Here is a 51,521-nt window from a genome sequence, read left to right as displayed (position 1 = left end):
TCATTTTGTTACGTTGGCTTAGCTTCACTTTCTTACGAAAGATTCACTAATAATTTTTTGTTTGTTTACACGTCTTGTTTGTTTAGTTTTCAAAGATCAATTTTCTCTATCGCCTAAAAGCGACTTTATAATCTTACCAAGTTATCAATGTAAAGTCAATAACTTTTTTTATTTCTTTTATCTTGCCATCACTGCCTCGCAGCAACAGATATTAATATACCACCATTAAAGACCTAGTGCAATAGTATTTATTATTTTTTTATATAAAATTACAAAGTAAAACTATTCTAACTCTTCAAGGCTAGAGGAAATAAAAAAAGCGCCAGTGGCACTGGCACTTTTCAAAGATATTACTTATGACGCATTAACGGGAATAACAGTACGTCGCGGATAGATGGTGAATTAGTTAACAGCATAACTATGCGGTCTATTCCAATTCCTAATCCTCCAGTAGGCGGCATACCATACTCCAGAGCTTCAACGAAGTCATCATCCATCATATGGGCTTCGTCATTCCCTTGTTCGCGTTCCTTTAATTGCGCTTCGAAACGTTCTCTTTGATCAATTGGATCATTAAGCTCTGTAAACGCGTTTGCATGCTCACGCGCTACAATAAATAATTCAAAACGATCTGTAAATCGCGGATCCTCATCATTTTTCTTCGCAAGCGGCGAAATTTCTACTGGATGGCCGTAAATAAACGTAGGCTGGATTAACTTTTCCTCTACTTTTTGCTCAAAGAATTCATTTACAATGTGACCATAAAGCATGTTGTTATTAATTTCTACTCCGTGTTCTTTAGCAAGTTCACGAGCCTCTTCCACACTCATCTCTTTCCAGAAATCTGCACCCGTGTATTCTTTGATGGCATCAACCATGTGAAGTCTTTTCCATTCCGGTTTAAGGTCTACTTCATATTCCCCATATTGAATTGTAGTGGAACCAACTACTTCTTGAGCAATGTGGGCGATTAAATTCTCAGTAAGACTCATGATATCGCGATAATCTGCGTAGGCTTCGTAAAGTTCAATCATTGTGAATTCTGGGTTGTGACGGGTAGAGACCCCTTCATTCCGGAATACACGGCCAATTTCATAAACCTTTTCCAGACCGCCGACAATTAACCGCTTTAAGTGAAGCTCAATGGCAATCCTCATAAACAACGGCATATCGAGAGCATTATGATGCGTAATGAACGGACGTGCGGACGCACCTCCAGCGATAGAATGCATCATAGGTGTTTCAACTTCTAAATAACCATGGTCATCTAAATAACGACGCATCGATTGAATAATACGGCTTCTCGCAATAAATGTCGCCTTACTATCTTGGCTCATAATTAAATCCAAATAACGCTGACGGTAGCGCTGTTCTACATCTTTAAGTCCATGGAACTTATCAGGCAGCGGACGCAATGCCTTTGTTAAGAACACAAAGTTTTCTACCTTTACGGATAGCTCGCCTACTTTTGTTTTAAATAATGTTCCAGTTACCCCAATAATATCCCCTAGGTCAGCGGTATCAAATAGTTTGTAATTCTCTTCACCAATAGCATCCTGACGAACATATACTTGAATTTGACCCGTTAAATCTTGAACATGCGCAAAACCTGCTTTACCTTTTCCACGCTTCGTCATAATTCGGCCTGCTAAAGAAACGGAAATGTTTTTTGCTTCGATGTCTTCTTTTTCTAATTCTCCATATTGCTCAATCAATTCATTTGTATTGTGTGAACGGTCAAAACGCTTACCAAATGGATCAAGACCATTTTCGCGCATGGTGTTCATTTTTTCACGTCTGACCCTTAATTGGTCATTTAAATCTTCCTGACTCATAAAATCCACTCCAATAATCATTTATTATGTAAAATGCTTTTATTAATCCATCCATTTTTCTACATACTTTATTATTTTACACAAACTTATACTTTCAGACATCAAAAAAGATCTTAATAAAATAAAAACTGCCAGTTATTTCACTGGCAGCATCCAATTAGTATAGAAAAAGACACTTTAAGTGACAAATTTACCCTACAATCAACTGACTTTGTTCTTTTTCCTCAACTTCTAACACTAGTTCGTTTAATAATGTCACTAAGTGATCTCTTGTTTCACACTCATTAATGGCATTACGAACTTTAGCGTTGCCGCGTACCCCTTTTAAATACCAAGCAGCATGCTTGCGCATTTCGCGAACCGCAATATTTTCATTTTTCAGAGCGATTAAGCGGTCAAGATGAAGAATACATACATCAATCTTTTCTCTAACAGTTGGTTGAGGCATTAATATCCCAGATTCTAAATATTGTACAGTACGATAAATCATCCATGGATCTCCTAATGCAGCTCTTCCAATCATGACTCCGTCCACACCAGTTTCCTCGAGCATTCGTTTGGCATCCTGTGGTGTCTGGACGTCCCCATTTCCAATTAACGGAATGTTTAGGTTTTGCTTTACTTCACGGATGATATCCCAGTTAGCTTTTCCTTCATACATTTGAACACGCGTGCGACCATGAAGCGACACAGCCTTTCCTCCTGCGCGTTCGACTGCTTGGGCATTTTTAACAGCAAAAATATGCTGTTCATCCCAGCCCATCCGCATTTTCACTGTAACAGGCTTTTCCACTTCCGCAACTACTGCAGAAACCATCTCGTAGATTTTATTTGGATCAAGAAGCCATTTCGCTCCCGCATCACATTTAGTGATTTTTGGAACAGGGCAGCCCATATTAATATCGATAATATCAGCATTGGTATTCTTATCAACAAATTTGGCTGCTTCGACAAGCGTTTCCCTTTTGCCGCCAAAAATTTGCAAACTAAGCGGTTTTTCACGCTCATCGATGTAGAGCATATTCATTGTTTTTTCGTTTTTATAAACGATACCTTTATCGCTTACCATCTCTGCACAAACTAAACCAGCACCGAACTCTTTCACCGTTAGACGGAATGCAGAGTTACATACCCCAGCCATTGGAGCTAAAACCACTGGATTCTTCATTTCAATATCGCCAATTTTCAACATGGAACTACCTCCTATTCTTTGATGAACTTATTCCTTAGGAGTTAAATCATCTATACTTATTTTTAATGAATGCGCAATTCTCTCAAGCAGGTCAACTGCAGGCAGGCGATTTCCTCTTTCAATCTCTCCTAAGATCGATACAGATACACCTAGTTCCTTCGAAAAGCCTTCTTGTGTAAAGCCCTTTAGCTTCCGATAGGCACGAATCCGTCTTCCCCATTTTTCCGCTTCCATATTCGGACTCCTTCTTTATCAGGTAATTCTTCTAACGATGATTCAAGCAATTTATTTATCTTTAAAAATGGACTGTCGTGAATGATCTCTAAAAGTGGAATAATTACAAAAGCCCGTTCTAACATCCTCGGATGTGGAACTATGAGCCTCTCGCTTTCAATATTTTCTTGGTTAAAGGTAAGAATGTCAAGGTCTATTGTTCGCGGACCCCACTTTATTTCCCTTTTTCTCCCAAGTTCCAATTCGATTTTTAAGCATAAATCCAGCAATTCCATTGGACTTAATGCCGTCTGAATCTCAATTATCATATTCAAAAATAAGTCTTGGTCTTCATAGCCAACCGGATCTGTTTCGTAAATAGAGGAGTAATTTACCAAATGAAGATCAGAATAGCTTGTTAATTTTTTGATTGCACTCGTTAAATTATCATATCGGTTTCCTAGATTCGAGCCAAGGGCAATAAATGCTGTGTTTTCCACTTTTATCTTCTCCTTGTAATTTCTACTGCAACAGACCTGTAATGGCCTGAAATCGGCGGATTTGGCTTAATCACGGTTACTGTAACCTCGGATACAAGTGGAAACCCCATCAGGATGTTTGAAGCAATCCTTTCTGCAACAGCTTCGACTAACTTATACGGCTGCCCCTCGATTATTTCCTTACATACTTGGTATAACTCAGCATAATTTACTGAGTGCTCCAGTTCATCCGTTTCGCCTGCTTTTTTTAAATCAAGGGAAACGGATAAATCAACCTCAAATCGCTGTCCTAGCCGAGTCTCTTCCGGGAAAACACCATGGTAGCCGTAAAATTCCATTCGATTGACATAAATTTTATCCAATCAGTTCACCCTTTCCCATTAGGGCATCCATCATTTTTGCCATCCTGCTCATTTCCTTGACATCGTGAACTCGTATTATGTGGCAGCCCTTTTGGATTCCATAACAAATCGTTGCTCCTGTGCCTTCCATTCTTTCGTGAACAGGAAGATCTAATGCCTGTCCAATCATTGTTTTTCTGGATGTCCCTAATAATACTGGATAACCTAGTTTAACAAATGTATCTAAATTCTGCATAGTTAGCAGATTTTCTTGGTAATCTCTCGCAAAACCGATACCAGGGTCGAGAATAATATTTTCATCCATTACACCTGCATTTTTGACAATCGTTATACTTTCATAAAGATCATTAATGACATCTCTCATGAAAACCTTATAGTTTCGGTCATGACGATTATGCATAAGCACGATTGGAACACCGTAGTCTGCAGCAACTTGACCCATTTTTTCATCGGCTTTTGCCCCCCATACATCATTGATTATATGGGCTCCTGCTTCAATCGCCTGCTTTGCCACTTCTGCCTTATACGTATCAATCGAGATTGGAATATCGACATGCTTAGCGATTGCCTCAATTACCGGGATTACCCGTTTGAGTTCTTCCTCGAGGGGAACAGCTGCAAAGCCAGGCCGTGTCGATTCACCGCCGATATCAATGATATCAGCCCCATTTGCGACCATTTCTTTTGCTCGTTCCACAGCCATTTCAACATGATTAAATTTACCGCCATCTGAAAAGGAATCTGGAGTTGCATTTAAAATGCCCATAATAATGGTTTTTTTACTACTATCCAAGGTATATGGTCCACATTTGATTTGTTCTTGAGTTGCTCTCATACCTAATCCTCCTATACAGGCTTTTTTCACTCTTTTTATCATACATGAAGTCTTAATTAGTTTACAAAAAAAAGAAGCATCGGTAAGCCGACGCCTCTCTTTAATTGTCTAATTTCAACGCCCAGCGGCGTTTCCACTTTACTATTTATTCAGCATCATACTGGTAAAGCGCTGTACTTAAATAACGTTCACCGTTATCAGGAATAATTGCTAGAACCTTTTTACCTTTTCCAAGTTTCTTCGCAACTTCTAATGCAGCGTGGATTGCTGCTCCTGAAGAAATACCACCAAGAATTCCTTCTTCTCTAGCTGCACGTCTTGATGCAGCAAAAGCTTCTTCCGTTCCAACTTGAATCACTTCATCATAAATATTAGTATTTAAGGTTTCTGGAATAAATCCTGCACCAAGCCCTTGAAGCTTATGCGGGCCAGGTGATCCGCCAGAAAGAACAGGTGAATCTGTTGGTTCAATAGCAACGATTTTAATTTCAGGGAATTTTTCACGAAGAACACTTCCTGCTCCTGAGATTGTTCCTCCAGTTCCGATTCCTGAAACAAAAGCATCTAATTGATCCATTTGTTCAACGATTTCTTTACCTGTTGTTCTTCTATGAACTTCAGGATTCGCTTGGTTCTTAAATTGCTGCGGTAAGAAATAACCATGTTCCTGTACTAATTCTTCTGCCTTAGCAATAGCACCCTTCATACCAGCTGGACCAGGTGTTAACACAAGTTCCGCACCGTAAGCACGAAGTAGATTCCGTCTTTCCAAACTCATCGTTTCAGGCATAACAAAAACGGCCTTGTAACCTTTTGCTGCAGCAATCATAGCTAGTCCAATTCCAGTATTTCCACTTGTAGGCTCAATAATGGTATCGACACCAGGTTTAATTAAACCTTGTTCTTCTGCTGCTTCAATCATAGCTAAAGCGATACGATCCTTTACACTGCTGCCAGGATTAAAATATTCAAGTTTCAAATAAACCTCTGCACTATTTTCATCTACTAATCTGTTTAATTTAACGATAGGCGTTTGACCGACTAAATCGGCAACTGAATTTGCAACACGAACCATTTAGAGCACCCCTATTCCGAGTAATTTGATTGGATTTATATAATTAAATTTACCAGTTTTATACTTAGTTTGTCAATCGTTTTGTTCGGATATTTTTACAATATTTCAAATTTTAGAATGAAAAAACACAGAAATAACATCTGTGTTTTTAGTTTCCTTCTTTACCGTAAAACCAATCCACCTGAACATCATCCCAAAAAGTAGAAGCAGCAGCTGGGGATTTCATTTGTTCAAGAGCAATTTGGCGCCGAATTTGCTCTTTTACATCCTTAAAGGAATATTTCTTTCCATTTATTTTTCCTTCTAGCTTAATGATTGCATACCCTTGGCCTACCTTGATTGGCATACTGTAGGCGCCTTTCTTTAATTCCTTAGCTGTTTGGATATATTGGACCGGATAGCGTTCATCTTCCTCACTAAGGTATCCTATATCTCCGCCTTCATTAGCAGAAAATTCCTCAATCGAACGTTCCATCGCTAATGTTGAAAAGTCCGAACCTTGTGCTAATTCCTGTAAAGCCTGGTCTGCTTCTTCCTCTGTACTCACAACAATATGTGATAAATGGAAGGCAGGCGGCACATGAAATAGCTCTTTATTTTTTTTATAATAGTTACTTAATTCATCGTTTGAAACCACGACATCTTTTGTTAAAAGTTCCTCTAAAAGGAGGTTGCTTCGGATTTGTTCCTTCCACTTCTCTTCATTCTTTACGCTCTGTTTACTCAAAGAATTATAGGTGGCTTGCAGCATTCTATATTCACGTTCAACATCTTGATTGGTTATTTTAATTTTATACTTCGCTGCCATTTCCTCTATGACCTTTTGATCGACCATTTCTTTTAAAACATCTTTTCCATATCTGGCTTCTAGTTCATTCAGCCATTCTTGTCTTAGGATTGTTTTTTTTCCGACTGTTGCAACTGCCTCTTCATTCATTACTGCTCCGCCTGCCAGATTTGCCTTTGATAAAAAAAAGGCGATTGTTAGGCAATTAACCATGATCAGGGCCGCGATAACCATCCAAAGTTGCTTCCTCCCCAACGTCTCTCCCCCAATCAGAAAAGCGTAAGCACCTTACTTTGCATCCTTTTTCAGTTCTTCTAATTCATCGCTCGAAAAGAGGTACTTTTCATTGCAAAAGTGACAATGAGCCTCAGCCTGTCCATCTTCTTCAATCATGGCATGGATCTCTGCTGCCCCTAAGCCAACAATCGCATTAGCAAATCGTTCTTTAGAGCAATTACATTCAAAGCCCACTGGCATCGTTTCTAAGACCTTTACTTGCTCTTTTCCAAAAAGCTCTTCGAGGATTTGTTCTGGAGTTAAACCTCGTTCAATTAATTTGGAAATGGGCTCAATGTTTTTTAATCTTTCTTCCAGATTTGAAATGATGGGTTCCGGTGTCCCAGGCATTAATTGAAAAATAAACCCGCCTGCTGCCAAAATGCTATCATCGGGATTTACTAAAACACCGACACCAACCGAAGAAGGAGTTTGCTCCGATGTCGCAAAATAATACGTAAAGTCTTCTCCTAGTTCACCTGATACCAACGGAACCTGTCCAGAGAAAAAGTCACGAAGCCCTACATCCTTGACAACCGCAAGCGTCCCCTCGGTACCCACCGCGCGGCGGACATCAAGCTTCCCATTTTCAGTTGATTCAAAATCAACTTCCGGGTTGGTTACATACCCCCGCACTTCCCCTTTGGCATTGCTATCCACAACAATCGGGCCTATCGGGCCGCCGCCGTTGATTTTAATTGTTAATTTATCCTCACCCTTAAGCATAGCCCCCATCATTACCCCTGCGGTCATCGTACGGCCGAGTGCAGCTGATGCTGTCCGCCAGGTTTGATGACGCCTTTGTGCCTCACTTACCGTTTCTGTTGTACGAACGGCATAGGCTCGAATATTGCCATCATAGGCAAGTGCTTTTACAAGATAATCCTTCATTTGGTAACCCCCTTCTAGCTGTTATTCCTTAGGATATCCACGTTTCTCTTATAGATAAGCTGTAACCCTTTTAAAGTTAAAAATGGATCAACAATATCAATAATGGTTGATTCTTGGGCAATTAAATTAGCTAGTCCGCCTGTCGCAATGACCGTTGGCTTCTTCTCGCTTTGCTCCATCATCCTCTTTACGATGCCCTCTACCTGTCCCACATACCCGTAGACAATACCAGCCTGCATCGCCGCCACGGTATTTTTGCCGATTACCGCTTCAGGGCGGGCTATTTCAATTCTCGGCAATTTTGAAGCTCTCGAATAAAGGGCCTCTGTTGAAATACCCACTCCCGGGGCAATCGCACCACCCATATATTGGCGTTCCTCATTCACATAACAATAAGTTGTTGCGGTTCCAAAATCGACAATAATCAAAGGACTGCCATATTCGTGGATAGCAGCAACAGCATTTACGATTCGGTCCGCCCCAACTTCTCTTGGATTTTCATATTTAATATTTAAACCCGTTTTAATCCCTGGTCCAACAACAAACGGCTTCACATGAAAATACTTTTGACACATTCTTTCCAGCGCAAACATAATTGGTGGAACGACAGAGGAAATAATAATGCCATCAATATCTGAAAAAGAGAGGCCAGCATGATCAAACAATGCTTTAATGTTCATTCCAAACTCATCTTCCGTACGATTTCTATTTGTTTCTACACGCCAATGATATTTAAGTTCCTCATGATCATAAACACCCAGTACTATATTGGTATTCCCTACATCAAATACGAAAATCACATCTATCACTCACTTTTCAGATTATTCACTTCTATACTGAAAACATAATAACATAAATATGTTTTTTGATAAAAAAAAAGAGCGCTTCAATGAAGCACTCTTTCGACTATTTATTTATTATCTGTTTCATTAGGAGGGTTAAGCGGCTCAACCTCATCCTTTTTCGTATTGATATTAACCTTCACGTCTTCTACTTTTTTCGGACCGATTTTAACGGCTTCTAAAGCGACATTAGGCGCTGGCATATGACCATGGTCAACTAAATATTTAATTTGTTCAGCAACAAGGGTTTCAACTTCAAGAAGTGTCTTTGCAATGAGATCAAGCTTGTCACGATTTTCAGTGAGAATGACTTTAGCTCGAGCGTAACATTCCTTGATAATTCTTTGAACTTCCAAGTCAATTTCATAAGCAATCGCATCGGAATAATTTTGCTCATTATGAATGTCACGGCCTAAGAAAACCTGTCCGCCTGAACCTTGACCAAACTGAAGCGGTCCAAGCTTTTCACTCATACCGTATTCGGTTACCATCTTACGAGCAATTCCTGTAGCGCGTTGGAAATCGTTGTGGGCTCCAGTACTTACTTCACCAAAGACAATCTCTTCCGCTACACGCCCACCGAGTAAACCAACAATTTTATCAAGCAACTCAGGCTTCGTCATAAAGTAACGATCTTCTCTAGGCAGCATGACAGCATATCCGCCTGCTTGCCCACGAGGAACGATGGTAACTTTGTGGACCATGTCGGCTTCATCTAGCACCAAACCAATCACCGTATGGCCGCCCTCATGGAATGCAACGATATTACGTTCCTTTTGGGAAATAACCCTGCTCTTTTTAGCTGGCCCAGCAATTACCCGGTCGGTCGCTTCATCAATATCTTCCATATCGATTTTCTTCTTACTGCTTCGGGCTGCAACTAATGCCGCCTCATTTAATAAGTTCTCTAAGTCAGCACCTGAAAAGCCTGGTGTACGCATGGCAATATTCTTTAAGTTTACAGATTCATCTAACGGTTTATTACGTGCATGTACTTTAAGTACTGCTTCACGTCCTATCACATCCGGACGGTCCACGGTAATTTGTCGGTCGAAACGACCAGGACGTAAAAGGGCTGGATCCAAAATATCGGCACGGTTTGTAGCAGCAATAATGATAATTCCTTCATTTGCCCCAAAACCATCCATTTCAACAAGCAATTGGTTCAAGGTTTGCTCACGTTCATCATGTCCGCCGCCTAGTCCAGCGCCACGTTGACGTCCAACTGCATCAATTTCATCAATAAAAATAATACAAGGTGCATTTTTCTTGGCATTTTCAAATAGATCACGAACACGGGAAGCTCCGACCCCGACAAACATTTCAACGAAATCTGAACCGCTTATCGAGAAAAACGGAACGCCTGCTTCTCCTGCAGTTGCTCTAGCAAGCAATGTTTTACCAGTACCTGGAGGGCCTACTAGAAGCACTCCTTTTGGAATACGGGCACCCAGTTCGGCATATTTCCGCGGATCCTTTAAGAATTCCACCACTTCAACTAATTCTGCTTTTTCTTCATCCGCACCAGCTACATCTCTAAAACGAACCTTTTTCTTATCATCATTATAAAGCTTCGCCTTAGATTTACCAAAGTTCATCACACGGCTGCCGCCGCCTTGGGCTTGGTTTAGTAAGAAGAAAAATAAAATAAAGATAATCACAAACGGAATAATCGATGTAAAGAAAGTCACCCATCCGCTTGTTTCCTTGGCAGGCATTACTTCCACTTTAGAATCAGCTTTATCAATTCGGTCAAGAATCTTTTCGCTGTTTGGAATATAGGTTATGAATTTTTTACTTTTCGCTTCTAACTCACCACGAACCTCATAAACGCCTCGTTCAGGCTGCATTGAAAATGATTTCACTTCGCCATTTTCTAATTGCGTTACAAACTTATCATATGAAATATGATCTGTTTGTTCATTGCTTCCATTAAAGAAACTCACCACGCCAATAATGACTAAAAATATCAATAAATAAAAGATGGTATTACGGAAAATCCGATTCATCTCTTACCTCCTCCCACGATAGGCAAACTATACTAAATGGTATCATAGAAAATCTTACTAATTCAAGGAATTACTCTCATGCTTAAAGCTTTATATGTTGCTTTAATAATGAGCTAATAAGTATCTTAAAGATTATTGCTGTATACTTCAGGTTTTAAGACACCGATATATGGAAGGTTTCGATATTTTTCAATATAATCCAAGCCATATCCAACAACAAATTCATCTGGCACAATAAAACAAACATAATCAGCTTTAATTGCACTTTTTCTACCTGTTGGTTTATCGAGCAATGTTACAATCTTGATCGATTTTGCTTTCCGATATTTAAATAGGTCAACCAAATAACTAAGTGTTAGACCGCTATCGATAATATCCTCGATAATTAGAATGTCTCTGCCTTCTACAGATGTATCTAGGTCCTTAAGGATTTTTACTTCTCCGGAAGAAACAAGCCCAGTTCCGTAGCTGGAAACATCCATAAAGTCCATTTCAAGGTAGCAATCCATCCGTTTTAATAAATCAGCCATAAACGGCATTGCGCCTTTTAGAACACCTATGGCAAGCGGAAATCGATCCTGATACTCTTCCGTTAACTGTCCAGCTAACTCCCGGATTTTAATTTGAATCTCTTCTTCTGTTACTAAGACCTTTTCAATATCCTGTTTCATTCTAAATGTGCCCCCTAGAAGATCGTTACTTTTGATATTTGAATAGTATATATTGTTTAGCTGGGTAATCTATGCCTTCAAGAGAAGATTTTTTTAAACCTGGAAGCCAGATAATAGAACCTTCTTTGTCGGTGAGTACAGGCCACATATTTCGATCATGAACTGGTACTTTCTGATCAATAAATATGGCTTTTAACTTTTTCGATCCTTGCATTCCCTTAATTGTCATCCGATCACCCATTTTCCTTGAACGAATGATAATCGGCCACTGAATACTGCTTGCATGAAACACGGCAGTGTATGGATTTGCCGTTGGAATGTCCCCCTCCATATATTTGCTGCTAATTTCCCCGCCATTTGGCAATAAAATCGTTCCAGGCTCTGTCATTTCAAAATGATATGACTCAACCTCGGTCGGTTGAAATTGGAAGGAAAGGGAATGATAGGAACGGGAAACTTTTAAACCATTGGGCAAATCAAGTTGACCTGATGGGTGAGGATGATTAATTATGAAAAATACTTGATCGATATGTACGGCAGATAATGAAGCTGGTATTTCTTTGTAAAGATAGTTTAATATTAGTTGAATCCCTCGCCTTTGTAAAGGTATAGGCACTTCAAGAAAGCGTTTAATGTCAATGGTAATTTCACTTTCTTCCTTTTTTGTCATAACTGTATTCATTCGTTGGACAGTTAACTCCAGAAGAAAGGTTTCATCACTTTTTAATTCCTCGCTAAACCGTTGAAAATGTTCATGCACATGTGGATTTTCCTTTTTTAAAAAAGGGACAACTTCTTTTCGAAAGCGATTTCTACTATAGATCCCTTTCTCGTTACTCGGATCTATTCGCGGGCTTAGGTTATGATTTAGGCAATATTCCTGAATATCAGCCCTTTCCAATCCTAAAAATGGACGAAAAATGGTTCCCTGTTCAAATGGCCTCGAAAAAGGAATACCCGCTCGAGCCAGTCCCGCACTGCCTCTTGTTAATCTCATTAGCATGGTTTCGATTTGATCATCACCATGATGTGCAAGGGCTAAAAATCGATACTGATACTTTTCCATAATCTTCGAAAAAAACTCATACCTTACATCTCTTGCGGCGATTTGCGAACTTTTTCCTGTGCTTTCCATAATTTCTGGCACATTGACGCGAGTCATCTCAAACGGAAGATTATTCTGTTCACAAAATGCTTTGACGAACAGCGCATCCTCATAGGACTCCTGACCACGAAACATATGGTCTACATGGGCTACAACTAGGGAAAGGTTTTGTTTCTCTTTTTCCGCGAGCAAAAAGTAAAGCAGCGCTAGCGAATCCGGGCCTCCCGAAACACCAATGACAATCTTTTTGGATTCTAATCTGAATCCCTGGTGATTAAGAAAGGCCTTGACCTTAGATTCCAACATATGATTGCACTCTTTCTTAAAACAAAGTTTAAAGCATTAAAACGTTTAGAATAACATTAGTCTACCACTTTTTCGAATAAACTATCAAAGCATTGGCATTACAAAATCCTTAGAAATTTTTCCTATTTATCCTCTTAAAGAACTACGTATTAAATAACCTTTCTTCTTATACGAATGACCTTGAGAATAGTTTCAACAATTACAGCAATTTATTAAATGTGTACCAGCCATATAAAAGACCTAACACGATCGCTATTAACCAAAATTCCATCCAGCCACTCTTTTTTTTCTTTTTCCGATAGTGCTGCCTTGTTACAGGCTGGTTCCCTTTTGAATCTGGCCGGGGCGGCTGTTTTTGGGAAGGTTTGGTCGGACCAATGGGCTTTAATAGCGGATCGGGCATTTTTTTATCGACCATAAGATCTAATAAGTCTGCTCTCATTTGTTTAGCGCTGCTATAATGGCCTTGAAGTGCTTTTAGGATGACCTTTTCCCACGCTAGCAGTTCCGGCTTCTGTCGGATCGCATCTCTTAATTGCGATATTCCACCACTGGTTTTCGTTAATCTTTTGGGATAGGCGGTATTAATCATAATCATTGCCACTGCAAACAGGTCATAGGAAGGCTCAGCTTTCCTAGACCCCAGTCCCCAATAACCGCGGTCATAGAACTCCGTGAATTCCTTAATCGCTCTTCCTTGAATGGTCGTGCCGCCAACATCAATGCATCTTATTTTTGGAGGAGGACCTGTGACGATTAAGTTTTCTGGCTTTAGGTCCCCGAATACCCAGCCATTTTCATGAAGCTTGTCTAAATCATTTAAAAGCTGCAAAAATAAAACACTTGTCCAGGATTTCCCCTTTTGTTGTAAAAAAGTTAAAAAGTCTGGTCCTTGGATATATTCCATCACATAAAAGGAAATGCGTCCGTTATTACTCTGCCAATCATCGACATCAAGCAAAGAAGGTCCAAGGGTTGGGGGTCCCTGGACCTTTGCTAAGGATTTTAAAACATTTACCTCAGAAGTGATTGACATACCATTATCACTCATTTTTAAAGCGACTTGAGTGCTATTATGCTCAGCAAGGTAGACCACCCCGTTTGCTCCAAATCCAAGTTCCTTAATAATTTTATACTTTTTTAAATGCCATTTCCCTGAAATGATTGTCCCTTGGCTTACTTTACATTGACTCTTCAAAGTATGATTCATCATCACGTGAAAGCAGGCTCCTTAGGGATTGTTTTTCTTCGAAAGAGGATAACGCTGTCCGTAACGCGGGTCCTGTTGGTGTTATTCCTCCAGTGGACAACTGGGAGAATACACTTGTCAGAGTTTGCAATTTAGGTGTCCAATCCAGCAATTTTTCGACATCTTTCTTTTTCCCGGGAAATACATATACCGAAAATTGATTATCTCCTGTTCGAGCGTTCAAGCTTAGAGAAAGGTCAAGCAGGGCTTCTTTAACTGTCGGGAGTTTGTGTTTCATACTTGCGCTTGTATCGACAAGAATCAACACTTCTAATTCGACAGTTTCCCCTAATTCATCGACAACCTCCATCACTTCCCCCCGTTTTTCAGGCGGGAGGTCTTCCATTGTTTGCGAACGTCCCAAAATTTGTTGCAATTCACGGTTAACCACACCCTGAATGGTTTGGTTCATCGCCTTACGGGTTACCATTTGCACCGTTTGTGAGAGCTGCTGGGCATAGACAATCTGACTGACTCCCCCGCCTGACATCGCGATCCCATCAATTTCGGTCATTCCTTTTTCATCAATGGTATCCTGCTCCATCACACCGATGACATTAACAGTGATTCCTTGTTCTTTCGCTAGTGCAGCCATGGCAATTGGATCGTCCCCTTGATTGGAACATCCATCGGTAATTAGTAAAATTTGGCGAATTTTCCCTGTATACATAACCTTCTCCCTTCACAACATGTATTGGTACCATTTTCGACGGGATCTAAATGATTTATACATATTTTAATGAGAGACGGTGTAAAATACTCTATTAGGCCTGCCGTTTCAATTTGGGAACAGGAATGGAGGCCCATTTCGGTGTATTATGTTTTATTTTCGCTACGGTCACAGTCATATCATCATGGATGATTTCAGATCTCGATCGAATGACTTCCTCGAGAATTAAATCAGCTATCTCCTGCGGATTATCTGTCTCTAATCCTTGTAATTTTCTTTTCATCCATAAATCATAATTTTCTACATGCAAGGGACCTTCAAACACCCCATCGCTCATCATAATTAGTAAATCTCCAGCTTTTAGTTGTTCACTGACCACATCCACTTCAAATTCTTGAATCATTCCTATTGGCAGATTGCTTGCCTGAATTTTAATAATCTTACTCCCTCTTTTAATAAAGCTTGGTGTAGATCCAATCTTAAGGAACTTGGCTGAAGCATTTTGCAGATCAATCATCGCTAAATCTAATGTAGAAAAAATTTCATCCTGCGTCCGGAGCGATAGGATCGAGTTAACAGATTTAATCGCTACCTTCTCCTCGATTCCTGATTGGAGGATTTTTTGTAATAGGAGCAGTGTTTCTTTACTCTCGTAATGGGCTCTCTCGCCATTTCCCATTCCATCACTAATGGCTATCGCATATTTTCCTAATCCGAGTTCAATGGTCGAATAGCTGTCTCCCGATACAAGGCCCCCATCCTTGGCAGCATGGGCGACTCCTGTTTCCACCGTAAACGCCTTTGATGATCTAAATGTCACACGGCAAAGGTCATTCGGTACGGTTGCACATTCTTCCTTATTAACGACAATATTTTCCCCGAGAATATCTGATAACATCGGTGCTATTAATTTGTCACATTCACCATGGCCATCGCAAAATGGCAAAGACATCTCAATATCGACATTTCCTTGCTCGAGGCTATAGATTTCCACTTGTTCTATATGGATTCCGAACGATTGCATGGCCTCCATAATTTGTTCTTCCTGCTTGTGGTGGTTTTCTCTTTCCCGTTGGATCTCTTTCGCGAAATTATCCATCACTTCAGACACACCTAACAATTGATCCGCAACAAGTCTGCGGCTTTCCTGAACCTGCTTTTTCAACTTTTGATTGGCTTGAAAAAACGTTAATTCTTGCCCAATCGATTCATACACTCTTTTTGATCGTGTACAAATCTTTTCCCATTCTCGCGATAGTTTAGTAGAAATATTCCCGTCGTTTTGATCCATTTCATGAATAATTTCTTCCATATAGGCATAGGTTGTATTAAAATTGTTCGCCCAGCATTGATCCTTCTTAAAGCATGTTTGGCAAGTTTTTTCGGTTACGTTACTCATAAAGTAATCCATTTCACGTTCATTTTGCTCTTCTTTTGGTTGGATCTCCATTTGTGAAAAGCTTTTGGACAAGGCATGGAAGACATTAGAGAATTGTGAAACCCGCTGTGCCGTAACATCGCGCATCTTACGCATATACTTTTGCTGCTCTGCTGTGTACTCCGGTGTACCAGGGATATACTTTGCTAATCGAGAAGTTAATACCTGAGGTGTTAAGAGGAATAAGAAGATGGCCGCTGCTGACTCCAATACAGTAAGCAGGATGGACCCTCCGCCTTCCCCATACATGCCAATTAGGAGCGTAGCGATAAATAATCCAATTGAAACACCTATTTTTTTACCTTCCTTCATCAAGCCTCCCAAGACACCTGAAAAAGCAAGTAAACTCATATGGTAAAAACTAGATACGCTAGCAAGACTAAAAATTAACCCAGTGACGACCCCCACTGTCGAACCGACTGTTGCACCAGCTATAAAAGAAAACACTAATACTAGGTATCTCGACATAATATGCTCAACCGATAGGTCATAAACCTTCCAGCCAATTGTCCCCGTCATAATCGAAGCGAGCATAATGATTAGACAAACGATTTCTTCCGTTTTTAACAATTGTCTCCTTTTATTAAAGGTTAGCAATGGGATACTTTGTAAAAAAATTAACGTCAAAATAAAAGCAAGACTTGTTTGAACTCCGACCATCATTAAATCATATAGTGTCAATTGCTGTGAAAGTATAAACGCTTCAGCCAATTTCCCCAGCCCAAGCACAATACCGACAATAAAAGGTGTCGATTTCATTTCATTCCTTAACCATTTCTTACATATTCGGAAAACTACCATGTAGCTGAGCGTAACTACGAAGGTAAAAGCCGCATTTGTTAGCGAAATGGTCACTGCACCGATAATCAATCCGATCAAGGCAAGCGGTGCCCGATCTCGTTTAATTAAATAAACAGAGGCAAAAAAGGGAAGGCAAAACGGAGTCAACTTTGCCAAAATCAAGGCTCGTCCCAGCAAAAAACCCACCAATAATAACAGGTACCCCTTTTTTATGAAAAAGGACTCTAGCATTAGTTGAACTTTTTTCATTCCACTCTGCAAAGCCCATTTCGATGAATGAAGATTAACTTCTCTGACTGGTTCTATGAAACTAGCATTTGTCTTTTCCATAAATCACACTCCCTATTCTTTCATCGTACAGATAATTATAAAATTAATAGTCAGAAAAGTTTGTCAAATCAGTGAACAAGCAAAAAGAATCGTTCGACGGTTTTCACTATTATCATTCAAATAATAGTAATTAGTGTCGTTGGGTGTCATCATTGGGTGTCAGGCACCATGTGAAGAATTCACATGGTGCCTGACACTTTTTTTTTTATTGAAAAGCAAAAAAAGACAGGCCTTTTAGACCTGTCTTAGATTTATAGATATTGAGTAAGGCCACTCTTATTCTGATAAAAGTTAACAGCAAGTTTACCCCCGCTTAGCTCCTCTTCCTCCACGCTTGGACTCCGTGTGCCGTTTTAAGGAAGATAAACGATCCTCACTATCTTTTAAAAATTTTGCCATTTTGGTTTCAAAATTTTCCGGCTTAGCATTATTGCGATCGTTGTTTCTACCCTGACGGGGACGTTGTGATTGTGAGTTTGAATGGGACCTTTGCTGCGTCTCTGGTCGATCCTTCGCTTTTTTAATCGACAGTCCAATTTTCCCATCCTTCTCAACATTGAGGACTTTTACTTCAACTTGGTCGCCAACCTTTAAATGATCATTAATATCTTTCACATAGTTGTCCGCAACCTCGCTGATGTGTACGAGTCCCGTTGAGCCACCCGGCAGCTCCACAAACGCTCCAAAATTAGTAATTCCTGTTACCTTCCCCTGTAACTTGCTGCCTACTTCAATTGACATAAAAAGAATGTTCCTCCTTAAAAGTATAAAAAATCAATCTTACTCTATATTATACAAAAAGAAAAAAATCAGTGTCAATATGGCTACAAATTGGTTCATTTTCCCTTTTTTTCATCAGGGATTGTAAAAATAATTTCATTTTTCTCAGAGAAGAAATATTCTTTTCTAGCTAACTTTGCAATATAATCATCATCATTTAATTTAATAATATTTTCATTGAGAATATCCTGCTGATTCTTTAAGTCTGTTAATTGGTGATTAAGTTCCTTTTTTTGAGCAATCTTTGCCTTGAGTTTAGCAGTTTGGGAAATGGAGCTGGAAATCATTAAATAAGAGAGAATACTGGCCAAAACCAAAAACATCGACAGCCGCCTTGCTAATAATTTCTTTTTCCTAGCTGAGGCAATTTCTGCATACTCCTGCTGTTTAACATATGTTGTCTGGATCTTTGACACACTTTTCTTTTGTTCTGCTCCCATTTCCCTCACCACCTTACTCTTTTGGTTTTTTCCATCTATTTATCATCTTACTTATATAATTCCTGATTTTGTGAAAATTTCCTGCCGTTTTATTATATAACTTCTCGACGGATTTTTTAAGACCTTTCGGCAAAAGTTTCCAAAAAATTAACATAATCTTTTGTAACGGTACAAAAATAATCTTTAGGATAAATAGTAAAACCTTACCCATAAATCTAACAAGGGTTAAAAGCCCCCTGCCAATTGAAATGATAATTATAATAATTAGCTGAATAAGACCCAAGATCGGTTTATAAATCAAGAGATGGAAAGCTTTTTTTATAAAGCGGCAGACAGCTATCGTTGTTTTAATCGATACCTCCAGCAAGTGAAGGTAAATCCCTTTAAATAAACTCTGGTAGGCGGCAAATCCACAAACAAGCGCGAGGAAGATATAAAATCTTAATTCCCCATTATTCACTAAAAATAACGTGTAAAATATGATCACCGCTTGGATCATCCAAAATAATAAATCATTAAAGAATACAATCCACTGCTTCCTTTTCGGCCGATTTAAAAACCGCTGATAGGTATCGAACATGGCGCCGAATAACGACCCCATTCCAATCATTGAAAGCAACGTAATAAATTGAGTCGAGAGGGTCATCGGAATAACTTACTAAAGAACCCTTTAGCTTTCTCCCCGTGCTGTTCGTCAAGGTAAACTAAATCAAAAATTTTCCCCTTAATCGAAACAATCCCCTTTTCTACATCGAGATTTTTCATTTGCAAATTTTGTCCTTTGATTGCTAAAAATCCCATCGATGTTTCTAATAAAAACTCTTCATTATCAAAACTCTCCACTTGCTTGACACCGGTAATCTCAAGAAGTTTTCTGCCTCTCATGATGACGTCATGGTCTGGAACACTGCTCTTTGTTTGATTATTATCATAATACTGGCTCATTAACATCCCTCACAATCATTTGTACAACCTTTTTGATACAATTTATGTGAAGGATATGAAAATTAGAACTCGGTTACTACATTGGGAATTCTGTGGAGCCAATTCTTTCTTCATTGATAATCGTATACATCTCTGCTGCTTCCTCTTTGCGGGTGGTATCCTGGATCCGCTCAATCCTTGCGGTAACTTTTCTTTGCCCCAGTCGGATTGTTAATTCATCCCCGACTTTAACCGTTGAAGAAGCCTTGGCCTCTTTCCCATTAATTTCGATTCTTCCTTGATCAGACACCTCTTTTGCTAAAGTCCTTCTTTTGATTAATCGCGATACTTTTAAAAACTTATCTAGACGCATGCGTAAACTCCCCTTTTTCTAAAGTCCTAATAATTTTGCTTCGTCCCAGTATAGGTCGAGTTGTTCCAGTGTATGTTCTTCAAAAGTCCTGCCACTGTCCTTTACTTTTTCCTCGACAAATTGAAAACGGCGTGTAAACTTTTCATTCGTTTCGAACAATGCTTCTTCTGGATGGATCTTTAAGAACCTGGCAACATTGACAAACGCAAATAGTAAATCGCCAAATTCCCCTTTAGCCCGTGCCATGCCCTCGTCTGTTCCGTCTAATTCATTCACAAATTCTTCGAGTTCTTCTTTCACTTTCTCTAACGCAGGTGTGATTTCCTGCCAATCAAAGCCAACCTTTGCCGCTTTCTTTTGCAATTCATAGGCTCTTAACAAATTCGGCAGGGCCATTGACACTCCTTCAAGTAAAGAAGCAGGTACTTCACCCTTTTCTAACTTCTTAATTTCTTGCCAGTTTCTTACTACTTCCTCGGCATTATCCGCCTGACCATTTCCAAACACATGGGGATGGCGGCGAATCATTTTCGCTGATAAACCTTCAATAATGTCATCAATCGAAAAATAACCATCATCTTCACCGATTTGGGCATGGAGCATGACCTGCAGCAGTACATCGCCCAGTTCTTCGATTAAATGGTCAATATCTTCATGGTTAATTGCGTCAATTACTTCGTAGGTTTCTTCTATTAAATATTTTTTTAAGGATTCATGGGTTTGCTCTCTATCCCATGGGCAGCCAGTTGGACTCCTAAGTTCAGCAATAATTTCCCTTAACTTTGAAAAATTCTTCAATAGGATTTGTTCCTCTTTGACTGGCGGAATATAAACGGACGTCAGATTGTTAATCGATACATTTCGGTCCAATTCAAACAATGGAACTTTTTCAATTATTTCTTGACTGCTCCCTGCCGCTGTAACGATATAAACCTGATAATCATCTGGTAATTTTTCCATTAAGGTTAATTTAACGTTAGAGGCAACAAATTGGTCATATACTTGGCTCACAATCATATGTTGGTCAATTTGCAGTTGTGCTGCGTTGAGTGATGTCCCATCAAGTAACTGAAACCCTTCAATCGGGTCAATCTTTAACGAGGTAAATAAGGCATCAATAAAACTTTGTCCGCCGCCAATGCTTATTTCAATATCCCTTGTTGGACCATACGCCAAAAGAAGCTGCACAGCCCGCTCTGCTACTAGTGGATGTCCTGGGACGGCATAAACAATCGTCTCGCTTTCTGCCTTTTGCAACAGCGTCTCGACTATTTCTTCATATACTTCCTCGAATTGATCGTGTTTTTCATAGATTGAATCAAATGAAGTATACCTTAATCCTTCTTTCTCCAACTCAGAGACCACCGGATGTTCCTTCGTCCGCAAAAATAACGAGTTTGATTTAAGTAACTTCTTATATACACCAACAGGAAGTTGTTCCAAATCTCCTGCACCTAAACCTAGAATTTCAATCCTTCTTACCATTGTTAATTCCTATCCTTTCGGGCCAATAATTTTATTAATGTACTTCCAAATGGAAATAGCGCCAATTCTTCCTCACGAAAGACTTTGCCTCTTATAATAATCAATAAAAAGAGGAAACCACCAACGATTACCGCGCTTAACGATTGAAAGACAGCTTCGATTCGACCATAATCATCTGAGCCGAACATATATAAATAAACTTTTAAAAAGAGGACCATCGATGCGGTGGCCATTATGATCGTTCTCCAAAAGTGAAGGGAGAATAGCGAGATCCGAACGACCTTTTTAAATTGAATGAATAGCAGTGCTGTGACCATTCCCAACGAAATAAGTGATGAAATGGCAGCACCCATTGTTCCATATAAGGGTACCAAATAAACATTTAGGAAATATTTTAACGGGAATATACATGCAACTGCGATGGCTGGAAAGAGCAGCACACCCATGCCCTGCATAATGGCGATAATCGTTGCGGTAAGCGACGTAAACAAGATCACAAAACTCAATACACCTAACACCGCTGAACCAGCTTCATTTTCAAACAGCATCGTGTTAGTCGGTTTAATGATCGCCCATAGACCTGAAGAGGCACCTAAACCGAAAATGATACTCACTTTAAGAGCTACTTGAATTTTGTGTTGTAAAAATTCAGGTTTGGCAGCCAACCGCTCTCTTGTGATTAAGGGAACAAGGGTTAAAGACATGGAGGTGGCAGCAATGGTTCCTAACTGGATTAATGGCTGCCCACGGTCAAATATCCCCTTAAGGCTTTTAGCCACGTCTCTATCAATCCCGCTTCCGACAAGCAGGGAGTAGAGATTCAAAGCATCGGCTAATTGGATAAATATCATGAGCATCCCGCTAATACAAATCGTGAGACCCTGATAGACAAGGGCCTTAAAGATCTTTTTTGCATCGTTTGCATATCTTTGAAACATTCCTTGCCTTGGTGCTACCACCTTCCATTCTTTACGTATCCATAAAAACATAAACAAGATAATTCCTGAGATCATACTGCCGGTAATCGAACCAAACATGGCCCCACCGCCGACAAGATAGAGGGAATAACCCTTTTCTATAAAAAGAGAGGCCAAAAAGAGAATCGTCAATACTCGTGTGGTTTGTTCCCCCACCTGTGATAGTGCCGTTGGGACCATGTCCCCAATCCCTTGGTAATAGCCTCTCAGAATCGACATCATGGGAAACAACAGAAACACAATCGAGACTACCCTTAATAGAATCGAGAGATGGGGGTCATTCATCCAAACAGCGATTGCTTCAGAACCAAAGTAAAGAATAAGGAAACAGATAAAACCAAATAATTGCAAATAAATAAAGGATACAAAAAGAAGCAGGCGTGATTTTTCGTCATCACCTTTTTGTTTCTGCTCCGCATAGAGCTTTGAAATGACGACTGGGAAGCCTGTCGTCGAAAGGACAATGGCCATCCCATAAAACGGATATACTTGCTGATATATGTAAAAGCCAATATCCCCGACAATGTTTTGAAAAGGAATTCGATAAAAGGCACTTAAAATTTTTGTAATAAGGGCCGCAAGCATTAGAATAAAGGCTCCTCTAAACAGAGCCTTGGATTGATTCACAGACTTCATTCATTCACCTACTAAGAAAAGCGCAAGCGCCCGTTTCGCGCTGGAGCTAGACAGAAAATACAAACTCGAAGGTTATTATATCATGGAGAGAGTCCTTTTAAACTAAATAAAAAAGACAGCAATGGCTGTCTTTTTAACATTTGTTAAATAGGATTAGTTCTTTTATGACTCCATTTGTCTTGCTAAGAAACTAGCAGCTGTTTCAACAGCCTTATGTTCTACTTCGCCAAGAGTTCCTTCTTTGGAGAAAATGATCACTGCACCAATTGGATCGCCATTTGCAATGATAGGACCGATCGTATAAGAAGTAATTGCTTCTTCATTCCCATCTACTAAAGAGATGTCACCCTTTTGAGTGACCAGCACTGAATTACGTTCTTCCATGGTTTTTTCAACTACATCACTAATATTTTTATTTAAGTACTCTTTCTTAGAACCGCCTGCCATTGAAATAACGGTATCTCTATCACAAATTAATACAGGGTTCCCGAGGCTATCGAAAAGTGCTTCAGCATATTCTTTGGCAAAATCACCTAATTCACTTATAGGTGAATACTTTTTTAAGATGACTTCTCCGTCTCGATCAACGAAAATCTCTAACGGATCCCCTTCGCGGATACGCAAAGTTCTGCGTATTTCTTTAGGAATGACAACACGACCCAAATCATCGATTCGACGAACTATTCCAGTTGCTTTCATCCAATGTTGCCTCACTTTCATCTGATGATTATTCAACTTGGCGATGACGGTTTTTCCTTTTATTGTAATCATCACCAACTTTGAACTTAGTATCTTTCATCTGGAAAGTTCTATACATAAACGTTATAATTTTTCAAATATATAACAATTATCCGAAATTGGATAAAGCAGGATTCCAGTGAATTGCTTTGGCAAACCCACAAGCGGGCCACTTTCTACCAATGTTTAGAGGAATCCAGTTAATTTACTGGATTTTCATGACCCTTTTTTGCTTGGGACAGTCCCTTAACCATTTCAAAGGCAATATTCAGCCATTGTGAGGCTTTATAATCCTTGACCTTGATCACAATTTTCAGCCTAGGACCTTCCATTCCAGGGGTAACATTTCGGCCAAATTGGCTTCCAATATGAAAAATCTTGCTTCCATCAATCGTGTTGGTAACCTGTTCATTCACTAAAATGGTTATTTCCTGTTTTAGCTGCTTAATTTGTTCCACCCCATTTAAAAGGGCATAAACCTTCATTTCAGCGATTTGGAATAGGCAGGAAACCTCATCCGGATATTCACCAAACCGGTCCAACATTTCCGCTTCAAGCTCTTCAATATCTGCAAGAGTCTCGGCCCCTCTAAAACGTTTGTACATCTCTATTTTTTGATGCCCATCCTTAATATATGTATCCGGAATGTAGGCATCAATTTCAAGGTCAATATCTACCGATTTTTTTACAGCTGCTCCAGTCACGCCGATGTTTACCTTTCGCTCTTCAATCGCCTCTTTCAACATTTGCGAATAAAGATCAAAACCGACGGAGTCAATAAATCCATGCTGCTGGGCCCCTAGTAAATTTCCTGCCCCTCTTATCGATAAATCGCGCATCGCAATTTTAAATCCTGAACCTAATTCAGTAAATTCCTTGATCGCTTGAAGGCGTTTTTCAGCGACTTCTGTTAATACTTTATCTTTTCGATAGGTGAAATAGGCATAGGCAACACGATTGGACCTTCCCACACGACCACGGAGCTGATACAGCTGAGAGAGCCCCATGCGATCCGCATCAAAGACTATTAATGTATTAACATTCGGAATATCCACACCTGTTTCAATAATGGTCGTACTAACAAGAACATCAAATTCGCCAGCTAAAAAGCCAATCATCACCGCTTCTAATTCATTTTCTGTCATCTGACCATGAGCATAGGCCACGCGCGCATCCGGGACAAGCATTGATATTTCCTCGGCTTTGCGTTCAATGTCTTCCACTCGGTTATATAAAAAGTAGACTTGTCCGTCGCGGGCTAGTTCCCTTTCAATCGCTTCCCTCACTAATGATCCATTATATTCCATCACATAGGTTTGGACAGGAAAACGATTTTCAGGCGGTGTTTCGATAACCGATAAATCTCGGACTCCGAGCATCGACATGTGAAGAGTTCTAGGGATCGGTGTTGCCGTCAATGTTAATACATCGACATTCGTTTTTAATTTCTTAATTTTTTCCTTATGGGTAACCCCAAACCGCTGCTCTTCATCAATGATCAGCAACCCTAAATCACGATAAACAATATCTTTTGAAAGCAGACGGTGTGTTCCTACGACAATATCAATCGTACCCGCTTTTAAACCTTTAATGGTATCCGTCTGCTGTTTTTTCGAGCGGAAACGGCTTAATAGGCCAATATTAATCGGATAATCCTGAAATCTCTCCCTTAACGTTTCATGATGCTGCTGAGCCAAAATGGTTGTTGGCACAAGAAAAGCGACTTGCTTCCCATCTGCGATGGCCTTGAAGGCCGCGCGAATAGCTACTTCTGTTTTTCCATAACCTACATCGCCGCAAAGGAGGCGGTCCATCGGACGTGGTCTTTCCATATCCTTCTTAATCTCATGAATCGATCGTAACTGATCGTCTGTTTCTTGGTAAGCAAACGATGTTTCAAAATCTCTTTGCATATCGCCATCAGGTGAATAGGCATAACCCACAGCTGCTTCCCGCTCCGCATATAATTTGATTAAATCGTCGGCAATATCTTGAACAGAGGATTGAACCTTTTTCTTTACCTTTTTCCAATCCGTTCCGCCCAGTTTATAAATTTTTGGCTCTTTTCCTTCTGAGCCGACATACTTCATAACTAGGTCAATTTGTTCAACTGGAACATAAAGTTTATCTGTCCCCTGATAGCGGAGATGGAGATAATCCTTATGAATTCCATTAATGACCAGCGTTTCAATTCCTAAATACTTACCGATTCCATGGTTCACGTGAACAACATAATCACCGATTTTAAGCTCTGAGTAACTCTTAATTCTTTCAGCATTTGATAGTTTTTGACGGTTAGTAGATTTTTTGACCCGTTTATTAAATAATTCTTCTTCGGTAATCACAGCTATTTTCTGGATCGACAGTTCAAAGCCCGTTTGCAGGTTTCCTTGCATAATCTGAACTCGGCCAGGTAACAGCTGCTGTTCACCCTTCGTCAAACTTGCAGTAATTTCATAGTCCTCTAGTACACGCTCTAATTTTTTTACCCGCTCTTCATCCGGTCCTAGAAATAAAATAGAATAATTGCTTTTCTTCCACCTGTCGATCTCTGCCTTTAATAAATGCATTTGCCCATGAAAGTTTTGCATTTGCTTACAGGAGACATTAATAATATTTTGCGGACTTGTATTGGCGACATGACGTAAAAACAAGGACATATAAACAATCGGTAATTCTCTTTTTTGCAGCAGAACTGAAAGGTCATGGGAAATATGTAAATCATGGATAATCTGGCCTGTGCCAAGTAAGCTTGTATACCATTCTGCCTCTTCTTTTACTAAGGAATCATTCATCTCTTGAACTCGGCTAATTTCATCAATAAACACAAGGCCATTGCTTGGCAGATAGTCTAGTAAACTAGCAGCCCTATAGTAGGCTAGTGAAAGGTATTTAAAGACTTGGTCAGGCTTTTGACCGTTTCTTAACTGCTCCAATTCAAAACTGATATTTTGCGATAGCTGCATTTTTGCTTTATCATCTTTTAGTTTTCGAAGACTTTTCCCTAATCCGGCTTCAAGATGATCAATAATGCGGCTATAATTGTCTGCCTCTAACACTACTTCTGTTGCTGGTCCAATATGAACCTCTGAAACCTTCTCTTTTGAACGTTGATCATCAAGCGAGAAATAACGAATCGAATCAATTTCAGTATCGAATAATTCAATTCGCAGCGGATTTGCTTCGGTAAGCGGATAAATATCGATGATCCCGCCTCTTACACTAAATTCCCCTGGAGTTGTGACCATTTCCGCTCGGATATAACCCATTTTTACAAATGTATTTAAGGTTTTCTCGATCGTTATATCTTCCCCTAATTTTAACGAGAGCTGGTATTCTTTCCATAAAGACTTAGGAGGTACGATCTTCTTTAACCCTGCAATTGGGACAATTAATATTCCTTTATTATGCTTGCTCCAGTAGTTTAAAGCTTCAATTCTTTGGGCTTTTAATTCCGGACTGGCAATGCTCATCTCAGCAGCAATTAACTCATTGGCTGGAAAAAGAAAAACATCTTTCTCACTTAATAGATTGACAATATCATCATAGAGTTTTTGTGCTTGTAATAGATTGTGGGTGACGAGCATGATCGGCCTTTGCGTTTGTTCGTAGATAGAAGCGGTTAAAACTGTTCTTGACGAACCCGATAACCCTGCAATCAACTGTTCCTTTAATCCCTCTTCCACTCCCGCGATCACGGAATGGACATCTTCCTGCTTTAGAAATAACGATTTTAAAGCTTTCAAGGTTTCTCCTCCCTCCTCAACAAAATTCATATTAATAACGATCTTATAGTAAATTATAAATAGAAAAACGCTTTGGAGTTCTTCCAAAGCTGGTTAATGAATAAGGAAATCGTATTGATGGTAATCTGGATTCCGCTCTAAAGCTTCCTGACAGTCTTCACAAATGGCTGTGATGTGAATATCGCCGGACGAGTCATACGCAACCATTTCCAGTCTTTCTTGATCTGTTAATTTATGAAGACCGAGGCTTTCGCTGTGTATCGATGCTTTATCAATTGAACCAAGTTTGGTACCACAATGACGACAATGGTAATGGATAGCCACGCCTGTCCCTCCCTAATCTAGGATTCCTTATTAGTATTAACCTACTAGGAGGAACTTATTCATTAGATTAACCGCTCGTATGATGATCCTTCCATTTCGTTTTAATGCTTTATTGTATGAAACAATGGCTTGTGTCATGAACAATTTACTGATTATATTCATTCATGACCTGTAAGAAGGGCTTTTCCAGCCATGCCGAGCAGGCTTCTGCACTTTTCTTCACTGCATCCTCAGTTGGAGCCTTTTCGTCTGGATGAAAACGTCCTAGAACATAATCAGGCACACTCATTCCAGGCTGAGGGCGGTCAATTCCAATCCTTATTCTGTTGAACTGCTGTGTTCCAAGATGGGCTACTGTGGACTTAATCCCATTATGTCCGCCAGGGCTCCCTTTTTGTCGAAGTCTAATCTTTCCGACCGGCAAATCAAGATCATCATAAATTACAAGCAGATCTTCTATGTCAATATCATAATAATCCATGACAGCTCTGATTGATTCTCCAGATAAATTCATATAAGTAAGCGGTTTTAATAAAATTACTTTTTCACCACTATAAAAACCAATCCCATATAGTCCTTTAAATTTGGACTGGTTAAGTGGGATCGCAAATTTACTCGATAGAGCATCAATGACTTCAAAACCAATATTGTGCCTCGTCTGGTCATATTGTTTTCCTGGGTTACCTAAACCAACGATTAACTTCATCTGGGGTCCCACCTCTTCTGGCTTAGCCAACCTTTTAAATATTTTACGAAACATAGATTTTTCTCCCATAAATATTTAATGCGATAAAAGACGTAACCTGAAGAAGATTACGCCTTCCAACTCTTAATTTACATTGTGCTTGGAACATTGTCTAGCCCGAGCGCGATTGCTTTTCTATTCCGGAGTGGTCTCTCTTCCTTCTTCATTATCAGGATGTCCCGGTGCTTGTTGTTCACCTGCATTAATTTCCTCTTCTTGCTTCGGTGGTAGAATCGAAGCAATTACCTCATCATTCTCATGATTAATGGTAAAAGAAGAACCTTGATATAGAATGTCGGCAATGGTTAACGTTTCACCTACTTGTAGGTTTGTTACATCCACTTCAATTTGCGGTGGAATATTATCCGGTGTCGATGTAACTGCTAATTGATGAAGCGGTTGCTGCATCATGCCGCCGTCTTTTACTCCTGCTGCATCCCCAACGAGAACAAGTCTTACATCCACATTAATTTTTGAGGATTTATCTACAGCTAAGAAATCAACGTGTATGATCTCTTTTTTTATAGAATCCTCTTGGTAATCGGTTAAGACAACATCCTGCTTACTGCCATCTACATCAAGAGAAATAACACCATTCCTGCCCACTTGACGGATCGTTTTTGTTAAGTCTGCTGAACTAATCGACACGGGCTTACTATCAACCTTCGCACCATAAATAATCGCGGGGATGTTCCCGTTTTTTCTAATGGCCTTTAATGCGGAATGACGGAATTCCTTCCGTTCTTTTGCTTGTAGTACAGTACTCATGTTTAGTTACCCTCCTATTTTATCAAAAACTGTCTATATAAAAATGCCCCAAAAGAGGGCGGTCTAAACATTTTTTTGGACTGTTTGTTCCAAAATAGGTAACTATACATAAGCAAAAGTAGGATCTGACCAAAGAGGCCAGACCCTTCATTCTTATCATCAATCAAACAAAGTACTTACAGATTGCTCCTCATGAACACGAATAATCGCTTCACCAAGCAGTGGTGCTACAGATAAGTTAATAATCTTATCAATCTTTTTCTCTTCTGGAAGTGCAATGGAATTAGTGATCACTAATTCTTTAATTTTTGAATTTTGAATTCTTTCGATTGCAGGACCCGAAAGAACCGGATGGGTACAGCAAGCATAAACTTCTGATGCACCATTTTCAATTAAAGCGTTCGCGGCAAGTGTGATGGTTCCAGCTGTATCGATAATATCATCAATTAAAATCGCCGTTTTCCCTTCAATGTTACCTACGATATTCATTACTTCAGCCACATTTGGTCTTGGGCGGCGTTTATCGATAATCGCAATCGGAGCTTTCATCCGTTCCGCTAATTTCCGAGCTCTAGTTACACCGCCATGGTCTGGAGAAACGATGACAATATCGCCATTGAATTCTCTAGTTTTAAAATAGTCAGCTAAAATAGGTACACCCATTAAATGATCCGTAGGAATATCAAAGAATCCTTGAATTTGTGGTGCGTGCAGATCAAGACAGATCACACGAGTTGCTCCTGCCGTTTCAAGCAGGGTTGCCACTAATTTAGCTGTAATCGGCTCACGAGCACGTGCCTTACGATCTTGACGTGCATAGCCATAGTATGGCATCACAATGTTAATCGTTTTAGCAGAGGCTCTTTTTAATGCATCAATCATGATTAATAATTCCATAATATTTTCATTAACAGGCTGGCTAGTCGACTGGATGACATAAACGTCACCACCACGAATACTTTCTTCAATATTGATTTGAATTTCACCATCACTAAACCTTGTGACAGAACATTTACCTAATTCAACACCGATGACTTTAGCAATTTCTCTTGCAAGGGGACGATTGGAATTTAAACTAAATACCTTAAGATTTGGGTCTAAATATTGATTCGACATAATAGCCTCCTAAATTTCTTAGCCTATTTCTTTAGATTAAGCTTTTGAACGTAATTTTCCTTATTCACTTGCTTTGCCCGGGCAATCGATAAGGCCTCACTTGGTACATCTTTTGTAATCGTTGAACCAGCGGCCACATATGCACCCTTCTTAATCGTAACAGGGGCAACTAGATTTGAATTGCAGCCAATAAAGACTCCATCTTCTATTTTTGTTAAGTATTTATTTTTACCGTCATAATTAACTGTAATCGAGCCACAGCCAATGTTTACATCGGAACCTACTTCAGCATCACCAATATAGCTGAGATGGGAGGCTTTGCTTCCTTTTCCAAAGACAGCCTTTTTAATTTCAACAAAATTGCCAATCTTCACTTCATCCTGAATCGCTGATTCTGGACGAATATGGGCAAATGGCCCAATGTTGACATGAGCACCGATCGAGCTATTATGGGCAACTGATTGACGGATTACCGTTTCAGCACCAATTTCACACGAAACGATTTCGGAGTTTGGTCCAATCTGACATTCTGCTCCAATCACTGTTTTGCCTTTGATCATCGTTCCTGGATAGATAACTGTATCCTGCCCTATTTCAACCTCTGTTTCTATATAGGTGTTCGCAGGATCAATGATTGTTACCCCATTCCGCATATGTGCTGCATTTGTACGGCCACGCATAATTCGTTCTGCTTCCGCTAAAGCCACTCGATCATTCACACCTAATGTTTCTTCAAATTCATCTGTTTGGAAAGCTGTGACAACTTCCCCCTGTTTTTTTAGAATTTCTATCACATCTGGTAAATAGTATTCCCCTTGAACATTTTCATTTGAAACATTCTTTAAGGCCTCAAATAATGCAAGATTATCAAAGCAATAAGTACCAGTATTGATTTCATTAATCTTTCTTTCCTCATCAGAGGCGTCTTTATGCTCAACAATTTTTTCAACTAAGCCCTTTTTATTACGAATGATTCGGCCGTATCCTGTCGGGTCTTCAATTCTCGCTGTGAGGATGGTAGCTTTTGCCGCTAACTCTTCATGATGTTTAAACAGAGACTCCATCGTTTCAGCTTTGATTAGAGGAGTATCCCCACAAACAACAATCGTCACTCCTGCTTTCCCTTCGAGCAGGCTTTGTGCCTGACTAACAGCATGGGCAGTACCTAACTGCTGATCTTGTAGAGCATACCGACTGCTATCGCCCAGCTGTGCTTGCACCATTTCTGCCCCATGACCAATAATTGTGACAACTTCTTGTATATTAAGCTTCATTACTTGGTCAACCACGTGTTGTACCATTGGTTTTCCGCATACCGGGTGTAATACTTTATATAGTTTTGACTTCATCCGCGTTCCTTGCCCTGCAGCCAAAATCACAGCATAACGATTATGCATGTTCAAGTCCTCCAATTAACCTTTTTATCCATTAAAAATATTAACGTAAATGGGCGCTCTTTTCAAGGTATGTGAGGGAAGAGTCTAATTTTTTAATAATGAGTTAATTTATGAGGAAATAAGAATAGAGGGAATATTGGGGATGGGATTAACTAAAAACAATAAAAAGAGCCTTCATAGAAGAAAGGCCCTAGTTGTAAAAATCCTTAGGAAGCTCCGGCTTCTTCAAATTCTACTTCTAATTCACCTAAACGGTGGTACTCAGCCAAAACAGCTTCTTGGATTTTACCGCGCGTCCCTGAATTAATTGGATGCGCAATGTCACGAAATTCTCCATCTGGAGTACGTTTGCTTGGCATAGCTACAAATAAACCGTTGTTCCCGTCAATAACACGAATGTCATGAACAACAAATTCATTGTCCAAAGTGATAGAAGCGATCGCTCTCATGCGTCCATCCGTATTAACTCGGCGTAATCTTACGTCAGTTACTTCCATGTGCTCACACCCTTTTCTGATATAAAAAGCTAAGTAATTAAATTCAACAACTTTTTCAGAAATCCTTCTTTATATTCAAAATATTTTAGAAAATTTAGGGCAAAATAGTGAACAATTGTAAACACAGGAGTAAATTAACAAAAATTAACTAAATTACTTAACGAGTGCGACAACTTCAATTTCAACTAAAACATCTTTTGGTAAGCGAGCAACCTCGACGCACGAACGAGCGGGTTTATGGATTGAGAAATATTCACCATATACCTCGTTTAATGAAGCGAAATCATCCATATTTTTAATAAATACAGTTGTCTTAACGACTGTTTCAAAAGACGCACCAGCAGCTGATAAAACTGCCTGTAAATTTTGAAAAACTTGGTGAGCTTGTTCTTTAATATCGCCTGTTACCAAGGCTCCATCAGCTGTTAATGGAATTTGCCCTGAGCTATAGAACAGATTATTTACGATAATTCCTTGCGAGTATGGGCCAATAGCCGCCGGTGCTTGATTTGTTTGAACTGTTTTCATCCTAATTCCCTCCATCTATTAATTAAAGTAATTTCCAGCTTGAACATTAATCTTTTTTTCTTTCACATTTACATCAGATAACTGGACGAGGGAAATATATTCATCGACTAGACGCTCCTGAATTTTTTCTGCCTCTACTAAAACAGCAATTCCAGCCAGATGCCCATTAAATTCTTCAAGCATGCTGATCATTCCCATGACAGTTCCGCCAGCCTTCATAAAATCATCGACAATAAGGACCCGTGAATCCTGTTTCATGCTTCGTTTTGAAAGGACCATGGTTTGGATTCTTTTGGCTGAACCGGACACATAATTAATACTTACTGTCGGTCCCTCCGTTACTCTACTATCCCTTCGGACGATGACAACTGGAACATTCAACTGACTTGCCACGGCATAGGCAAGAGGAATTCCTTTTGTAGCAACGGTCATGACCACGTCAATTTTTGCATCTGTATAGGCAGAGGCAATAATGCGCCCCGCATTTTGCACTACTTGAGGATCCCCTAATATATCAGTTAAATATAAATATCCACCAGGTAAAAGCCTGTCAGGATTAGCAATTAATTCACACAATTCATTGATAAAAGGTGCTGCTGCTTCTTGACTTACTTTTACAAAGAACTTTACCCCGCCTGAAGCCCCAGGCACTGTTTGTATCGTTCCAATTCCTCTTTTTTCAAACGTCTCTTTAATGATACCCAAATCTTCACTAATCGATGATTTCGCAGATGAATAACGATCTGCAAAAAAAGTAAGCGGAACTAGTTGCCGAGGATGATCTAATAAATAATTTGTCATATCAATCAAACGTTCACTGCGGCGAAATTTCATAACATGCCCCCAAAAACACGAATATTCTAATTATAGAATACCATTTTCGTACGTTTTTAATCAAGTGAGTGCCGTTCCCCTAACATGCGGACCGCAAATACTTGGTCACAGAATCCTCTTAATCCATTATAAATTCGATGCATTCTTGAATCATGCTGAACAATTCCAAAAACAGTTGGACCGCTGCCGCTCATTAATACGGCATCTGCACCAAAACGCTTCATTTGTTCTTTTATTAATGCAACTTCAGGGTGAAGGTTTAAGGTAACATCTTCTAAAACATTCCCCACGTTTTTACATACCTTTTGGTAATCATGTTCATTTATCGCTTCAATCATTCCCCGAATGTTTGGATGGGCCATTTTATTGGTATCTAGTCTTCGGTATACTTCAGCTGTTGAAACCCCAATAAAGGGCTTCGCAAGGATCACCCAACATGTCGGCGGGGCAGGTAATTCGGTAATGATTTCCCCTCTGCCCTTTGCCAAGGCAGTACCTCCATAGACACAAAATGAAACATCTGATCCAATTTCGCTTCCTAGTTCGGCCAATTCATCCATTGTTAAACCGAGATTCCAAAGTTTATTTAAACCTCTTAAAGTAGCAGCAGCATCACTGCTTCCCCCCGCAAGTCCAGCCGCAACGGGAATCGTTTTTTCAATCGAAATCAGCACACCTTTTTTTACATTAAATCGATCCTTCAAGAGCTGTGCAGCTTGAAAGGCTAAATTACGCTGGTCATCAGGGACATAGCGATTGTGAGATTGAATATGTATTTTATCATCGTTTAATAACGATAATTCAACCCGGTCAGCCAAATCAATAGTGGTCATAATCATCTCCACCTCATGAAAACCGTCTGATCGTTTGTGTAAAACATCTAATGCTAAATTTATTTTGGCCGGGGCTTTTACTAAAAGCTTCACTACGTCCACCTACTTCTTTATTGTCCGGAAATCCACATTTTGTCCTATTTTACCACAAAATGATAAAACTAAGACGTGAGATATGATAAATCCTATCAAATTTCATATTTTATTATTAGATTTATAAGAAAAGGGTCATAAATTGGAGAAAAAGAAAGCCAGAGGAGATTGTCCTCTGGTCTCGCTGAAGTATGTGATTGATTAATATCAAAAGCGGAAGTGACTTATTTATAAGTTAAACTCTAGGACCCTGATTAGCCAAATGTTCTTGTGCAAGTTCAACGGCACGCTTGACCATATTCCCTGCATCCTTTGCCTTGATGCCGCCCCATCCTTCTTTTTGAACGACATCATAAAAGCCAAGCTCTTTCGCAAGCTCCTCTTTAAAGCGACTGGACATAATCCCTCTTCTTCTGCCCATCTAAACAACCCCTTTCATACTACAGCATTGTTAGTATGGGATAGTAATGGGCTTTTCATGAAACATAACATTGAACTAGTTCTTTGAATCTAGCTCCAGCGCCTAGGGGCTCGGGGTCATAAGCCCCTGGACAAGGCGCTTCCGCTTTTTAGACAGCAAAAAGCAGTAAACAAATGTTTACTGCTGTGTATTGCTTATATTCTAATTTAAGGCTAAATGTCCTGATGCATCTTCGTAGAAAGTAATTTGAACTGTTTCTGTTAATACATCTGCATAGCTGTAAGAAACACGTTCAAATGAGTTTTCATCCTGATCTAATTCAATAACAAAAACAGATGGATAAGTTTCAGCTAAAACACCGGAACGTTCAATCGTCTTTCTGCGTCCTCCGTTGGCTTTAAGCAGTAATCTTTTCCCTAAATTTGTGTCAAGAGCCTTTTTAATATCGGCTAAGGTTTTTGGCATTTCGGTCCACCTCACTGTGTAAAGTATAACACACTGACATAGTCATGTCAAACAAAAACATAAATTATATCAGTCAAACAAAAAGATTGTCAATATTTTTTATTCTACTTTTTCTTCTAAATTTCAACATTTTTATCGTTACCTTATTTGCATGGGAATATGTATCGGCTCAGTAATAAAAAAAATAAGCCTTATCGGACAGCAAAGGCTTATTCATCCTCTTCTTGGATTGGCCGATAAGGCATTCCCGTTCGTAACACTCCTCTTGTTTCAATTCCTCCAAGTCCCTTTTCACCTGTTAATGTGTTCTTTAACACGTCCCAGACATTAATTCTTTCCATAAAAGGTGTAAAACTGATTTTGGCGACAATATAGACTGGGTCGAGGGCGTGGATGTTAATTCTTGAGGGCGAACTGGCATAATTTGCCCCAGCATGAATCAATGATTCAAAGTGCGATTGACATGCTCCTGCAAAAATAACCAACTGATCTAAGTGGGGAATCTTTTTTCGTGCTTCCTTGACCGTTTGGACGAAATGTTTGGAATGGCGATATGCATTAATATCCGTCATTTTTCCTTTTGCCTTTGAATACGCGTCATGTCCTGTAATAACAAGAATATCTGGGCGATATAAATCAATCAATTCCCCTATTTTTTCTGGCATCTCTTTTTCATTACAGTGTATACCTAAAACAGGGATTCCTACTTTTTCATACAGTGTCATGCATTTCTTCAAATAGGATGGATCACCATCCAGATGGAGAACCTTCCCTGGCATTTGAAAATAATTACTTGGTTTTACATATCCGCCGGTCGCTTCATATTCCTGACGGTTCTTGATTAATTCAACATCCTGTTTAAACAGCTTAAAAGACTGTTCCTCTAGCGTCCGGTATTCATTCTTCAACCTGACTCTTTGATTATCGTCGATGACGACCAAATCTTCGTATGGTGCGTCTGCCACAAGGCGAAAGTCTTCTCCGTATAGGACCGCAAATTTCTGGTCGTTTATTTTTCGAACATCTATCACGCGAAATAGAATGTCACAATTATACGAACGCCTGCCGACAATATCCATTAATTTTATATCCACTGCCGTCACTCCAATAAGACCAGCAAAAGGGCCTTTAAATAAAGTTTCTCTCATAGGCTATGCAAACCTTTGCTTTATTGTGAAAAAAAATAGATCCTTTAAAAAGGATCTAGTGGAAAAACGGATATAATTCTTCGCTTAAGCGGCCAAATTCCTCTAAGGAAAGGGTCTCTCCTCTTCTAGCAGGATCGATTCCGCTTGCACTTAAGGCCTGAAGGATGTCTTCTTTCTTTTGCTTTCCCTCGGGCAGCTGGCTTGTTAAGTTATTAAGCAGGGTTTTTCTTCGTTGTGCAAAGCTGGCCCTGGTCACTTGAAAAAAGAATGTTTCATCTGTGACCGTAACAGCGGGATGTTCCCTCCTGGTTAACCTGATGACGGCAGAATCCACATTCGGCTGCGGCACAAAAACCGTTTTTGGAACGATCATCACTGTTTCTGCCTCTGTATAATACTGAACAGCGATAGAAAGAGAGCCATAGTCCTTCGTCCCTGGCCGTGCAGAAATCCGGTCTGCCACCTCTTTTTGGAGCATACAAACGATCCCGCGAATAGGCAAATGTTCTTCAAGAAGCTTCATGATAATCGGCGTTGTAACATAATAAGGTAAATTAGCAACCACCATGATATCGTCCATATCATTAAATTCTTCTCTAATGACTTCAGCCACATCTGCCTCTAATACATCGTTATGTATAATTTTTACATTAGGATAGGGTGATAGGGTATCATTTAAGATTGGTAATAAACGTTGATCGATCTCGAAAGCGACGACCTTTTTACTTGTGCGGGCCAACTGCTCAGTAAGCGCACCAATTCCTGGTCCGATTTCAATCGCACCAGAATCTTCTGTTAAATTCGCAAAGCTAACAATCTTTTTCAAGATATTTGTATCAATTAAAAAGTTTTGGCCAAGGCTCTTTTTAAATGAAAATCCGTATTTTTTAAGAATATCTTTTGTCCTTACCGGTGTAGCTATATCTTTATTCATGTAGTTCCTCCTGACTTACAACCCTTAGTGCTTCAGCGAATTCCTGCTTACTGATTTGGAATACATTTAAGCGCTTATGCAGCTGTTTTCCATTGGTATAACCAATTTTTAAAATTTTCCCCAACATGATTCTTCTTTCTTTAGCCCCTTCACCGCCGATAAGGCCAGCTGTAAGTAGGTCCTCTTGCGTTATTTCCTCTGTAAACGTTTCACGCATGGTCTGGGCATCCTTAAGCGCCTCTTGGATGGCTTCAGGACTGGCATGTTCCACACCCAGGCTTTCCCCTGCTTTTCCCATAGCTGCTTCCTTCGTTAAAAATGCGTGTTTACAACCAGGAACAGCCTCAGCGATCGTCTTTCTAATTTTTTCACCAGGAAAATCAGGATCCGTAAAAATAATTACGCCTCGGGACTGTTGAGCACGCCTTACTTTTTCAATGGTGGTTTCATTTACAGCTGAACCATTTGTTTCAATTGTATCTGCATTGATTGCCCGTTTAATCGCTGTAGTATCGTCTTTACCTTCCACAACTATAATTTCTTTAATCTTCATTTTAAAAGTGTAAGCCTCCGTAATAAAAATTAGAAAAGCGCAGGCGCCCGTTTAGCGGCGTATGGACTGGAGCGCTCCAACTGAGATAAAGGAAACACGAAGAGCGTTAGCGATTCGATGTTGACTTATCGTAGGGCGGAGAGCGAAGTCCACTAGCCGTTGGGCGCTGAAGCTAGACAGTAATCTAAGTTCAAACTTTTAAACCTTATTATTTTTTTAAAAAATGAAAAAAACTTGAAACATTTTTGTAATGTACATCGTCTATATTATTGAATCCATTCATACAATAAAGTAAAATAAAGATGAAGCATTTTATCAATATGTATTCGATGTTAGTATAAAGAAATTTATGAAAAAAGCAAAATGCAGAGGATAGGACCCTCTGCAAATTGTAAACTAATTTAAAATTTTAATCTTTACTTTTTTGCGTCCCCAGCGGTAGCAATCCTGATTGGATGGCATGAATAAATCAATGATATATCCTTTAATTGCCCCTCCTGTGTCAGCTGCTACAGCATAGCCGTAGCCTTCAACATACACCTTTGTCCCCAGCGGAATAACCCTTGGGTCAACGGCAATTACCTTCATGTTCGGGTTAGCACGGAGATTAAGTCCCGTTGCTGTTCTACCTGAACAGCCATTACAATACGCTGTATAAGCAGTTGCAGTAACGTAAAACTCCTGTCCCGACTCATCTGCACCACGTGAAACTTGTAACGATAAATCCTTCGTTCCGACAGCCACAACTTTATCTTGCTTTTCTGCAATCTTCTGCTCACTAATTAATTTTCTAGTTACTTCTTTGCCATTTTCAATTAGGACTTCATATTGTTTAGAAACGCGACCGTGCTTGCCTTCGGTAATGGTCTTTTCTTTGCCTTTTTCTAAACTTTCATCCTTTTTGGTTACTACAGCAAATTGAACAGGTTCTTCCACTACATCGGTGACTTTTTCTACTCGAATGACGTTAACAACACCATTCTCTGAGATGGTTTCTGTTAATGACGGTTCAACTCGGTCTAGTGTGTTTAACTGAATGCCCTTTTGTGATAAAAAGTCAGCGACCGTAGCCGAAGTGGCCCAAACTTGTTGCTTTTTACCGCCGTCAACATATGTAAGATGAAATGCTTCTTTTATTCCAATCTTCATCTTATCTTGTATTGCCGCTTGCGGTCTAGGTGAGATTTGGTCATGTTTGCTCAAAACAATTTTCTGCTCTTTTAGGAGTTCAGCCACTGTATCAGCTGTCGTCCAGATCGTTTTTTTCTCGTTGTCCTTGACAATGTGAACCTGGTTAGCTTGCTTCCATACGACTTTCAGGTGGTCCTTCACCTTTGCATTCGCCTTAGGTTGCAAATAGTCTTGTGAGCGGGTGGATACATCCAATTCATCTAATAATTCTTTGATGGTATCTGCATGTGTTTTCACGACCTTTTGCTGATCGTTAAGAGTGATGGCAACAGTTTTCTTTGATCCTTCGTAAAAAAGAATACCAAGAGTTGTTAGCAAAACTACGAAACTAGCAAAAGCAATGGTCAATGTCTTCCGGCTCAAAGACTTGGAAAACAGGTTTTTCATGTTTTTGAATACGATGAAAAACGCCTCCTTTTCTTAGAGAGATTAATGAACCATGCTGTCGGCTGTTAATCTTTGCATACTGTGCGAAGGTATTTCTAATTATGCACAAAGTTTGGAAAATAGCAAAGATAAACTTATCGACACGGTTATCCTATGTAGAAAAGGAGACATGTAGAACTTTTTGTTATCGCTAAAATATAAGACAAGCTTCCACCAGCTTCGACAAATTCCCCTATCATTTTATGGCGAATAATTTTTTAGCATTTCGTGTCGTTGCTTCCGCTACTTCTTCGATTGTCAATCCTTTTATTTCGGCAATTTGTTCAGCTACTAATTTTACATAACTAGGCTCATTTCTTTTCCCTCGGTAGGGATGGGGAGCCAAATATGGGCAATCTGTTTCTATTAATAGTTTATCGAGTGGAATTTCAGCAGCTACTTCTTTCGGCTTTTTGGCATTTTTGAAGGTTACAGGGCCTCCAAGAGAAATATAAAAGTTCATTTTTACGCATTCCTTCGCTACTTCAGGGCTGCCGCTAAAGCAATGCATAATCCCGCCTACTTCTTCCGCTCCTTCCTCCTTTAAAATTTCAACAATATCAGCTGTTGCTTCTCGATTATGAATCACGATTGGAAGATTAACCTTTTTAGCAAGTCTGATTTGTTTTCGAAAAACTTCCTTCTGAATATCTTTTGGAGATTTGTCCCAATGATAATCCAAGCCCATTTCACCGATGGCAACTACCTTTGGATGGGCAGTTAATTCCTCTATCCATCGTAAATCCTCCTCGGTCATGTCGATCGCATCAACGGGATGCCACCCAATGCAGGCAAAGATAAAATCATAGCTATCAGCTAATTCCATTGCCCTTTGAATGGTCTTGCGGTCAAACCCGACCACAACCATATTAGTGACTCCCTCACTTTGAGCCCTAGTGATTACTTCTTCTAAATCTTCGTTATATTGGTCATCATTTAAATGTACATGGGTATCAAATAGCATAGTTTTGCTCCTTCACCATTTTTTTCAAAAAGAATTTTATTTTTCGCTAACATTTTCTTATTCGCGTTAGAAATGCCAATATTCAACAATAACCAAGTAATAAAAAGAAATGTCTCGAAAAATGTTCCACGTGTAACATTGAAAAGCGCCTTGTGCAGGCGCTTTTCTTGTAAAGTTATTAACCTTTATTTCACCTTGGAACCATTCGGTAATGTTTGATCGACGGTTGCAAGCGAAAGTTGACCATCTTTTGAACCTGCTAGGATCATTCCCTGTGAAAGTTCACCACGAAGTTTAACTGGTTTTAGGTTGGTAATACAAATGACCTTTCGACCAACTAATTCTTCCGGCTTATAATATTGGGCAATTCCAGAAACGACCTGACGCTTTTCATACCCTAAATCAAGCTGAAGCTTAAGCAATTTATCCGCCTTTTTAATAGGCTCTGCTTGAACAACTTCGGCTACCCTCAAATCAATTTTCATAAAATCGTCAATAGCAATTTCGTCGATTTCTTCAGGTTTTTCTTCTGGCTTTACTTCTTTCTCTTCTTCAACTGCTGGAGCAGAACCTTGCATTTTCGTCTTAATAAATTCTACTTCCTCAGCTATTTCAAGTCTTGGGAATATCGGTGCATCCTTTTCGACCTTTGTTCCGCTTGGTATGACACCAAAATCAGTGAGGCTTTCCCATGTTTTAAGGCTCTCATCCTGAATACCCAACTGCGTAAAGATGGAATTCGGTGTACGTGTTAGGAATGGCTGCAGTAAAATCGCAATTCTTCGTATGGATTCGGCCAGATGAGCCATTACACTAGCAAGTACCTCGCGATTCGCCTCATCCTTCGCTAAAGCCCATGGTTTTGTTTCATCAATATATTTATTGGTACGGCTGACAAGCAGCCAAATTGTAGATAATGCTACTGAAAACTCCATCTTCTCCATTACATCTTCGTATACATTAACTGTATCCTGGTTAACTTGCAGCAGTGATGCATCAAATTCCCCAATAGAGCCGGAATAATCAGGTATAACACCGTTAAAGTATTTTTCAATCATTGCGACCGTACGATTTAAAAGATTACCTAAATCATTAGCTAGGTCGAAATTGATTCTTTCGACGAATCCTTCCGGTGTAAAGACGCCATCCGCCCCAAACGGAACTTCTCTTAATAAATAATAGCGGAGCGCATCCAGACCATAGCGATCAATTAAGGTGACAGGGTCAACCACATTCCCTTTCGATTTGGACATTTTTCCATCCTTCATCAACAGCCAGCCATGGGCAAATACCTTTTTGGGCAGTGGAATATCTAATGCCATTAACATAATTGGCCAATAGATGGTGTGGAAACGTACAATTTCCTTACTCATTAAGTGAACATCGGCTGGCCAGTAATTTAAATATTTTGCATCATTTTCTGTTCCATAACCAAGTGCCGTAATATAGTTTGAGAGGGCATCTATCCAAACATAAATAACATGCCTTGGATTCCCCGGCACCTTGATCCCCCAATCAAACGTTGTCCTTGAAACAGCAAGATCCTCCAGGCCAGGTTTGATAAAGTTATTAATCATTTCATTTTTTCGAGATTCAGGTTGGATGAAATCGGGATTTTCCTCGTAGTACTGCAATAGACGATCTACATATTTACTCATTCTAAAAAAGTATGATTCTTCTTTAACCTTTTCCACCGGACGGCCACAATCTGGACAATTTCCATCCGTTAGCTGACGGTCGGTATAAAAGGATTCACATGGTGTACAGTACCAGCCTTCATACTGATCGAGATAAATATCTCCTTGTTCAAGCAGTCTCGCAAACATCTTTTCAACGACTTGTTTATGTCTTTCATCCGTTGTTCGGATAAAATCATCATAAGAAATGTCGAGTCTTTTCCATAATTCTTTAATTCCATCGACAATTTCATCAACATACTGCTGCGGAGTAATCCCTGCTTCTTCAGCTTTCCTTTGAATTTTCTGCCCATGCTCATCCGTTCCAGTTAAGTACATAACATCATAGCCGCGCATCCGCTTATATCGGGCCATTGCATCACCTGCAACAGTTGTATAAGCATGCCCAATATGTAAATTACCGCTTGGATAGTAAATCGGTGTCGTTAGGTAAAAAGTCTTTAATTTATTCTCCATCTTAATCCCTCCGCTAGTTTGCGAGTCCAAAGCTCTATTTAACCATTATTGCCTCTTTTTTCCCGCTTCTATCCTCAAAATATACCGAAAAACCAACTTTTGTGCAAGGAGGCGCTCTTTTACCTGATTCCTTTATTTTTTCATATTTTCCTATTACACCCATAAAGATTTCAATTCCTGCGAAGGATATATAGTTCAATCGCATCAATTTATGTTGAAGTTTGTCGAAAAAATAACGAATTGAACAGTTGTTTTATCAACAATCCAATAGTATTATTCACTGCTAAATATAGGTAATTTTCAGAAAAAACGTTGTTAAATCAACGATCATCTTAATTGAATAAATTTACTATTATTTTTCAAAATAAAAATTATTGACGGATATGGGAATTTCTTGTATTATTAAGTTATGAAAATTTTGTCGAATAATGACGAATAAATAGATAGAGAAAAATAAGTGCAAATGTGAGAGGAGATCATAAAAATGAAATCTACTGGTATTGTTCGTAAAGTTGATGAGTTAGGCCGTGTGGTTATTCCAATCGAATTAAGACGTACTCTTGGTATCGCTGAAAAAGATGCTCTTGAAATTTACGTTGATGATGAGCGTATTATCTTAAAGAAATACAAGCCAAATATGACTTGCCAAGTTACAGGAGAAGTATCTGATGATAATTTAACTCTTGCTGGCGGTAAATTGATTCTTAGCCGTGAAGGTGCAGAACAGTTATTACAAGAAATCCAAAACAACTTTGAATTAGTAAAATAATAAAAAGCTCCGGCACTTCAATTAGTGCTGGAGCTTTTTTTCTTTGAAAAGCGGAAACAAACGTTCAGCGGTGTATCCCACTTAAGCTCTATCTATTCGACATGATAGGCCTGATACACTTCTCTTTTATTTATGTCACGATCTTTCGCTGTTAGTTTGATCGCTTCCTTCGAAGGGATATTTTTTTCAGAAATATAATGATTTACATGTTCTTCAAGCGTTAAATTGTGCCACCAGCTTGGTTCTTCCTCTTGTTGCTGATCCGTCCCCTCAACAATCAAGCAAAACTCTCCGCGGATTTCATCCTGCGTGGTCCAAGCGATTACTTCTTCAATCGATCCGCGAATAAATTCCTCATACTTTTTTGTTAACTCCCTGCAAATTGCGATCTTCCGGTTACCGAGGACATCTGACATAATCGAAAGCGTTTCTTTTAGGCGATGTGGTGATTCATAAAAGATTAACGTAGCTGACTGCCACTTTAAGTGTTCTAACTCCGCCCGCTTTTCTTTCTTGTTTCGATTCAAAAAACCAAAAAAGTAAAAGGGCTGGCACACTAAACCGGAGGCAATCAATGATGTTAGGGCAGCATTTGCACCTGGTAACGGAACGACTGTTACCTTTTCTTCAATGGCCGCTGCGACCAGCTCATAACCTGGATCTGAAATGGCAGGCATACCCGCATCACTTACCAGCGCAATCTTTAACCCTTCCTTTACTTTTTGAATCAATTTATCGCCGCTCGTTTCTTTATTGTGTTCGTGATAACTTACAACAGGTGTTCCAATTTCAAAGTAATTACAAAGCTTCTTTGTATTTCTTGTATCTTCTGCAGCAATTAAGTCTGCTTCTTTTAATAATCGAATCGCACGGAAGCTCATATCTTCTAAATTTCCAATTGGTGTGGGAATAAGATATAAGATCCCTTTCGTAGCTTCATTCTCAAAGCTTTTTTGCTGCCACATACACATCACCTGTTTCTTTTATTAAAAATTCATCTTTTTTCTTCCTGCTTAATTGCTTAAAGGAGTATTCTGCCCTTAGCGCATCCCCTTTATTTTCATAGCTTCTATAGTATGTAAGTTCGACCGGGCCTCTGCCCCGCGTATATTTTGCCCCTTTTCCTTCATTATGAAGCTTAATCCGGCGTTCAAGATTATTCGTATATCCACCATATAAACTACCGTCCTTACAGGTAAGAACATAAAAATAGTGATCGCTATTCTCCATATAAAATCTCTCTAATTTCTGGTGTATATTCATTGTTATCATTATAAACAAATAACGGTGGAGAAATTTTTAGATCCGGACTGCCATCCTTAATTGCCTCAATTAAAAGCGTATTAGCCTCTTTCCCCTTCTTCGGGTAGACAAATTGAATTCGTTTGGGTTCAAGCCGATATTGTCTCATCAATGTAATGATATCCAGCAGTCGCCCCGGTCGGTGTACAAAAGCCACCTTGCCGCCTTGTTTAGCCAATTGACTTGAAGCCTTGACCGCATCCTCTAGTGTACAAAAAATTTCATGACGGGCAATTGCTAGATGTTCATTGGGATTCATCTCTTCCTTTGACGCCGTTTTAAAATAGGGAGGATTGCAAGTGACGACATCAAATTGCCCATGGCCCAGCTGTTTTGGCATATCCTTGATATCACCATGAATCATTTGCAGTCGGGGTTCTAGTCCATTATATTCAATGCTTCTTACAGCCATATCGTAAAGCCGTTCCTGTATTTCAACACCAGTAATCTGACCCTTTGTTCGTGCACTTAAAAATAAAGGGATGACACCATTCCCGCTGCAGAGGTCAATTAAGTTCCCTTTTTGAATCGGAACATATACAAATCTTGCAAGTAAAACGGCATCAAGGGAAAAGGCAAAAACAGACGGACTTTGGATAATCCTTAAGTTTTCCGCTAATAAATAATCTAACCGTTCATCTTCCTTCAAGTTGACCAAATTATCCATCCCCTAAATGTATGAAAATAGAGGCTGATTTTTGTCAGCCTCTTAAGGTTATTTCTTATTAAGAAAGGAAAGACAGAATAAACAATCGCCTTCCTTGCGTAAACTTCCAAAATGAAGGTTACAGATATGAAACCCTTCTTGATAGAGACGGGCGAGGTTATCATATCCTTCCCCAACATCAAATGGCTTTACCCCCGGAGACTCGGGCAGGACTGCCCCCTTTTTATTCTCTGTTACCTTTTTTTCCGCTTCAGTCGTTACATCTAAACGACGTCTCAAATGTTCATTTTCAAGCTTTAAATAATGATTCTCTTCTAGTATTTCGGCTAAATGCTGCTTTAATTCTCCCAGCTGCTGGTAAAGATGGCCAATTTGTGTTTCCATATTACTTACTGATTCAAATATTTCTTTTTTATCCACGTCTTCCACCTCGTTAATCTGTGGATTGTATAGAAAAGGCACCTTCTTTATTGATTTCCTCCAAGGTATACTCCAGAACTCGATCCTGTTCCTTTAGTTCAACCTGCAGTACCCGCTCTAATATATTTAATCCTACTACTTTTCCTCTACCCTGCGGTGTTTCAATGAATTCCCCTAAATCCGGCAGCAATGCTTTAGCAGATTCATATTCATCATTTTCATATTTTAAACAACACATCAGCCTGCCGCATAATCCAGATATTTTTGTAGGATTCAATGAAAGGTTCTGATCCTTCGCCATTTTTATCGAAACTGGATCGAAATCCCCTAAAAAGGTCGAACAGCATAACATTCTTCCACAGGGACCGATACCACCAAGCATCTTCGCTTCATCGCGGACACCAATCTGGCGTAATTCAATTCTCGTCCTAAAAATAGCTGCTAAATCCTTCACAAGCTCACGGAAATCAACTCTTCCATCAGCCGTAAAGTAGAATATGACTTTATTTCGATCAAATGTATATTCTACATCGACTAGTTTCATATCCAGCTGATGCTCATTCACTTTTTCATTACAAACTTCATAAGCTTCCTTTGCGGCTTGCTTATTCTCTTCAACAATCATTCGATCCTTCGGGTCGGCAATTCTCACCACTTTTTTTAGTGGAAGGACAACATCATGCTCCTCCACCTGTTTGCGAGCGATGACAGCTTTACCATACTCAACTCCACGAACTGTTTCGACAATCACAAAGTCATCTTTTTCTATAGAGAGGTCCCCTGGATCAAAATAATAGATTTTACCCGCTTTTTTAAAGCGTACTCCTACAACATCATACAAATGAAGATCCCTCCTGCAATTTTAACACAAGCTGTTCCATCATCAGCTGAGGATTCATATTCCTCTCAAGCTTTCTTTTTGCATCAAGAATAGCTGACATTTGATCCGATATGCGCCGTCCAGATGTTTGCAGTGCAAATTGTTGCAGCCGTTCATTTTCCTCTCGAAAAACAATTTGCTCCTGCCTATCTAATTGTATATATAGTAAATCCTTAAAAATAAGAAGTAAAAGGTCTAAACCACGGTGAATTTGTTCTTTATCTTTAAAGTGAGGAAACCAGTCAGTCTGAAGCGTTACCATAGCTTCCAACGGATTTTTTTTCAACACCTCATATAATTTTACCACTATTTTTTGAGCTTGTGCAAACCATTCATCGACATTTAATTTATGTGCCTCATCCAAGCTATTGGTCAATTGAGCAAGTAACGGAGCCTTTAGCGGTTCTACGCCGTTTTCCACCAATTGTTTAATCATAACTAGAGGTGATAATGGATGAAATGTTAGTATTTGGCACCTCGAAAGGATTGTTGGTAGAATTTTCTGCGGCTGTTCTGTTAATAGAAAGGCAACTGTCCCGGGATTGGGTTCCTCTAAAAATTTCAGTAAACTATTGGATGCACTGACACTCATTTTATCTGCATGGATAAGCAAATAAACCTTTTTCAAAGATTCTAATCCCTTTTTGGAAAACTCAACCTGCAGGCTTCTGATTTGGTCAACCTTAATGGATAATCCATCCGGCTCCACAATATGAACATCAGGATGGTTGCTATGATTGATTCGACGACAATTATTGCATTCTTCACAAGGTTTATAACGATCAATGATGGACTCGCAAAATAGGGACTTCGTCAGTAACAACGCAATTTCCCGCTTACCTGTCCCTCTAATGCCCTCAAGAAGGTACGCATGGGCCACTCGATTTTTCACTAAACTGTTTTTTAACATGTTTAACACAGTTGGCTGAAGCTCTTCTAGCTGTTCCCATGATTTCACCAAGCTCATCACTCTCTTACTTTATAAAATTAACCGACATTCACTAGGCTTAAAAATGCATGTATTGCTCAATTGGAAGGACAAATACGGTTGCCCCGCCAACCTCAACTTCAACGGGATATGGGACATACGAGTCTGCATTTCCACCCATTGGTGAAACAGGGGCAACTAACTGTTCTCTGGATCTGCAGTTGTCCTTAATAATTTGGAGGGCCCGGTCCACGCGAATATCCTCAGTACCAATCATAAAGGTCGTGTTACCTGATTTCAGAAATCCACCTGTACTCGCTAGTTTTGTTGCTCTAAAATTGTTATCTACTAGTGCCTTTGATAACCGATTGCTATCCTGGTCCTGTACAACAGCTATGATAAGTTTCATCCGAACCACCCTCTCTTTTTTATCCCAATCTAGTTTTGTTGTTTCCTATATTATAACAGGTAACAGAGTTCCTTACATTCGTAATGGCAGGGAAGGCTACATATTTATTTTAGGATAAAAAAAAGCCTTACAGGGAAGGCTTCCTTTTTGCTAATTTTTCTACTATTATTTTTAGGGTTTCTTGAAAAACCTCTTCCACTGTGCCGGAAGCATCAATAGACTGAATTCTATTTGGAAAGCGTTCGATTAATAGATGATATCCTGTGCTAACCTTTTGGTGGAATTCTAGGTTTTCTAAATCCAATCGATTAATCTCTCTGCCTTTATTTTTGTTGATCCGCTTTAAGCCTAACTCTGGTTCGATATCAAAGTAGATCGTTAACTCAGGCATCAAATTTTCAATCGCAAATTGGTTGATTGCAAAAACTTCATCAATTCCTAACCCGCGTGCATAGCCTTGGTAAGCCAAAGAACTATCAACAAACCGGTCACACAACACGATTTTTCCCTCTGCTAAGGCTGGTTTCACCTTTTCTATCAAATGCTGCCTCCTTGCAGCAGCATAGAGTAAGGCTTCTGTCCGAGGGTCCATCGCGGTATTTTCTTTATCTAAAATGACGGATCGAATCTGTTCCGCGATATCAATCCCGCCTGGTTCACGCGTTAGCAGTACGTTTCCAAACTCCTGAGCTACCATGTTAATAATGGTTGACTTTCCCGCACCATCCGGGCCCTCAAACGTTATAAATATTCCATTATCCATTTAAATAAAACCTCCAAAACTGTATCTATCTCTTAAGCTGTGTAAAAGGTCTTTATAAGACCATCTTTTAATCGGGCGCCGCCTTGAAATCTAGCTCCTGATTTTAACAGGCTGGCGAGTTGACTGAGTTTATCTTTTGTTATCCTTTCACCCTTTATCAGCAAGGGTATACCCGGGGGGTAGGGAATAATCGTTTCAGCGCATACCTCACCTATCACTGCATTTATATCTACTTCTTTTACCATTAAATTACCCATTCCTTTAAAAGGGATCGCTAACGTTGAGATTTTTTGACTAGCCACCTCAAACACCTCTTGAGCATCATTTAAAGGTAAACCTGCTAGCGCCTTCTTAATTTTCAGGACCGCTTCTTCCAAAGGAAAGCTTTGTCCTTCTTTTAATAAAGGAAGAATAAAGAGCACATTATGTGGATCGGCTAATTCTGTATAAATGGATACCTCTTCTAATCTTCTTTGGAGCTCAAAGCCATTTAACCCTGAGCGGGACTGGATGGTTAATTTTAAAGGATCGCCGTTATCATTTGGGTATTCTAACACCCGGATTGCTGGAATTTCCGCCAACATCTCTTTAAAGCGTTGGATTTCGTTCAAAAGAAAGGTTAAATCATTTGGTTTATATGTAGCTAAATAATTTCTGGCCAGGTCCAAGGATGCCATAATCGGATAGGACGGGCTGCTTGATTGGAACATGGCTAAGTATTCCTTTACCTTATTGCCATTAATCAACTGGCTATTCACATGTAAAAAGGATCCCATCGTCATCGCGGGGAGCGTCTTATGTGCTGATTGAACCACAACATCTGCACCCAATTGAAGGGCTGACGATGGGAAAGGCCCGCCAAGAATAAAATGTGGTCCATGTGCCTCATCCACTAATACAGGGATATCATGCAGATGTGCTTCTTTGATTATTTCTTGTAAATCATATCCCATTCCATAGTAGTTCGGATAAGTCAAAATGAGTGCTTTTGCATCCGGATATAAGTTAATAGCTTCTTTAACCGTTTCTATACGAATACCAGAAGGGGCTTTCCACTCCTGGTCAAATTCAGGCTCAAGAAACACGGGGTCAGCTTTTGCCAAGCTTAGTCCATTTAAAACGGATTTATGGCAATTTCTTTGAACAAGAACCTTTGTTCCATCTAAGCAAGCTGCCATAATCATTGCTAGATTGCCTACGGTGGAACCATTCACAAGGAAATAACTCTTTTGGGTTTGAAATAGGCTAGCTAGTAGTGACTCTGCCTCTAATATTGCCCCTTCTGGAGAATGCAGATCGTCTAAACCTGATAACTCCGTCGCATCAATTTGTAAAATCTGCTTAAAATAACGATTTGCTTCTGGTTGATTTATAGTACCGTATTTATGTCCAGGGACATGAAAGGAAATAGAGTTCTTTTTGACATGGTCGATTAACACATCATACAAAGGTGTTTTTAATTGATTATTCATTTGTTTACTTCCTTCTATGAGCTTCGTTTATCCAGCCTTATTAGCAGGCAAGAACCCCCCACTGCTGGAAGTTTCACTTCATTCTAACAAAAAATCAGTGCCCAATCTCATATGAATGCAAAAAAATAAGCCCATAATGGACTTTTATGAAAAAATTTCTGGTGTGGTTATTTTTTTCAGTTGTTTGAGAAAGTATTTATATTTTGGATCCTTTGTATCTGTTTGTATTAAATCATTTTCGCATTCTGTACAAATAAATGAAGTGTATAGATGTATGCCTTTTGGTTTTTGGTTTTCACAAATAACGCACGTTTCCTCATGATACTTCTGTGCTAATAATGAACTCAATCCCTCCACCTCCATACATCCATTCTGCCCTTATGTGTCTATTTGTATACAATTTTTCGAATAATCTTTTCCCCGTCATCTTAATTAATATATTATGTAACAACTAGCATTTGGGTGTATGTCTATTCGTAATTTCTTTGAAAACACTTCGTACTTTTTTACTATTGTCATTGTCCTTACAGATGACAAACAAAAAGACAAGCTTTTAGTATCCTCTTTAGTTACGATCAATGGCTTTTTTTCTGTTGTATGGGCACAATTATTTTTTTTTGTGACCGGACCAGGCTTTTTTCCTTTCCCATGGGCACAATTATTCTTTTTTGTGTCCGGTCTAGACTCTTTTCCTCTTCTATGGGCACAATTATTCTTTTTTGTGACCGGTCCAGACTCTTTTCCTCTTCCATGGGCACAATTATTCTTTTTTGTGTCCGGTCTAGACTCTTTTCCTCTTCCATGGGCACAATTATCATTTACTGATCACCCATACATAAATCTTTGAAAACACAAAAAAACAACCTTTTCAGGTTGTCTTAGATGTGCCTGGCAACGTCCTACTCTCACAGGGACGCGTGTCCCAACTACCATCGGCGCTGAGAAGCTTAACTTCCGTGTTCGGTATGGGAACGGGTGTGACCTTCTCGCCATTGCTGCCAGACTATTTTCTTTTGAGGTATCATTCCCTCAAAA

General features: G+C 39.5%; 53 protein-coding genes and 1 rRNA gene. 1 reads left to right on the top strand and 53 read right to left on the bottom strand.

Annotated elements, in window-relative coordinates; genetic code table 11:
- Positions 1–350: 350 nt before the first annotated feature.
- The 42 genes from lysS to metG all read right to left on the bottom strand — a co-directional run bounded on the left by lysS (position 351) and on the right by metG (position 42,876).
- Complete coding sequence (lysS, locus tag J7E63_RS23025) at positions 351–1,835, bottom strand: lysine--tRNA ligase (RefSeq protein WP_215016801.1); 1,485 nt, start codon at positions 1,833–1,835, stop codon at positions 351–353.
- A 190-nt stretch (positions 1,836–2,025) separates the two neighbouring features.
- A complete protein-coding gene (gene dusB, locus J7E63_RS23020) occupies positions 2,026–3,027 on the bottom strand; it encodes a tRNA dihydrouridine synthase DusB (protein ID WP_215016800.1) in 1,002 nt (333 codons plus the stop codon).
- Between the two features lie 27 nt (positions 3,028–3,054).
- Entirely contained in the window at positions 3,055–3,261 is a 207-nt protein-coding gene (locus J7E63_RS23015; RefSeq protein WP_168241482.1) for a helix-turn-helix domain-containing protein, read from the bottom strand.
- Positions 3,213–3,740, bottom strand: coding sequence for a 2-amino-4-hydroxy-6-hydroxymethyldihydropteridine diphosphokinase (folK, locus tag J7E63_RS23010; RefSeq protein WP_168241481.1), 528 nt, complete (start codon positions 3,738–3,740; stop codon positions 3,213–3,215). The genes J7E63_RS23015 and folK overlap by 49 nt, the downstream gene beginning before the upstream one ends.
- A gap of 2 nt (positions 3,741–3,742) precedes the next feature.
- A complete protein-coding gene (gene folB / locus J7E63_RS23005; RefSeq protein WP_215016798.1) occupies positions 3,743–4,102 on the bottom strand; it encodes a dihydroneopterin aldolase in 360 nt (119 codons plus the stop codon).
- Positions 4,095–4,937 carry a dihydropteroate synthase gene (gene folP, locus J7E63_RS23000; RefSeq protein WP_215016795.1) on the bottom strand — a complete coding sequence of 281 codons (843 nt, stop codon included), beginning with the start codon at positions 4,935–4,937 and terminating at the stop codon, positions 4,095–4,097. Before folP ends, folB begins: the two co-directional genes overlap by 8 nt.
- Positions 4,938–5,082: 145 nt before the next feature.
- Positions 5,083–6,012: a cysteine synthase A gene (cysK, locus tag J7E63_RS22995; protein ID WP_215016793.1), complete on the bottom strand. Its 930-nt coding sequence runs from the start codon at positions 6,010–6,012 to the stop codon at positions 5,083–5,085.
- 148 nt (positions 6,013–6,160) lie between these two features.
- Entirely contained in the window at positions 6,161–7,054 is an 894-nt protein-coding gene (locus J7E63_RS22990; protein WP_215016791.1) for a peptidyl-prolyl cis-trans isomerase, read from the bottom strand.
- A gap of 33 nt (positions 7,055–7,087) precedes the next feature.
- Complete coding sequence (gene hslO / locus J7E63_RS22985) at positions 7,088–7,966, bottom strand: Hsp33 family molecular chaperone HslO (RefSeq protein WP_215016789.1); 879 nt, start codon at positions 7,964–7,966, stop codon at positions 7,088–7,090.
- 14 nt (positions 7,967–7,980) lie between these two features.
- Complete coding sequence (locus J7E63_RS22980; RefSeq protein WP_168241475.1) at positions 7,981–8,766, bottom strand: type III pantothenate kinase; 786 nt, start codon at positions 8,764–8,766, stop codon at positions 7,981–7,983.
- Positions 8,767–8,876: 110 nt separating this feature from the next.
- Positions 8,877–10,817, bottom strand: a complete 1,941-nt coding sequence (gene ftsH / locus J7E63_RS22975) for an ATP-dependent zinc metalloprotease FtsH (protein ID WP_215016787.1) — start codon at positions 10,815–10,817, stop codon at positions 8,877–8,879.
- Positions 10,818–10,942: 125 nt separating this feature from the next.
- Positions 10,943–11,488: a hypoxanthine phosphoribosyltransferase gene (hpt, locus tag J7E63_RS22970; protein ID WP_214717301.1), complete on the bottom strand. Its 546-nt coding sequence runs from the start codon at positions 11,486–11,488 to the stop codon at positions 10,943–10,945.
- A gap of 25 nt (positions 11,489–11,513) precedes the next feature.
- Positions 11,514–12,899 carry a tRNA lysidine(34) synthetase TilS gene (gene tilS / locus J7E63_RS22965; RefSeq protein WP_215016785.1) on the bottom strand — a complete coding sequence of 462 codons (1,386 nt, stop codon included), beginning with the start codon at positions 12,897–12,899 and terminating at the stop codon, positions 11,514–11,516.
- Between the two features lie 199 nt (positions 12,900–13,098).
- A complete protein-coding gene (locus J7E63_RS22960; protein WP_215016803.1) occupies positions 13,099–14,112 on the bottom strand; it encodes a serine/threonine protein kinase in 1,014 nt (337 codons plus the stop codon).
- Positions 14,081–14,818, bottom strand: coding sequence for a vWA domain-containing protein (locus J7E63_RS22955; RefSeq protein ID WP_168241471.1), 738 nt, complete (start codon positions 14,816–14,818; stop codon positions 14,081–14,083). The genes J7E63_RS22960 and J7E63_RS22955 overlap by 32 nt, the downstream gene beginning before the upstream one ends.
- Before the next feature lie 94 nt (positions 14,819–14,912).
- Entirely contained in the window at positions 14,913–17,387 is a 2,475-nt protein-coding gene (gene spoIIE, locus J7E63_RS22950) for a stage II sporulation protein E (RefSeq protein WP_215016783.1), read from the bottom strand.
- A gap of 303 nt (positions 17,388–17,690) precedes the next feature.
- Positions 17,691–18,128, bottom strand: coding sequence for a S1 domain-containing RNA-binding protein (locus J7E63_RS22945; RefSeq protein ID WP_088084937.1), 438 nt, complete (start codon positions 18,126–18,128; stop codon positions 17,691–17,693).
- Positions 18,129–18,223: 95 nt separating this feature from the next.
- Positions 18,224–18,607, bottom strand: a complete 384-nt coding sequence (locus J7E63_RS22940) for an FtsB family cell division protein (RefSeq protein WP_215016781.1) — start codon at positions 18,605–18,607, stop codon at positions 18,224–18,226.
- 13 nt (positions 18,608–18,620) lie between these two features.
- The gene (yabQ, locus tag J7E63_RS22935; RefSeq protein WP_215016779.1) at positions 18,621–19,253 is read right to left on the bottom strand and encodes a spore cortex biosynthesis protein YabQ; all 633 of its coding nucleotides are present in this window, start codon (positions 19,251–19,253) and stop codon (positions 18,621–18,623) included.
- Positions 19,250–19,552, bottom strand: coding sequence for a sporulation protein YabP (gene yabP, locus J7E63_RS22930; RefSeq protein WP_215016777.1), 303 nt, complete (start codon positions 19,550–19,552; stop codon positions 19,250–19,252). The genes yabQ and yabP overlap by 4 nt, the downstream gene beginning before the upstream one ends.
- A gap of 76 nt (positions 19,553–19,628) precedes the next feature.
- Entirely contained in the window at positions 19,629–19,904 is a 276-nt protein-coding gene (locus tag J7E63_RS22925) for an RNA-binding S4 domain-containing protein (protein ID WP_215016774.1), read from the bottom strand.
- A gap of 18 nt (positions 19,905–19,922) precedes the next feature.
- Positions 19,923–21,389: a bifunctional methyltransferase/pyrophosphohydrolase YabN gene (yabN, locus tag J7E63_RS22920; protein WP_215016772.1), complete on the bottom strand. Its 1,467-nt coding sequence runs from the start codon at positions 21,387–21,389 to the stop codon at positions 19,923–19,925.
- A 2-nt stretch (positions 21,390–21,391) separates the two neighbouring features.
- Positions 21,392–23,002 carry a putative polysaccharide biosynthesis protein gene (locus J7E63_RS22915; RefSeq protein ID WP_215016769.1) on the bottom strand — a complete coding sequence of 537 codons (1,611 nt, stop codon included), beginning with the start codon at positions 23,000–23,002 and terminating at the stop codon, positions 21,392–21,394.
- Between the two features lie 162 nt (positions 23,003–23,164).
- The gene (gene spoVT, locus J7E63_RS22910) at positions 23,165–23,701 is read right to left on the bottom strand and encodes a stage V sporulation protein T (protein WP_215016767.1); all 537 of its coding nucleotides are present in this window, start codon (positions 23,699–23,701) and stop codon (positions 23,165–23,167) included.
- Between the two features lie 239 nt (positions 23,702–23,940).
- Positions 23,941–27,486, bottom strand: coding sequence for a transcription-repair coupling factor (gene mfd, locus J7E63_RS22905; protein ID WP_215016765.1), 3,546 nt, complete (start codon positions 27,484–27,486; stop codon positions 23,941–23,943).
- 93 nt (positions 27,487–27,579) lie between these two features.
- On the bottom strand, positions 27,580–27,810 hold the full coding sequence (gene fin, locus J7E63_RS22900; RefSeq protein ID WP_168241463.1) for an anti-sigma-F factor Fin: 231 nt from the start codon (positions 27,808–27,810) through the stop codon (positions 27,580–27,582).
- Between the two features lie 145 nt (positions 27,811–27,955).
- On the bottom strand, positions 27,956–28,516 hold the full coding sequence (gene pth / locus J7E63_RS22895; RefSeq protein WP_098933560.1) for an aminoacyl-tRNA hydrolase: 561 nt from the start codon (positions 28,514–28,516) through the stop codon (positions 27,956–27,958).
- Between the two features lie 174 nt (positions 28,517–28,690).
- A complete protein-coding gene (locus J7E63_RS22890; RefSeq protein ID WP_215016763.1) occupies positions 28,691–29,323 on the bottom strand; it encodes a 50S ribosomal protein L25/general stress protein Ctc in 633 nt (210 codons plus the stop codon).
- A 159-nt stretch (positions 29,324–29,482) separates the two neighbouring features.
- Positions 29,483–30,439, bottom strand: a complete 957-nt coding sequence (locus J7E63_RS22885; protein WP_214717310.1) for a ribose-phosphate diphosphokinase — start codon at positions 30,437–30,439, stop codon at positions 29,483–29,485.
- A 23-nt stretch (positions 30,440–30,462) separates the two neighbouring features.
- A complete protein-coding gene (gene glmU, locus J7E63_RS22880) occupies positions 30,463–31,836 on the bottom strand; it encodes a bifunctional UDP-N-acetylglucosamine diphosphorylase/glucosamine-1-phosphate N-acetyltransferase GlmU (RefSeq protein WP_215016761.1) in 1,374 nt (457 codons plus the stop codon).
- 206 nt (positions 31,837–32,042) lie between these two features.
- On the bottom strand, positions 32,043–32,333 hold the full coding sequence (gene spoVG / locus J7E63_RS22875; RefSeq protein ID WP_003347151.1) for a septation regulator SpoVG: 291 nt from the start codon (positions 32,331–32,333) through the stop codon (positions 32,043–32,045).
- Between the two features lie 153 nt (positions 32,334–32,486).
- Positions 32,487–32,861, bottom strand: coding sequence for a RidA family protein (locus J7E63_RS22870; protein WP_215016759.1), 375 nt, complete (start codon positions 32,859–32,861; stop codon positions 32,487–32,489).
- Between the two features lie 18 nt (positions 32,862–32,879).
- Positions 32,880–33,695, bottom strand: coding sequence for a pur operon repressor (gene purR, locus J7E63_RS22865; protein ID WP_215016757.1), 816 nt, complete (start codon positions 33,693–33,695; stop codon positions 32,880–32,882).
- Between the two features lie 56 nt (positions 33,696–33,751).
- Positions 33,752–34,621, bottom strand: a complete 870-nt coding sequence (gene ispE / locus J7E63_RS22860; RefSeq protein WP_215016755.1) for a 4-(cytidine 5'-diphospho)-2-C-methyl-D-erythritol kinase — start codon at positions 34,619–34,621, stop codon at positions 33,752–33,754.
- 235 nt (positions 34,622–34,856) lie between these two features.
- On the bottom strand, positions 34,857–35,042 hold the full coding sequence (locus J7E63_RS22855) for a small, acid-soluble spore protein, alpha/beta type (RefSeq protein ID WP_168241456.1): 186 nt from the start codon (positions 35,040–35,042) through the stop codon (positions 34,857–34,859).
- A 201-nt stretch (positions 35,043–35,243) separates the two neighbouring features.
- A complete protein-coding gene (veg, locus tag J7E63_RS22850; protein WP_066249244.1) occupies positions 35,244–35,507 on the bottom strand; it encodes a biofilm formation stimulator Veg in 264 nt (87 codons plus the stop codon).
- A 209-nt stretch (positions 35,508–35,716) separates the two neighbouring features.
- Positions 35,717–36,601, bottom strand: coding sequence for a sporulation peptidase YabG (gene yabG, locus J7E63_RS22845; protein ID WP_214717331.1), 885 nt, complete (start codon positions 36,599–36,601; stop codon positions 35,717–35,719).
- A gap of 109 nt (positions 36,602–36,710) precedes the next feature.
- The gene (gene rsmA, locus J7E63_RS22840) at positions 36,711–37,589 is read right to left on the bottom strand and encodes a 16S rRNA (adenine(1518)-N(6)/adenine(1519)-N(6))-dimethyltransferase RsmA (RefSeq protein WP_214717314.1); all 879 of its coding nucleotides are present in this window, start codon (positions 37,587–37,589) and stop codon (positions 36,711–36,713) included.
- Positions 37,582–38,142 (bottom strand): ribonuclease M5, encoded by a 561-nt coding sequence (gene rnmV / locus J7E63_RS22835; RefSeq protein WP_215016753.1) that lies wholly within the window; start codon positions 38,140–38,142, stop codon positions 37,582–37,584. The genes rsmA and rnmV overlap by 8 nt, the downstream gene beginning before the upstream one ends.
- Before the next feature lie 396 nt (positions 38,143–38,538).
- Positions 38,539–39,720: a G5 and 3D domain-containing protein gene (locus tag J7E63_RS22830; RefSeq protein ID WP_215016751.1), complete on the bottom strand. Its 1,182-nt coding sequence runs from the start codon at positions 39,718–39,720 to the stop codon at positions 38,539–38,541.
- 235 nt (positions 39,721–39,955) lie between these two features.
- Positions 39,956–40,723 (bottom strand): TatD family hydrolase, encoded by a 768-nt coding sequence (locus J7E63_RS22825; RefSeq protein ID WP_215016749.1) that lies wholly within the window; start codon positions 40,721–40,723, stop codon positions 39,956–39,958.
- A gap of 185 nt (positions 40,724–40,908) precedes the next feature.
- On the bottom strand, positions 40,909–42,876 hold the full coding sequence (metG, locus tag J7E63_RS22820) for a methionine--tRNA ligase (RefSeq protein ID WP_215016747.1): 1,968 nt from the start codon (positions 42,874–42,876) through the stop codon (positions 40,909–40,911).
- A gap of 478 nt (positions 42,877–43,354) precedes the next feature.
- Between metG and J7E63_RS22815 the strand changes: the two genes are divergently transcribed.
- Positions 43,355–43,645 carry a transition state genes transcriptional regulator AbrB gene (locus tag J7E63_RS22815; RefSeq protein WP_176525588.1) on the top strand — a complete coding sequence of 97 codons (291 nt, stop codon included), beginning with the start codon at positions 43,355–43,357 and terminating at the stop codon, positions 43,643–43,645.
- 92 nt (positions 43,646–43,737) lie between these two features.
- Here the strand turns inward: J7E63_RS22815 and rsmI are convergent, their stop codons facing one another.
- The 11 genes from rsmI to rrf all read right to left on the bottom strand — a co-directional run bounded on the left by rsmI (position 43,738) and on the right by rrf (position 51,489).
- Positions 43,738–44,610 (bottom strand): 16S rRNA (cytidine(1402)-2'-O)-methyltransferase, encoded by an 873-nt coding sequence (gene rsmI, locus J7E63_RS22810; RefSeq protein ID WP_214717319.1) that lies wholly within the window; start codon positions 44,608–44,610, stop codon positions 43,738–43,740.
- Positions 44,588–44,875 carry a GIY-YIG nuclease family protein gene (locus J7E63_RS22805; protein WP_215016745.1) on the bottom strand — a complete coding sequence of 96 codons (288 nt, stop codon included), beginning with the start codon at positions 44,873–44,875 and terminating at the stop codon, positions 44,588–44,590. Before J7E63_RS22805 ends, rsmI begins: the two co-directional genes overlap by 23 nt.
- Positions 44,865–45,605 (bottom strand): tRNA1(Val) (adenine(37)-N6)-methyltransferase, encoded by a 741-nt coding sequence (locus tag J7E63_RS22800; RefSeq protein ID WP_215016743.1) that lies wholly within the window; start codon positions 45,603–45,605, stop codon positions 44,865–44,867. The genes J7E63_RS22805 and J7E63_RS22800 overlap by 11 nt, the downstream gene beginning before the upstream one ends.
- Before the next feature lie 57 nt (positions 45,606–45,662).
- Positions 45,663–46,034, bottom strand: coding sequence for a DNA replication initiation control protein YabA (yabA, locus tag J7E63_RS22795; protein WP_168241447.1), 372 nt, complete (start codon positions 46,032–46,034; stop codon positions 45,663–45,665).
- Between the two features lie 13 nt (positions 46,035–46,047).
- Positions 46,048–46,875, bottom strand: a complete 828-nt coding sequence (locus tag J7E63_RS22790) for a PSP1 domain-containing protein (protein WP_088084910.1) — start codon at positions 46,873–46,875, stop codon at positions 46,048–46,050.
- Complete coding sequence (holB, locus tag J7E63_RS22785; RefSeq protein ID WP_215016741.1) at positions 46,868–47,875, bottom strand: DNA polymerase III subunit delta'; 1,008 nt, start codon at positions 47,873–47,875, stop codon at positions 46,868–46,870. The genes J7E63_RS22790 and holB overlap by 8 nt, the downstream gene beginning before the upstream one ends.
- Positions 47,876–47,921: 46 nt before the next feature.
- Positions 47,922–48,251, bottom strand: coding sequence for a cyclic-di-AMP receptor (locus J7E63_RS22780; RefSeq protein WP_088084908.1), 330 nt, complete (start codon positions 48,249–48,251; stop codon positions 47,922–47,924).
- Between the two features lie 127 nt (positions 48,252–48,378).
- Positions 48,379–49,014 carry a dTMP kinase gene (gene tmk, locus J7E63_RS22775; protein WP_215016740.1) on the bottom strand — a complete coding sequence of 212 codons (636 nt, stop codon included), beginning with the start codon at positions 49,012–49,014 and terminating at the stop codon, positions 48,379–48,381.
- Positions 49,015–49,046: 32 nt separating this feature from the next.
- Positions 49,047–50,486, bottom strand: coding sequence for an aminotransferase class I/II-fold pyridoxal phosphate-dependent enzyme (locus tag J7E63_RS22770; protein WP_215016738.1), 1,440 nt, complete (start codon positions 50,484–50,486; stop codon positions 49,047–49,049).
- Positions 50,487–50,630: 144 nt separating this feature from the next.
- Positions 50,631–50,834, bottom strand: a complete 204-nt coding sequence (locus J7E63_RS22765) for a sigma factor G inhibitor Gin (protein WP_088084905.1) — start codon at positions 50,832–50,834, stop codon at positions 50,631–50,633.
- Between the two features lie 538 nt (positions 50,835–51,372).
- A 5S ribosomal RNA gene (gene rrf / locus J7E63_RS22760) occupies positions 51,373–51,489 on the bottom strand.
- Positions 51,490–51,521: the final 32 nt, after the last annotated feature.

This window comes from Bacillus sp. ISL-75 (assembly GCF_018613095.1).
Note: the sequence above shows the minus strand (reverse complement) of the source record. Positions and strands in the feature narration are given on the sequence as shown.

Bases quoted from the DNA above. Each gene is read 5' to 3' on its own strand.
- lysS (WP_215016801.1), bottom strand. From the start codon at position 1,835: ATGAGTCAGGAAGATTTAAATGACCAATTAAGGGTCAGACGTGAAAAA.
- dusB (WP_215016800.1), bottom strand. From the start codon at position 3,027: ATGTTGAAAATTGGCGATATTGAAATGAAGAATCCAGTGGTTTTAGCT.
- J7E63_RS23015 (WP_168241482.1), bottom strand. From the start codon at position 3,261: ATGGAAGCGGAAAAATGGGGAAGACGGATTCGTGCCTATCGGAAGCTA.
- folP (WP_215016795.1), bottom strand. From the start codon at position 4,937: ATGAGAGCAACTCAAGAACAAATCAAATGTGGACCATATACCTTGGAT.
- cysK (WP_215016793.1), bottom strand. From the start codon at position 6,012: ATGGTTCGTGTTGCAAATTCAGTTGCCGATTTAGTCGGTCAAACGCCT.
- hslO (WP_215016789.1), bottom strand. From the start codon at position 7,966: ATGAAGGATTATCTTGTAAAAGCACTTGCCTATGATGGCAATATTCGA.
- ftsH (WP_215016787.1), bottom strand. From the start codon at position 10,817: ATGAATCGGATTTTCCGTAATACCATCTTTTATTTATTGATATTTTTA.
- hpt (WP_214717301.1), bottom strand. From the start codon at position 11,488: ATGAAACAGGATATTGAAAAGGTCTTAGTAACAGAAGAAGAGATTCAA.
- tilS (WP_215016785.1), bottom strand. From the start codon at position 12,899: ATGTTGGAATCTAAGGTCAAGGCCTTTCTTAATCACCAGGGATTCAGA.
- J7E63_RS22960 (WP_215016803.1), bottom strand. From the start codon at position 14,112: ATGATGAATCATACTTTGAAGAGTCAATGTAAAGTAAGCCAAGGGACA.
- J7E63_RS22955 (WP_168241471.1), bottom strand. From the start codon at position 14,818: ATGTATACAGGGAAAATTCGCCAAATTTTACTAATTACCGATGGATGT.
- spoIIE (WP_215016783.1), bottom strand. From the start codon at position 17,387: ATGGAAAAGACAAATGCTAGTTTCATAGAACCAGTCAGAGAAGTTAAT.
- J7E63_RS22945 (WP_088084937.1), bottom strand. From the start codon at position 18,128: ATGTCAATTGAAGTAGGCAGCAAGTTACAGGGGAAGGTAACAGGAATT.
- J7E63_RS22940 (WP_215016781.1), bottom strand. From the start codon at position 18,607: ATGGGAGCAGAACAAAAGAAAAGTGTGTCAAAGATCCAGACAACATAT.
- yabQ (WP_215016779.1), bottom strand. From the start codon at position 19,253: ATGACCCTCTCGACTCAATTTATTACGTTGCTTTCAATGATTGGAATG.
- yabP (WP_215016777.1), bottom strand. From the start codon at position 19,552: ATGAGCCAGTATTATGATAATAATCAAACAAAGAGCAGTGTTCCAGAC.
- J7E63_RS22925 (WP_215016774.1), bottom strand. From the start codon at position 19,904: ATGCGTCTAGATAAGTTTTTAAAAGTATCGCGATTAATCAAAAGAAGG.
- yabN (WP_215016772.1), bottom strand. From the start codon at position 21,389: ATGGTAAGAAGGATTGAAATTCTAGGTTTAGGTGCAGGAGATTTGGAA.
- J7E63_RS22915 (WP_215016769.1), bottom strand. From the start codon at position 23,002: ATGAAGTCTGTGAATCAATCCAAGGCTCTGTTTAGAGGAGCCTTTATT.
- spoVT (WP_215016767.1), bottom strand. From the start codon at position 23,701: ATGAAAGCAACTGGAATAGTTCGTCGAATCGATGATTTGGGTCGTGTT.
- pth (WP_098933560.1), bottom strand. From the start codon at position 28,516: ATGAAGTTAATCGTTGGTTTAGGTAACCCAGGAAAACAATATGACCAG.
- J7E63_RS22890 (WP_215016763.1), bottom strand. From the start codon at position 29,323: ATGAGTACTGTACTACAAGCAAAAGAACGGAAGGAATTCCGTCATTCC.
- J7E63_RS22885 (WP_214717310.1), bottom strand. From the start codon at position 30,439: ATGTCGAATCAATATTTAGACCCAAATCTTAAGGTATTTAGTTTAAAT.
- glmU (WP_215016761.1), bottom strand. From the start codon at position 31,836: ATGCATAATCGTTATGCTGTGATTTTGGCTGCAGGGCAAGGAACGCGG.
- spoVG (WP_003347151.1), bottom strand. From the start codon at position 32,333: ATGGAAGTAACTGACGTAAGATTACGCCGAGTTAATACGGATGGACGC.
- J7E63_RS22870 (WP_215016759.1), bottom strand. From the start codon at position 32,861: ATGAAAACAGTTCAAACAAATCAAGCACCGGCGGCTATTGGCCCATAC.
- purR (WP_215016757.1), bottom strand. From the start codon at position 33,695: ATGAAATTTCGCCGCAGTGAACGTTTGATTGATATGACAAATTATTTA.
- J7E63_RS22855 (WP_168241456.1), bottom strand. From the start codon at position 35,042: ATGGGCAGAAGAAGAGGGATTATGTCCAGTCGCTTTAAAGAGGAGCTT.
- veg (WP_066249244.1), bottom strand. From the start codon at position 35,507: ATGCCAAAAACCTTAGCCGATATTAAAAAGGCTCTTGACACAAATTTA.
- rsmA (WP_214717314.1), bottom strand. From the start codon at position 37,589: ATGAATAAAGATATAGCTACACCGGTAAGGACAAAAGATATTCTTAAA.
- rnmV (WP_215016753.1), bottom strand. From the start codon at position 38,142: ATGAAGATTAAAGAAATTATAGTTGTGGAAGGTAAAGACGATACTACA.
- J7E63_RS22830 (WP_215016751.1), bottom strand. From the start codon at position 39,720: ATGAAAAACCTGTTTTCCAAGTCTTTGAGCCGGAAGACATTGACCATT.
- J7E63_RS22825 (WP_215016749.1), bottom strand. From the start codon at position 40,723: ATGCTATTTGATACCCATGTACATTTAAATGATGACCAATATAACGAA.
- metG (WP_215016747.1), bottom strand. From the start codon at position 42,876: ATGGAGAATAAATTAAAGACTTTTTACCTAACGACACCGATTTACTAT.
- rsmI (WP_214717319.1), bottom strand. From the start codon at position 44,610: ATGTGGCAGCAAAAAAGCTTTGAGAATGAAGCTACGAAAGGGATCTTA.
- J7E63_RS22805 (WP_215016745.1), bottom strand. From the start codon at position 44,875: ATGGAGAATAGCGATCACTATTTTTATGTTCTTACCTGTAAGGACGGT.
- J7E63_RS22780 (WP_088084908.1), bottom strand. From the start codon at position 48,251: ATGAAACTTATCATAGCTGTTGTACAGGACCAGGATAGCAATCGGTTA.
- tmk (WP_215016740.1), bottom strand. From the start codon at position 49,014: ATGGATAATGGAATATTTATAACGTTTGAGGGCCCGGATGGTGCGGGA.
- J7E63_RS22770 (WP_215016738.1), bottom strand. From the start codon at position 50,486: ATGAATAATCAATTAAAAACACCTTTGTATGATGTGTTAATCGACCAT.